The 57270-nt window shown below is 70.6% G+C and carries 50 protein-coding genes (1 of these 50 running past the window's edge); 25 read left to right on the forward strand and 25 right to left on the reverse strand.

Going from position 1 to position 57270, the window contains the following annotated elements; genetic code table 11:
• Window positions 1-3 precede the first annotated feature (3 nt).
• The gene (locus tag IE274_RS27350; RefSeq protein WP_190118555.1) at window positions 4-1125 is read right to left on the reverse strand and encodes a lipid II:glycine glycyltransferase FemX; all 1122 of its coding nucleotides are present in this window, start codon (window positions 1123-1125) and stop codon (window positions 4-6) included.
• Window positions 1126-1312: 187 nt separating this feature from the next.
• Window positions 1313-1624, reverse strand: a complete 312-nt coding sequence (locus IE274_RS27355) for a hypothetical protein (protein ID WP_190118556.1) — start codon at window positions 1622-1624, stop codon at window positions 1313-1315.
• Between the two features lie 265 nt (window positions 1625-1889).
• Here IE274_RS27355 and rpsF point away from each other — a divergent pair, with 265 nt between their 5' ends.
• From rpsF to rplI, 4 genes are all read left to right on the forward strand, one after another.
• Complete coding sequence (gene rpsF, locus IE274_RS27360; RefSeq protein ID WP_016644628.1) at window positions 1890-2180, forward strand: 30S ribosomal protein S6; 291 nt, start codon at window positions 1890-1892, stop codon at window positions 2178-2180.
• A 103-nt stretch (window positions 2181-2283) separates the two neighbouring features.
• A complete protein-coding gene (locus IE274_RS27365) occupies window positions 2284-2907 on the forward strand; it encodes a single-stranded DNA-binding protein (RefSeq protein WP_190118557.1) in 624 nt (207 codons plus the stop codon).
• A gap of 72 nt (window positions 2908-2979) precedes the next feature.
• On the forward strand, window positions 2980-3216 hold the full coding sequence (gene rpsR / locus IE274_RS27370) for a 30S ribosomal protein S18 (protein WP_006381652.1): 237 nt from the start codon (window positions 2980-2982) through the stop codon (window positions 3214-3216).
• Window positions 3217-3234: 18 nt separating this feature from the next.
• Window positions 3235-3681, forward strand: a complete 447-nt coding sequence (gene rplI / locus IE274_RS27375) for a 50S ribosomal protein L9 (protein ID WP_190118558.1) — start codon at window positions 3235-3237, stop codon at window positions 3679-3681.
• A 138-nt stretch (window positions 3682-3819) separates the two neighbouring features.
• On the opposite strand, the gene IE274_RS27380 is transcribed toward rplI, so the two are convergent.
• Window positions 3820-5157, reverse strand: coding sequence for an MATE family efflux transporter (locus tag IE274_RS27380; RefSeq protein WP_190118559.1), 1338 nt, complete (start codon window positions 5155-5157; stop codon window positions 3820-3822).
• Between the two features lie 460 nt (window positions 5158-5617).
• Here IE274_RS27380 and dnaB point away from each other — a divergent pair, with 460 nt between their 5' ends.
• Window positions 5618-7090, forward strand: coding sequence for a replicative DNA helicase (gene dnaB / locus IE274_RS27385; RefSeq protein ID WP_190118560.1), 1473 nt, complete (start codon window positions 5618-5620; stop codon window positions 7088-7090).
• A 125-nt stretch (window positions 7091-7215) separates the two neighbouring features.
• Here dnaB and IE274_RS27390 read toward each other — a convergent pair whose 3' ends face one another.
• Window positions 7216-8616: a phosphatase PAP2 family protein gene (locus IE274_RS27390; protein WP_233102535.1), complete on the reverse strand. Its 1401-nt coding sequence runs from the start codon at window positions 8614-8616 to the stop codon at window positions 7216-7218.
• A 581-nt stretch (window positions 8617-9197) separates the two neighbouring features.
• Window positions 9198-10328, reverse strand: a complete 1131-nt coding sequence (locus IE274_RS27395) for an NAD(P)/FAD-dependent oxidoreductase (protein ID WP_190118562.1) — start codon at window positions 10326-10328, stop codon at window positions 9198-9200.
• Between the two features lie 305 nt (window positions 10329-10633).
• Here IE274_RS27395 and IE274_RS27400 point away from each other — a divergent pair, with 305 nt between their 5' ends.
• Window positions 10634-12007, forward strand: a complete 1374-nt coding sequence (locus IE274_RS27400; RefSeq protein ID WP_190118563.1) for a serine hydrolase domain-containing protein — start codon at window positions 10634-10636, stop codon at window positions 12005-12007.
• Window positions 12008-12214: 207 nt separating this feature from the next.
• On the opposite strand, the gene IE274_RS27405 is transcribed toward IE274_RS27400, so the two are convergent.
• Window positions 12215-12667 carry a GNAT family N-acetyltransferase gene (locus tag IE274_RS27405; RefSeq protein WP_190118564.1) on the reverse strand — a complete coding sequence of 151 codons (453 nt, stop codon included), beginning with the start codon at window positions 12665-12667 and terminating at the stop codon, window positions 12215-12217.
• Between the two features lie 83 nt (window positions 12668-12750).
• A complete protein-coding gene (locus IE274_RS27410) occupies window positions 12751-13209 on the reverse strand; it encodes a MarR family winged helix-turn-helix transcriptional regulator (protein WP_190118565.1) in 459 nt (152 codons plus the stop codon).
• A gap of 269 nt (window positions 13210-13478) precedes the next feature.
• On the opposite strand from IE274_RS27410, the gene IE274_RS27415 reads away from it, so the two are divergent.
• Window positions 13479-14690, forward strand: a complete 1212-nt coding sequence (locus tag IE274_RS27415) for an MFS transporter (protein ID WP_190118566.1) — start codon at window positions 13479-13481, stop codon at window positions 14688-14690.
• Between the two features lie 105 nt (window positions 14691-14795).
• Window positions 14796-15224 (forward strand): GlcG/HbpS family heme-binding protein, encoded by a 429-nt coding sequence (locus IE274_RS27420; protein ID WP_190118567.1) that lies wholly within the window; start codon window positions 14796-14798, stop codon window positions 15222-15224.
• Window positions 15225-15451: 227 nt separating this feature from the next.
• Here IE274_RS27420 and IE274_RS27425 read toward each other — a convergent pair whose 3' ends face one another.
• Together IE274_RS27425 and IE274_RS27430 are read right to left on the reverse strand one after the other, a co-directional pair.
• A complete protein-coding gene (locus tag IE274_RS27425; protein ID WP_190118568.1) occupies window positions 15452-16330 on the reverse strand; it encodes a GNAT family N-acetyltransferase in 879 nt (292 codons plus the stop codon).
• A gap of 5 nt (window positions 16331-16335) precedes the next feature.
• Window positions 16336-16917: a DUF2269 domain-containing protein gene (locus tag IE274_RS27430; protein ID WP_190118569.1), complete on the reverse strand. Its 582-nt coding sequence runs from the start codon at window positions 16915-16917 to the stop codon at window positions 16336-16338.
• Window positions 16918-16993: 76 nt separating this feature from the next.
• Here IE274_RS27430 and IE274_RS27435 point away from each other — a divergent pair, with 76 nt between their 5' ends.
• Both IE274_RS27435 and IE274_RS27440 read left to right on the forward strand, forming a co-directional pair.
• Window positions 16994-17665, forward strand: coding sequence for an HAD family hydrolase (locus IE274_RS27435; RefSeq protein WP_190118570.1), 672 nt, complete (start codon window positions 16994-16996; stop codon window positions 17663-17665).
• 375 nt (window positions 17666-18040) lie between these two features.
• Window positions 18041-19714, forward strand: coding sequence for a globin domain-containing protein (locus tag IE274_RS27440; RefSeq protein WP_190118571.1), 1674 nt, complete (start codon window positions 18041-18043; stop codon window positions 19712-19714).
• A gap of 64 nt (window positions 19715-19778) precedes the next feature.
• Here IE274_RS27440 and IE274_RS27445 read toward each other — a convergent pair whose 3' ends face one another.
• The 5 genes from IE274_RS27445 to IE274_RS27465 all read right to left on the reverse strand — a co-directional run bounded on the left by IE274_RS27445 (window position 19779) and on the right by IE274_RS27465 (window position 23726).
• Complete coding sequence (locus IE274_RS27445; protein WP_190118572.1) at window positions 19779-20261, reverse strand: NUDIX domain-containing protein; 483 nt, start codon at window positions 20259-20261, stop codon at window positions 19779-19781.
• Between the two features lie 58 nt (window positions 20262-20319).
• Entirely contained in the window at window positions 20320-21225 is a 906-nt protein-coding gene (locus tag IE274_RS27450) for a LysR family transcriptional regulator (RefSeq protein ID WP_190118573.1), read from the reverse strand.
• 331 nt (window positions 21226-21556) lie between these two features.
• Window positions 21557-22804 (reverse strand): cystathionine gamma-lyase, encoded by a 1248-nt coding sequence (locus IE274_RS27455; RefSeq protein WP_233102537.1) that lies wholly within the window; start codon window positions 22802-22804, stop codon window positions 21557-21559.
• On the reverse strand, window positions 22801-23337 hold the full coding sequence (locus tag IE274_RS27460; protein ID WP_190118574.1) for a low molecular weight protein-tyrosine-phosphatase: 537 nt from the start codon (window positions 23335-23337) through the stop codon (window positions 22801-22803). Before IE274_RS27460 ends, IE274_RS27455 begins: the two co-directional genes overlap by 4 nt.
• A gap of 8 nt (window positions 23338-23345) precedes the next feature.
• Entirely contained in the window at window positions 23346-23726 is a 381-nt protein-coding gene (locus IE274_RS27465) for a phage holin family protein (protein WP_190118575.1), read from the reverse strand.
• 71 nt (window positions 23727-23797) lie between these two features.
• Here IE274_RS27465 and IE274_RS27470 point away from each other — a divergent pair, with 71 nt between their 5' ends.
• The 4 genes from IE274_RS27470 to IE274_RS27485 all read left to right on the forward strand — a co-directional run bounded on the left by IE274_RS27470 (window position 23798) and on the right by IE274_RS27485 (window position 26294).
• Entirely contained in the window at window positions 23798-24115 is a 318-nt protein-coding gene (locus tag IE274_RS27470; RefSeq protein ID WP_190118576.1) for a cupin domain-containing protein, read from the forward strand.
• 327 nt (window positions 24116-24442) lie between these two features.
• Window positions 24443-24658, forward strand: coding sequence for a DUF5326 family protein (locus IE274_RS27475; protein ID WP_030357806.1), 216 nt, complete (start codon window positions 24443-24445; stop codon window positions 24656-24658).
• A gap of 383 nt (window positions 24659-25041) precedes the next feature.
• On the forward strand, window positions 25042-25755 hold the full coding sequence (locus IE274_RS27480) for an IclR family transcriptional regulator (protein WP_190118671.1): 714 nt from the start codon (window positions 25042-25044) through the stop codon (window positions 25753-25755).
• Window positions 25756-25856: 101 nt separating this feature from the next.
• The gene (locus tag IE274_RS27485; protein WP_190118577.1) at window positions 25857-26294 is read left to right on the forward strand and encodes an SsgA family sporulation/cell division regulator; all 438 of its coding nucleotides are present in this window, start codon (window positions 25857-25859) and stop codon (window positions 26292-26294) included.
• A 162-nt stretch (window positions 26295-26456) separates the two neighbouring features.
• Here the strand turns inward: IE274_RS27485 and IE274_RS27490 are convergent, their stop codons facing one another.
• On the reverse strand, window positions 26457-27818 hold the full coding sequence (locus IE274_RS27490) for a YibE/F family protein (RefSeq protein ID WP_190118578.1): 1362 nt from the start codon (window positions 27816-27818) through the stop codon (window positions 26457-26459).
• Window positions 27819-28036: 218 nt separating this feature from the next.
• On the opposite strand from IE274_RS27490, the gene thiC reads away from it, so the two are divergent.
• Together thiC and IE274_RS27500 are read left to right on the forward strand one after the other, a co-directional pair.
• Window positions 28037-29881, forward strand: a complete 1845-nt coding sequence (thiC, locus tag IE274_RS27495) for a phosphomethylpyrimidine synthase ThiC (protein WP_190118579.1) — start codon at window positions 28037-28039, stop codon at window positions 29879-29881.
• A 185-nt stretch (window positions 29882-30066) separates the two neighbouring features.
• Window positions 30067-31539, forward strand: coding sequence for a VWA domain-containing protein (locus tag IE274_RS27500; RefSeq protein WP_190118580.1), 1473 nt, complete (start codon window positions 30067-30069; stop codon window positions 31537-31539).
• Window positions 31540-31879: 340 nt separating this feature from the next.
• Here the strand turns inward: IE274_RS27500 and IE274_RS27505 are convergent, their stop codons facing one another.
• From IE274_RS27505 to IE274_RS27515, 3 genes are all read right to left on the reverse strand, one after another.
• Window positions 31880-32767 carry a hypothetical protein gene (locus tag IE274_RS27505; RefSeq protein ID WP_190118581.1) on the reverse strand — a complete coding sequence of 296 codons (888 nt, stop codon included), beginning with the start codon at window positions 32765-32767 and terminating at the stop codon, window positions 31880-31882.
• A gap of 251 nt (window positions 32768-33018) precedes the next feature.
• Window positions 33019-34053, reverse strand: a complete 1035-nt coding sequence (locus IE274_RS27510) for a metallophosphoesterase (RefSeq protein ID WP_229909852.1) — start codon at window positions 34051-34053, stop codon at window positions 33019-33021.
• 697 nt (window positions 34054-34750) lie between these two features.
• Window positions 34751-35872 (reverse strand): LacI family DNA-binding transcriptional regulator, encoded by a 1122-nt coding sequence (locus IE274_RS27515; protein WP_030357814.1) that lies wholly within the window; start codon window positions 35870-35872, stop codon window positions 34751-34753.
• A gap of 484 nt (window positions 35873-36356) precedes the next feature.
• Here IE274_RS27515 and hisC point away from each other — a divergent pair, with 484 nt between their 5' ends.
• The 6 genes from hisC to IE274_RS27545 all read left to right on the forward strand — a co-directional run bounded on the left by hisC (window position 36357) and on the right by IE274_RS27545 (window position 47116).
• Window positions 36357-37445, forward strand: a complete 1089-nt coding sequence (gene hisC, locus IE274_RS27520; protein ID WP_190118583.1) for a histidinol-phosphate transaminase — start codon at window positions 36357-36359, stop codon at window positions 37443-37445.
• Between the two features lie 305 nt (window positions 37446-37750).
• Window positions 37751-39295 (forward strand): cytochrome ubiquinol oxidase subunit I, encoded by a 1545-nt coding sequence (locus tag IE274_RS27525; RefSeq protein WP_190118584.1) that lies wholly within the window; start codon window positions 37751-37753, stop codon window positions 39293-39295.
• A gap of 14 nt (window positions 39296-39309) precedes the next feature.
• A complete protein-coding gene (cydB, locus tag IE274_RS27530; RefSeq protein ID WP_190118585.1) occupies window positions 39310-40329 on the forward strand; it encodes a cytochrome d ubiquinol oxidase subunit II in 1020 nt (339 codons plus the stop codon).
• 96 nt (window positions 40330-40425) lie between these two features.
• Window positions 40426-44010: a thiol reductant ABC exporter subunit CydD gene (gene cydD / locus IE274_RS27535; protein WP_190118586.1), complete on the forward strand. Its 3585-nt coding sequence runs from the start codon at window positions 40426-40428 to the stop codon at window positions 44008-44010.
• 83 nt (window positions 44011-44093) lie between these two features.
• Window positions 44094-45830, forward strand: a complete 1737-nt coding sequence (locus IE274_RS27540; protein ID WP_190118587.1) for a GAF domain-containing sensor histidine kinase — start codon at window positions 44094-44096, stop codon at window positions 45828-45830.
• 215 nt (window positions 45831-46045) lie between these two features.
• Window positions 46046-47116, forward strand: coding sequence for a M23 family metallopeptidase (locus IE274_RS27545; RefSeq protein WP_190118588.1), 1071 nt, complete (start codon window positions 46046-46048; stop codon window positions 47114-47116).
• Here IE274_RS27545 and IE274_RS27550 read toward each other — a convergent pair.
• The 7 genes from IE274_RS27550 to IE274_RS27580 all read right to left on the reverse strand — a co-directional run bounded on the left by IE274_RS27550 (window position 47113) and on the right by IE274_RS27580 (window position 54732).
• A complete protein-coding gene (locus IE274_RS27550) occupies window positions 47113-47997 on the reverse strand; it encodes an HAD hydrolase family protein (RefSeq protein ID WP_190118589.1) in 885 nt (294 codons plus the stop codon). The two genes, IE274_RS27545 and IE274_RS27550, sit on opposite strands and share 4 nt — an antisense overlap.
• Window positions 47998-48189: 192 nt before the next feature.
• Window positions 48190-49092 carry an LLM class flavin-dependent oxidoreductase gene (locus tag IE274_RS27555; protein ID WP_190118590.1) on the reverse strand — a complete coding sequence of 301 codons (903 nt, stop codon included), beginning with the start codon at window positions 49090-49092 and terminating at the stop codon, window positions 48190-48192.
• Window positions 49093-49218: 126 nt separating this feature from the next.
• Window positions 49219-49665 (reverse strand): hypothetical protein, encoded by a 447-nt coding sequence (locus IE274_RS27560; protein ID WP_190118591.1) that lies wholly within the window; start codon window positions 49663-49665, stop codon window positions 49219-49221.
• Between the two features lie 309 nt (window positions 49666-49974).
• Window positions 49975-50901 (reverse strand): MerR family transcriptional regulator, encoded by a 927-nt coding sequence (locus tag IE274_RS27565; RefSeq protein ID WP_190118672.1) that lies wholly within the window; start codon window positions 50899-50901, stop codon window positions 49975-49977.
• A gap of 200 nt (window positions 50902-51101) precedes the next feature.
• Window positions 51102-52082: a metal-dependent hydrolase gene (locus tag IE274_RS27570; protein ID WP_190118673.1), complete on the reverse strand. Its 981-nt coding sequence runs from the start codon at window positions 52080-52082 to the stop codon at window positions 51102-51104.
• Between the two features lie 20 nt (window positions 52083-52102).
• On the reverse strand, window positions 52103-53884 hold the full coding sequence (locus IE274_RS27575; RefSeq protein WP_190118592.1) for an SDR family oxidoreductase: 1782 nt from the start codon (window positions 53882-53884) through the stop codon (window positions 52103-52105).
• Entirely contained in the window at window positions 53881-54732 is an 852-nt protein-coding gene (locus tag IE274_RS27580) for a M24 family metallopeptidase (protein WP_190118674.1), read from the reverse strand. Before IE274_RS27580 ends, IE274_RS27575 begins: the two co-directional genes overlap by 4 nt.
• Before the next feature lie 361 nt (window positions 54733-55093).
• On the opposite strand from IE274_RS27580, the gene IE274_RS27585 reads away from it, so the two are divergent.
• The 3 genes in view from IE274_RS27585 to IE274_RS27595 are tightly spaced (at most 2 nt apart) and all read left to right on the forward strand, a layout consistent with a single transcriptional unit that may run on beyond the window.
• Complete coding sequence (locus IE274_RS27585; RefSeq protein ID WP_190118675.1) at window positions 55094-56155, forward strand: ABC transporter ATP-binding protein; 1062 nt, start codon at window positions 55094-55096, stop codon at window positions 56153-56155.
• Entirely contained in the window at window positions 56145-57026 is an 882-nt protein-coding gene (locus IE274_RS27590) for an ABC transporter permease (RefSeq protein ID WP_190118593.1), read from the forward strand. Before IE274_RS27585 ends, IE274_RS27590 begins: the two co-directional genes overlap by 11 nt.
• 2 nt (window positions 57027-57028) lie before the next feature.
• On the forward strand, window positions 57029-57270 hold the start of the coding sequence (locus tag IE274_RS27595) for an ABC transporter ATP-binding protein (protein ID WP_190118594.1). 670 nt of this gene lie beyond the right edge of the window; only the first 242 of its 912 coding nucleotides appear in the window; the start codon lies at window positions 57029-57031; the stop codon falls past the right edge of the window.

Here is a 57270-nt window from a genome sequence, read left to right on the forward strand (position 1 = left end):
GGATCAGCGGCGCGACATGTAGATGTCGAGAGCCTTGTGCAGCAGCTTGTTCAGCGGGAAGTCCCACTCACCGACGTACTCCACGGCCTCGCCGCCGGTGCCGACCTTGAACTGGATCAGACCGAAGAGGTGGTCCGTCTCGTCGAGCGAGTCGGAGATGCCCCGCAGGTCGTAGACGGAGGCGCCGAGCGCGTAGGCGTCGCGCAGCATCCGCCACTGCATCGCGTTCGAGGGCCTGACCTCACGCCCGATGTTGTCGGACGCGCCGTAGGAGTACCAGACGTGGCCGCCCACGACGAGCATCGTCGCCGCCGACAGGTTCACGCCGTTGTGCCGCGCGAAGTACAGCCGCATGCGGTTGGGATCCTCGGTGTTGAGGGTCTGCCACATCTGCTGGAAGTAACCCAGCGGCCGCGGGCGGAACTTGTCGCGGATCGCGGTGATCTCGTAGAGGCGCTGCCATTCGGCGAGGTCCTGATAGCCGCCCTGGACGACCTCGACGCCGGCCTTCTCGGCCTTCTTGATGTTGCGGCGCCAGAGCTGGTTGAAGTTCTTGAGGACGTCCTCAAGGGCACGGTTGGCCAGCGGCACCTGGAACACATAGCGGGGCTGTACGTCACCGAAGCCGGCGCCGCCGTCCTCGCCCTGCTGCCAGCCCATGCGGCGGAGCTTGTCCGAGACCTCGAAAGCGCGCGGCTCGATGGTCGTCGCCTCGACGTCGCGCAGCCGCTTCACGTCCGGGTTCTGGATGCCGGACTTGATCGCGGGGGCGTCCCAGCGGCGGATGACGACCGGCGGGCCCATCTTCACGGAGAAGGCGCCCTGCTTCTTCAGGTGCGCCAGCATCGGCTGGAGCCACTCGTCCAGGTTCGGGGCGTACCAGTTGATGACCGGACCCTCGGGCAGATACGCGAGATAGCGCTTGACCTTGGGCAACTGGCGGTAGAGGACGAGGCCCACGCCGACCAGCTGGCCGGTCCTGTCGTCGAACCAGCCGAGGTTCTCCGAGCGCCATTCACTCTTCACGTCTGCCCATGCGGGGACCTGGCAATGACTCGCCGACGGCAGGCTCTGGATGTACGCCAGATGCTGCTCTCGGCTGATGGTCCTCAGGGTCAGGCTCATTCGCGGCGCTCCTCGGGCTGGTGTGTCCCCATGGGTACAGGGGCTCCGGCTCTCGCGCCGAAGCCTACTGCGCCCTGCGAGCGCCCCGTCTGGGCGTATGGAACCTTTGTCCCCGGCCGTGCTCCGACCAGGGACGGTGCGGGTCCGTCAGCGGCAGGCCCGCTGTCTGTTTACCGGAGTTCGCCGGTCACCAAAGGCCGCCGAAGAGTCCGCCGTGTGCCATGCCCAGGAAGAAGCCGACCGCCGAGGCGCCGAGCCCGACGATCAGGAAGAAGCGCTCGCGGGTCGTCACCGAGATGAACTGCCCGTAGGCCCCCGTGAAGATCCCGACCAGGCCGGTCCAGGAACTCAGCAGGTGCAGGTTGTGGAACATCGCGGTCACGAAGGCGATGGCCCCGAGCGCCAGGGTCACGCCGAGCAGCGTGTCCTGGAGCGGATGGGGCTTGCCGTCGGTGGCGAAGAGGGAGCCGGCGGTGTTGGGTCGCATTGCTTGTGCCATGGAGGCACCTCCTGCGGAAGGCGGCGCATCGTAGCGCCATACACACCCGATGTGTACAGATTCTGCCCGCCCACCGTCGGATTTCAACCGGAAGGCAAGGTGCAGGTAGTCTGTACCGTCTGCACCGGTGTCTGCCCAGGCCACAGCATGAGCCCCCGTCCGCGGGGGCCGATTGTCAGTGGCGGCCGATACCGTTGCGTACGCATCACGACCCTCCTGCCACGGAACGACCGTGGCCGCTGAGTCCAAAGGAGGTGGGTTCCACATGCGTCACTACGAGGTGATGGTCATCCTCGACCCCGATCTCGAGGAGCGCGCTGTCTCCCCGCTGATCGAGAACTTCCTTTCCGTCGTCCGTGAGGGCAACGGAAAGGTTGAGAAGGTCGACACCTGGGGCCGTCGTCGTCTCTCGTACGAGATCAAGAAGAAGCCCGAGGGCATCTACTCGGTCATCGACCTGCAGGCCGAGCCTGCGGTCGTCAAGGAGCTCGACCGCCAGATGAACCTGAACGAGTCGGTCCTCCGGACCAAGGTCCTCCGCCCCGAGATGCACTGAGCCTCTGGCTCAGACCCGTTGAGCCCCTGGGCTCGACGGAACTCGGGATCCGAGTAGCAGCAGTAAAAGCAGCCAGCAGCAAACCCGCCGAGAGGTTCCCCCAATGGCAGGCGAGACCGTCATCACGGTCGTCGGCAATCTTGTCGACGACCCCGAGCTGCGCTTCACCCCGTCCGGTGCGGCGGTCGCGAAGTTCCGTGTCGCGTCCACCCCCCGCACCTTCGACCGGCAGACCAATGAGTGGAAGGACGGCGAGAGCCTGTTCCTGACCTGCTCGGTCTGGCGTCAGGCGGCGGAGAACGTCGCCGAGTCGCTCCAGCGAGGCATGCGCGTCATCGTGCAGGGCCGGCTGAAGCAGCGGTCCTACGAGGACCGTGAGGGCATCAAGCGCACGGTCTACGAGCTGGACGTCGAGGAAGTCGGCGCCAGCCTCAAGAACGCCACGGCCAAGGTCACCAAGACCACCGGTCGCGGCGGCCAGGGCGGATACGGCGGCGGCGGTGGCGGCGGCCAGCAGGGCGGCGGCGGTGGCGGCTGGGGCGGAAGCTCCGGCGGCGGTCAGCAGCAGGGTGGCGGCGGTGCTCCCGCCGACGACCCCTGGGCGACCGGTGCGCCTGCCGGCGGCGGCCAGCAGGGCGGCGGCGGTGGCGGCTGGGGCGGAAGCTCCGGCGGCTCCGGCGGCTCCGGCGGCTCCGGCGGCGGCTACTCGGACGAGCCCCCCTTCTAAGCCTTAGGCCGTAGGCCTCAGGGCGAGAAGGCGGGTCGTACCCACACTTCTTGATCACACAGGAGAAACACCATGGCGAAGCCGCCTGTGCGCAAGCCTAAGAAGAAGGTCTGCGCTTTCTGCAAGGACAAGGTCCAGTACGTGGACTACAAGGACACGAACATGCTGCGGAAGTTCATTTCCGACCGCGGCAAGATCCGTGCCCGCCGCGTGACCGGCAACTGCACGCAGCACCAGCGTGACGTCGCCACGGCCGTGAAGAACAGCCGTGAGATGGCGCTGCTGCCCTACACGTCCACCGCGCGATAAGGGAAGGGTGACCGAAACATGAAGATCATCCTCACCCACGAGGTCTCCGGCCTCGGTGCCGCCGGCGAGGTCGTAGACGTCAAGGACGGCTACGCCCGCAACTACCTGATCCCGCGGAAGTTCGCTATCCGCTGGACCAAGGGTGGCGAGAAGGACGTCGAGCAGATCCGTCGCGCTCGCAAGATCCACGAGATCGCGACCATCGAGCAGGCCAACGAGATCAAGGCCAAGCTCGAGGCCGTCAAGGTCCGCCTGGCCGTTCGCTCCGGCGACGCCGGTCGTCTCTTCGGCTCCGTCACCCCGGCTGACGTCGCTTCGGCGATCGAGGCTGCTGGTGGCCCGAAGATCGACAAGCGGCGTGTCGAGCTGGGCGCGCCGATCAAGACCCTGGGCGCCCACGCGACGTCCGTGCGTCTGCACCCCGAGGTGGCCGCGAAGGTCAGCGTCGAGGTCGTCTCTGCCTGAGCTTCGTGCTCGCAGGACTGAGTGAAGGGGCCGCACCTCCGGGTGCGGCCCCTTTGCCGTGCCGGTTCGTATGTGGTGCCTCCGGCTGGGGGCGTGCGGTGTTTCACGTGAAACACCGTCGTGGAGGCCGGGAGAGGTTCAGCGCGTGGCGCCCGTGACGACCCACCTGCCCGAGCGGGAGCGCAGCCACAGGGTCAGCGCACGCACGGTCATCATGAGCGTCATCGCGACCCACAGGGTGGTCAGCCCGCCGCCGAGGCTGGGGACGAGGAGTGCCACCGGGGCGAAGACCGCGAGCGTGACCAGCATGGCCCAGGCGAGGTACGGCCCGTCCCCCGCGCCCATCAGGACCCCGTCGAGGACGTAGACGATGCCGCAGATGGGCTGGGCGAGCGCTATCACGATGAGGGCGGGCAGGGCCGCGTCCTGGACGGCGGCGTCGCCGGAGAACAGCGGAACGAACACAGGTCGGGCCGCGACGACCAGCAGGCCGAGGGCGGCGCCCGAGACGAGGCCCCACTGGACCATGCGGCGGCAGACGTCGCGAGCGCCTTGTGGATCGTCGGCGCCCAGGTGCCGGGCGATGATGGCTTGCCCGGCTATCGCGATGGCGTCTAGGGCGAAGGAGAGCAGGCTCCACAGCGACAGGACGATCTGGTGGGCCGCCACATCGGCGTCGCCGAGACGGGCGGCCACGGCTGTCGCGATCAGCGCGATGGCGCGCAGTGCGAGCGTGCGGGCCAGGAGTGGGACTCCGGCCTGGGCGCAGGCTCTTATGCCGGCCGCGTCGGGGCGGAGGGAGGCACCGTGCTGCTTGGCGCCGCGCACGACCACGTACAGGTAGATGGCCGCCATGCCGCACTGGGCCAGCACGGTGCCCCAGGCGGAACCAGCGATGCCGAAGCCGAAGCCGTAGACGAGGAGCACGTTCAAGGCACCGTTGGCGATGAAGCCGCCGCCGGCGACGTACAGCGGTGTCTTGGTGTCCTGCAGGCCGCGCAGCACGCCGGTGGCGGCGAGCACGACGAGCATCGCGGGTATGCCGAGGATGGATATGCGCAGGTAGGTGACCGCGTACGGGGCGGCCGAGTCGGAGGCGCCGAAGAGATCGACCAGCGCGGGGGCGGTCGGCAGGGCGACGGCGATGACGGCGGCGCCGAGGAGCAGGGCGAGCCAGATGCCGTCCATGCCCTGGCGGATCGCGGCCTGCAGGTCCCCGGCGCCGACGCGGCGGGCGACAGCGGCCGTGGTGGCGTACGCGAGGAAGACGAAGATGCTCACGGCTGTTGTCAGGAGCGCGGAGGCGATGCCGAGACCGGCGAGTTGCGCGGTGCCGAGATGGCCGACGATGGCGCTGTCGGCCATCAGGAAGAGGGGCTCGGCCACGAGTGCGCCGAAGGCGGGGACGGCGAGGGCGACGATCTCTCGATCGTGCTGTCGCCGGGCGGCCTTGGGTGCCGCGGGAGCCTGTGTCATGAGCACCAATCTAATCTTCCACAGGTAAGAGATGCAATCACCTTAAGACCCTTACTTAGGTCGGGTGTGCGCATCGGGCGGGGTGCTGTTCGTCAAGATCTTGGGCCGACTGGGGAAGTTTTTCTTCTGCACAGCCGGTGGACGATAAAGATGCAGGTCAGGGTGGGTGTGGAAAAGGTCCTGAGGGCTTGTTCACAGGGCTGTCCACCGGACCGTGCACAGGTTTTGTGGGGTTCTCCACAGCATCGCGCCCGTCATCCACACCACCTGTGGATAACCAGATTGGCTGACGGTGCCCGCGGGCCTACCGTGGACCGGCGCCCGCCTCGTCCTGCCATCGCGGAAACCCCGCAAATCCGACGCGTCAGAACCGGAGTTGGGCCCCCTTATTTGTCAGTGTCGTGCCGTAGGAAAGAGAGGCACGGCGAGGTCCGCGTGGCGGACGGGAGGAGGTGGCCCGGTGAGTATTTCCGAGCCCTTGGACGACCCGTGGGCCGACAGCGGTCCGGGGGACCGTCTGCCCGTCTCCCGCCCGCGCCGCGACGGCGGACGCGGCCAGGAGCAGCACGAGCGGGGCAGGGAGGGCGGCTGGGACAGCGGCGGCACGTCCTTCGAGCGCGTTCCCCCGCAGGACCTCGACGCGGAGCAGTCCGTGCTCGGCGGCATGCTGCTGTCGAAGGACGCCATCGCGGACGTCGTCGAGGTGATCAAGGGCCACGACTTCTACCGCCCGGCGCACGAGACGATCTTCATCGCGATCCTCGACCTCTACGCCAAGGGCGAGCCCGCCGACCCCATCACGGTCGCCGCCGAGCTCACCAAGCGCGGTGAGATCACCAAGGTCGGCGGCGCCTCGTATCTCCACTCGCTCGTCCAGACGGTCCCGACGGCGGCGAACGCCGAGTACTACGCGGAGATCGTCCACGAGCGCGCGGTCCTGCGCCGCCTGGTCGAGGCCGGCACGCGCATCACGCAGATGGGATACGCGGCCGACGGCGACGTCGACGAGATCGTCAACAGCGCCCAGGCCGAGATCTACGCCGTCACCGAGCAGCGCACCAGCGAGGACTATCTGCCGCTCGGCGACATCATGGAGGGCGCGCTCGACGAGATCGAGGCGATCGGGTCCCGCAGCGGCGAGATGACCGGTGTGCCGACGGGCTTCACCGACTTCGACTCGCTCACCAACGGCCTGCACCCCGGCCAGATGGTCGTCATCGCGGCCCGTCCCGCCATGGGTAAGTCCACGCTGGCCCTGGACTTCGCGCGGGCCGCGTCCATCAAGCACAACCTGCCGAGCGTCATCTTCTCCCTGGAAATGGGACGCAACGAGATCGCGATGCGCTTGCTGTCCGCGGAGGCGCGGGTGGCGCTGCACCACATGCGTTCCGGCACGATGACGGACGAGGACTGGACCCGGCTCGCCCGCCGGATGCCCGAGGTGTCAGCGGCTCCGCTCTACATCGACGACTCCCCGAACCTGTCGATGATGGAGATCCGAGCCAAGTGCCGCCGCCTCAAGCAGCGCGCCGACATCAAGCTCGTGATCATCGACTATCTGCAGCTCATGCAGTCCGGCGGCTCGAAGCGCGCCGAGAGCCGACAGCAGGAAGTCTCGGACATGTCGCGAAACCTGAAGCTCCTCGCCAAGGAGCTGGAGGTTCCGGTCATCGCCCTCTCGCAGCTGAACCGTGGCCCCGAGCAGCGCACCGACAAGAAGCCCCAGGTCTCCGACCTGCGTGAATCCGGCTCCATCGAGCAGGACGCGGACATGGTGATCCTGCTGCACCGCGAGGACGCGTACGAGAAGGAGTCGCCTCGCGCGGGCGAGGCCGACATCATCGTGGGCAAGCACCGTAACGGCCCGACGGCGACCATCACGGTGGCGTTCCAGGGGCACTACTCGCGCTTTGTGGACATGGCGCAGACGTAGGACCGGTTCCGCAGCCGTAGGAACGGGGCCTGCGGAGGCAGGGGCGGGTCTCGCAGTGGCTCGTCCCGTGGCACCTTCCGCCCCCTGCGGCCTTCAGGGGGCGGAAGGTGCCAGCCGGAGGTGGCTCAAACGAGTTCGGGTTGGGATTCTGGTTCGCGCTGCCGTACCAGTGCGGCTTTCGGTTCCCACATTCTCGTGGTGCGTACGTAGCCGTAGATCACTGAGCTCATTGCCAGAATGAGCAGTGGTCCGAACAGCCACGGGTGCCTGGCCATTTCCATCGGCAGAAAGCGGTACGACAGCAAGAGCGCGGCGAATACCGTTGCGCCGTAAGCGGTGAACCGGATTCCTGACCGGTCCCAGCCACGGTCGAGCGTGCGCAGACCCGCTTCGACAGTGAGGGTGAACACCACACCGGCGACGATATCCACGCCGTAGTGGTAGCCGAATCCCAGCGTGGCGCCGAGCGTGGCGATCAGCCAGAACGCGCCTGCGAATCGCAGAATTCGAGGCCCCTTGCGGGAGTGAATGAAGATCGCCGTGGCCCACGCCGTGTGCAGGCTCGGCATGCAGTTGCGCGGGGTGACCTCGTCGAATGGGATCGCCTGCGGGGTATTGATCGACGGCGGGGTGTCCGGCCACAGGTTGGCCACCGCCCAGTGCGCGGTGGGCGGCGTGCTGGGCCACAGGTCGGGCTCGGTCCAGTGCTCGCTTCCGGTGCCGTAGGCAAAGATCGGCCCGACCACCGGGAAGATCATGTAGATGGCCGGCCCGAGCAGGCCGATGACCAGAAACGTGCGCACCAGGTGATGACGCGGGAAGCGGCGTTCCACGGACACGCGTCGCAGCTGGTACAGAGCGACGACGACCGCGGCCACCGCAAGCTGAACGTAGACGAAGTCGAGAAGACGGATGCCGTTCGGACCGGTGGTCGCGACCAGTCTTCCGACCACCCACGACGGGTTGCCCAGCGCGTGATCGGCGGTTGCCACGTACTGGTCGAGCACCGTCGGGCGGGTCTTCGCCGTGATCAGCAGCCAGGCATCGCCGGTCTTGCGGCCGGCCACGAGCAGCAGGCCGAGGCCGACGCCCTTCAGCAGCAGGGCACGTTCCCGGCCGGTGCGGCGCACGACAGCGATGACCGCGCAGCCCAGCATCACCCACAACGCGCCGTTGCCGAACGTCATCTTGGAGTCGACTGCCCAGCGCCCCAAGAAGAAGGGGATGTCGATGCAGACCGCGGCGCCAAGAGCGATGAACCGTTGCCGCCAGGTGAGCACCACCATCATCAACGCCATACCGGCGTACAACAGCGGTCCCGACGCGGGAGCGAAAATCACCTCTTGTGCCTGATTGGTGATCGGTCCAGGCAGGCCGTAGTGACGCGCGGCGATCTCCAGTGCGATGAGGAACCCTAGGGTCACCACACCCGCCACGGTCCAGAGAACCGCCCGCGGTTGACGCCACGCGGTGAAATTAATTCTGCTGCTTATTCGCGAAAACACCCGCGTTGAGAGAGATATCAATTGTTTGGCCGATTTGTTAGGTGCTAGTTAAACAAGTGACTCTTCGTGCTGGCTGGAGTGGCTTTCCGTGATGGGTGGCGATGAGGGCAGTCATCGTGAGTCGGATCATGCTATCGGAGCGGGGAGGGTAGGTTTCGCTGGTCACGGATGGTGCCAAGGCCAGTCGATCCTGTGCTCGATGATCCGCGTTCCAGGAGAGATCACGAAACTCTCGACGCCCCGCGGGCGCCGAGAGCAACGCAGGTTACTCAGTGGCTCGAAAGTGTGTGCTCAGCCGTTGGGGGGACAGGCTCTCGGGGCCGGACGCGTGGTCTCGCTGAGCTGGGCGACTCGGCCTGCTATCCCGCAGATGCCCTGCGGGAGCACCCGGACGGCCGGGGGCCAGCCTTCGAGCCGGGGGACATGGTCGCGCGCCGCCCCCGTACGCGGCGTTTCGAGCTGGTGACCGGCCGCACCGTGCACGAGAGCGACCCGACCGGCTTCGCCGCCGCGGTGCGGAGCCTTCTCGACGGGCTGGGAGCGGTCTGGACGTGCGGGGGCGTGCGACGGGGTGTGTTGTGGAGCCTTCCTAGGGCAGCGGGTTACGCGGACTCGCTGCCGCGTGGTGTCAGCTTCACCAAGGCCGGGTGCCGCTGGGCCGCCAGGGCGCCACGGACGATGAACTCCTTGTACAGGGCGGCGAAGCGGCCCGTGAGGACCAGTTCGCGCGGGCTGTCGTCGGCGCGTACGTACTGCACGAGGGCGTCCCGTCGGCCCAGGCTGATGCACTGGTTGACGTAGCGGAAGCGCAGGGTGCGCGGGGTGCGTCCGGCGAGACGGTCGGTCACCGTGCGGGCCACGTGGGCGGCCGCCGGGAGACCCGTCGCGCAGGCCATCCGCAGCTCCTGGCCGTCCTGGCGTTGCGCCGCGGCCGCGTCGCCGATCGCGTACACGTCCGGGTGCGAGACGGAGCGCAAGGTCCGGTCGACCACCATCCGACCGTGCTCGTCCACCGCGAACCCCGCGGTGCGTGCCACGTCCGGGACCCGGAAACCCGTCGTCCACACCACCGTGTCCGCGGGCAGGTGCCGACCATCGCTGAGCTGGACCCCGTCCGCGCGCACCTCGGCGACGCGTGCCTGCTCCTGGACCTCCACGCCGAGCCGGGCGAACACCCGGCGCAGATGCTGCCGTCCGCGTTCCGACAGGGCCGCGCCCAGCGCCCCGCCGGTCACCAGGCGCACCTTCAACTCCGGCCGCGACTCGGCCAGTTCCGACGCCGCCTCGATACCGGTCAGGCCGCCGCCGACGACGGTGACGCAGCCCCCCTCGTCCAGCTTCGCCCGCAGCCGCGTGGCGTCGTCCCGGCCCGCGAGCGGGTACGCGTGCTGCGCGGCACCCGGCACGGCGTCCTCGTCCGCGCTGCTGCCCAGGGCGTAGACCAAGGTGTCGTAGGGGATGGGTGCGCCGTCGGTGAGCCCGACCTCGTGGCGGTCGGGGTCGATCGACACGACCCGGTCGACGACGAACTCCACGGGTGCTCCCGCGAGCAGCTCGGCGATGGACCGCTCCCGCACCCGCTGGCCGACGGCGACCTGGTGCATCCGTACCCGCTCGGCGAACCGGTCGGCGGCGTTCACCAGGGTCACCCGCGTCGACGGGTCCTTGGCGATCATCTTGGCCGCGACCACTCCCGCATAGCCAGCACCCAGCACGACGATGTGCGCTGCCATCACGTTCTCCTTCCAACGGTGGGTGGCGTCAAAGGGGTGACCAGATGGAGGGGGCGGTTCGTGACAGTGCAGGCCGGGACGGTGATCACGTGAGGGTGAGGGCGATGGGCACAGGACGGTGAGGTCGGCGGTCAGATGAGGGTGAGGGGGGCGGTCACGCGAGGGCGAAGGCGGCAGTCGCGGGGCGGATCAGGACGGCGGCCACGCGCGGCGAGAGGTGTTTCACGTGAAACATGTCCCGCCAGGTCAGGAGCCGACACCGGAATTGACTCGACGCGCGCCACCCACCCGTATGGACTGGCCCCATGACTCATGAAGAGCTGCTTCCCAGCACCCGCCGATCCCTGACCCACCGCATCGCCACGGCCCAGGCAGAAGGGCGAGCCCCTTCGCTGGTCGCCGCGGTCGTCCGCGACGGCGAGCTGGCGTGGACCGGGGCCCGCTCCTGCGTGGCGGGGCACGCGCCGGACGAGAACGTGCAGTACCGCATTGGATCGATCACCAAGACGTTCACCGCGGTCCTCGTGATGCGCCTGCGTGATGAGGGTGTGCTCGACCTCTCGGACCCCTTGGAGAAGCATCTGCCGGGCACCGGCGCGGGCGAGGTGACGATCGGGGAACTCCTCGCGCACACGGGAGGGTTGGGGGCGGAGACGCCGGGTGTCTGGTGGGAACGCAGCTCGGCCTCGCTGCGCCCCGAGCTGAGCGACGTACTCGGCGGGCGGCCCTTCAAGCACCCCGTGGGGCGGCGGCACCACTACTCCAACCCCGGTTACACGCTGCTCGGTTCGCTGATCGAGGCGCTGCGTGGCGAGCCGTGGGAGGACGTGCTGCGGCGTGAGGTCCTGGAGCCGCTCGGCCTGAGCCGCACCAGCGGCCACCCGCAGGCCCCGCACGCCGGTGGCTGGGCGGTGCACCCTTGGGCGGACGTCATGCTGCCCGAGCCCACCGAGGACCTGGGGTTGATGGCACCGGCCGGACAGCTGTGGTCCACCACGGCCGACCTGGCGCGGTTCGCCGTCTTCCTGATGGAGGGCGACGACCGGGTGCTCGGCGTGGATTCGGTCCGCGAGATGAAGACTCCGTCGGCGCCCGCGGAGGCTGGGGAGTGGGAGCGGACGTACGGGCTGGGAGTGGATCTGGTCGGCGGGAAGGGATACACGCTGGCCGGTCACACGGGCTCGCTTCCCGGGTTCGTCGCGTCGCTGTGGACGAGCGAGAAGGACGGGGTGGGGGCGGTGGTCCTTGCCAACTGCACGTCCGGGCTGCCGGTGGCCGTCGTGGCCGCGGAACTCGTACAGATCGTGGCGGAGGCCGAGCCGCGCATTCCCGAGCCGTGGCGGCCGCTGCCGGAGGTCGATCCAGCCGTGCTGGAGCTGGCGGGGCCCTGGTACTGGGGGACCGGCGTGTACGTGCTGCGCCTTGCGGCCGAGGGCGCGGTCGAGGTGGGGCCGCTGGCGGGCGCGGGGCGCGGTTCGCGGTTTCGGCCCAACGGGGACGGGACGTGGACGGGGCTCGACGGCTACTTCGCGGGTGAGCGCCTTGAGGCCGTCCGGGGGGCGGACGGCTCGGTGAGCCACCTCGACCTCGCGTCGTTCGTCTTCACGCGTGAGCCGTACGAGGCGGGGGCGCCGGTGCCGGGCGGGGTGGACCCGGAGGGCTGGCGCGGGCTCGCGTAAGCCGTCGCACAGGGCGTCACGCAAGTCGTTGCGCCGAGCTGTTGGGCGAGCCGTCGGACGACTGTGGCGGCCTTGGAGCGGCCACGAGGTGCTGAGGTGTCCTGCTTCGCCATGTTTCACGTGAAACAGGCCACCCCGGCACTCGGCACTCGGCACTCGGTACCCGGCACTCGGTATCCGGCGTCAGGGCCCGTGCCGCCCACGCGGTCAGAGCTGGAGCTTGAAGCCCACATGCGAGGCCGTGAAGCCCAGGCGCTCGTAGAAGCGGTGCGCGTCGGTGCGCTTGACGTCCGAGGTCAGCTGCACCAGCTGGCAGCCCTGTCGCCGGGACTCGTCGACGGCCCACTCGATGAAGCGGGTGCCGAGCCCGCTGCCCCGTTCGTCGGCGTGCACGCGGACGGCTTCGATGATCGAACGGACCGCGCCCTTGCGGGAGAGGCCCGGCACGATGGTCAGCTGCAGCGTGCCCACCACGCGGCCTTCGCGCACGGCGACGACCAGGTTCTGGTTCGGGTCCTCGGCGAGCCGCTCGAACGCCGGCAGGTACGGCGTCATGTCGTCCGGGGACTCGCGCTCGGCGCCCAAGGGGTCGTCGGCGAGCATCGCGACGATCGCGGGGATGTCGTCGGGCACGGCGGGTCGTATCTCAAGATCTCCCATGGCCGCAGCCTATGCGGCAGACCGCAGACCGCAGACCGCAGACCGCAGACCGGGAGGACGGGCGGACCTAGACGGGTGCGGACTTAGGCAGGCGTGCGGACCGCCTCGACCGCCTGGACCAGCGGTGCCAGCTCGGGGTTCTTGGCGGCCTCGTCCAGGGCCTCACGCAGTGCCGCGTCATTGGTGGGCCGGGCCTCGCCGAGGAGCGCGGCGCCGCTCTCGCTGACGTCCGTGTAGATGCCGCGCCGGTCGGTGGGGCACAGGTAACGCGACAGCAGTCCGCGCTCCTCGAGGCGGGTGACCAGCCGGGTGGTGGCGCTCTGGCTGAGGACGACGGCGTCGGCGACCTGCTTCATCTGTAGATGGCCGCCCTCGCCTTCGTGCTGGCGGTTCAGGACGTCGAGCAGGCTGTACTCCCGCACGCTCAGGCCGTGCTTGGCCTGCAGGGCCCGCTCGACATGGGTCTCGATCTTCCCGTGGAGCAGGGAGAGAGCGCACCAGCCCTGGGCGAGGGCGGTGAGTGCGGGGTCTGTCGCTGTCATGACTGTTCCTCCGTCTTCCTGCGTCCCGGACGCCTTCGTGCGGCTCGGACGGTTCCCGTGGCGGGTGACTTCTCGTGTCCTCAAGCCGTCGCTGCTCGCGCCCCTGAGCGGTCGGTGCTCGCGTCCCCGAGCGGTCGCTGTCCGCGTCCTTGAGCGGTTGCGTCCAGGATAGTCCACCGACGCAATATCCCGCGCTTGCAATTAACCCGCGCATGCAACTATTGTGGACGCACGTTAAGCGCCCTTGCAACCGTCTGGAAGGTAGTTCCATGCCTCTCGCGCTCCTGGCCCTCGCGATCGGGGCCTTCGGAATCGGCACCACGGAATTCGTGATCATGGGATTGCTTCCCGAGGTCGCGGGTGACTTCGACGTCTCCATCCCCACCGCCGGTCTGCTCGTCACCGGCTACGCCCTCGGCGTTGTCGCCGGAGCACCCCTGATGACCGTCCTCGGTCAGCGGATCACCCGCAAGCGGATGCTGATGCTCCTGATGGGGCTCTTCATCGCGGGCAATCTGCTCTCCGCCGTCGCCCCCAGCTTCGGCGTGATGCTCGCCGGACGCGTCGTCGCCTCCCTCGCCCATGGCGCCTTCTTCGGGATCGGTTCGGTCGTCGCGGCCGAACTCGTCGCCCCCGAGAAGAAGGCAGGCGCCATCGCCATGATGTTCACGGGTCTGACCGTGGCCAACGTGGTCGGTGTGCCGCTCGGTACGTTCGTCGGCCAGGTCGTCGGCTGGCGCGTCACCTTCGTCATCGTCGCCGGGCTGGGCGTGCTCGGCCTCGCCGGTATCGCCAAGCTCGTTCCGGACCTCCCCAAGCCCGAAGGCGTACGGCTCCGTGACGAGGTGGGCGCCTTCCGCAACGTACAGGTGCTCCTTGCCATGGCGATGACCGTCCTCGGCTTCGGCGGTGTCTTCGCGGCCATCACCTACATCACGCCGATGATGACGAACGTCGCGGGCTACTCGGACTCCTCCGTGACCTGGCTCCTGGTCCTCTTCGGCCTCGGCATGGTCGGCGGCAACCTGATCGGCGGCCGGTTCGCGGACCGCGCCCTGATGCCGATGCTGTACGTCTCGCTCGGCGCCCTCTCCGTCGTGCTCGCCCTGTTCACGCTCACCGCGCACAACAAGGTCGCCGCAGCCGTCTCCGTCGCGCTGATCGGTGCCTTCGGCTTCGCCACCGTGCCGCCGCTGCAGAAGCGGGTCCTCGACCAGGCCGCCGCCGCGCCGACGCTCGCCTCGGCCGCCAACATCGGCGCCTTCAACCTGGGCAACGCCCTCGCGGCCTGGCTCGGCGGCCTCGTGATCTCCGCCGGCTTCGGCTACACGGCGCCGAACTGGGTGGGCGCCGCGCTGGCCGCCTCCGCCCTCGGCCTGGCCATCCTCTCGGCCGCCCTGGAGCGCCGGTCCACCTCCCCCGGCAAGGTCGTCACCGGAGCCGTGACCGTGGCCGAGGCCCCGGTGCCCGTCCACCACTGACCACATCCCGCACGATCCCCCGATCCGGTCCCCCGGGATCCCGCACCCCGCGCCAGATCCCGCACCCCGCACACCCCCCGGCAGAACCACCAAGGAGAACTCCTCATGACCACCACCCCCACCACCGCGGTCGCCCCCCTGACCACCAGCGACGCGGAGGTCCTCGTGGCCGCCGCCCGCCGCGCCGCCGAGGCCGCAGACGTCACGGTGAGCATCACCGTCCTCGACGCCGGTGGCCACCTCCTGGCCTTCCGGCGCGACGACCGGGCCGTCCTGATCTCCGGCGAGACCAGCACCCGCAAGGCGTTCACCGCCCTCCAGCTCAACGCTCCGACCGCCGACCTCGTCGACGCGGTGCAGCCCGGCGCGCCGTTCCACACCCTGCCGACCGCCCTCGACCGGCCGTTGCTGTTCATCGCGGGCGGCGTGCCCGTCCACCGTGACGGCCGCCTCATCGGCGCGATCGGTGTCGGTGGCGGCGCCCCCGAGCAGGACCACGAGTTCGCGACGGCGGCCGTGAAGACCCTCGCGTAGCGCGGCTGCGGCGGCGGTTTCCCGGGCGTCCGGCCACTCCCGGCGTCCCCCGCCGTACTCCTGCGGTAGTACGGCCTCGTAGCGGGCTCGTCAGCGGACCGCGGGCCCGGGCAGGCCGCACAGAAGGCGACCATGAAGCCCGCGACAAAGCCCGCCCTCAAGTGCCGGAAACACCAAGGCACTTGAGGGCGAGCTTCGACGTGCTCGCTCGCGGCGACCCGGGGCTGTCAGCCCGCGGCGACCGTCAGCGGGGCGAACCGGCGCGTCCAGTCACCGGGCAGCTCCGGGACGCCGTGCGTCATCACGGCGTTGAAGGCGACGGACTCGAGGCCGCGGACCTTGACCCAGGTGAGCAGTTCCTCGTGGCGTACGTCGATGTCGGTGCGTAGCGGCCGGTCGGTGTGGGCTCCGAGGGACGCGATGAGGGCCTTCGCCGTCTCCGTGTCCCGGGCGATCAGCGGGCCGACGACGTGGGTTTCCATGTTCGGCCATGCGCCTGCGTAGCCGATGATCTCGCCGTCGGCCTCCGCGACCCTCAGCTGGTCGGTGAACGCCGGGAGACGGGTCAGTACGTGGGTGCGGTCGAGGCCGAAGACCTCTGTGTCGAGCCTGACGAGGGTGGGCAGGTCCTCCGCGGTCGCCGCCCGGGTGGTGACGCCCGGAGCCTGCGCGTCCGAGGTGGCGGGTGTGAAGCGGCCGACGACCATCTCGGCGCGGCCGGTCGTCTTGAAGCCGAGCTGTTCGTAGAGGAGACGGCCGTTCGGCGTTGCGTGCAGGGTGAGTGGTGTGGTGCCGGCGGACTCGATGACGCTGCGCATCAGATGGCGGCCGATGCCCTTGCGGGCATGGCGCTCGGCGACCAGCACCATGCCGATCGCCGAGAGGGAGGGGTTCTCCAGGGGTCCGTACTGGGTGACGACGCAGGCGGCGAGCAGGCCGGGGCGGTCGGGGTCGTCGATGCCGTAGCCCGTTCCGGCCGAGAGCAGCAGGCCCCATTTGTGTTCCTCGCGGGGCCAGCCACGGTCCTCGGACAGATCGGCGCAGGCCGTGAGGTCACGGGGAGTCAGCCTGCGGATGGGCAGTGCGGAGAGGGTAGGTGTCGACACGCGGGTCAGGCTGTCTGACGCATGACCTCGGCGTCCACCTTTTTGTGGGTAGAAGCACGCTGCTTTTGGCCAAGTTGTTTCTGGTCAGTCCGGTGTGTGGCGCGCAGGCGCCGACCGCGCCGGGTCAGGCCCCAGGGCTTGAGGACCGAGATGACCGTCATGAACAGATATGCGCTCATCGAGACGATGGGTCCGGCGATGAGGTCGGTCGAGCTGGCCAACTGCTCTCCGGCGGTCACGGTCGCGACCGCGTCGTTGACGCCCGGCCGCAGTGCGAAGGTCGACGCGGTGACGGTGGCCAGGGTCAGCCAGAACTTCGTATAGACCCAGCGGTGCTGAGCGAGCCCCCAGGGCGTGCCCAGGGAGAGCAGCACACCGCTCAGCAGCGTGAGGAAGGCCAGTGGGAGCACCAGCCAGTCGGTGAAGACCTTCATCGCGCGGACGGAGGCCTCGATGGTCGGGGCGGAATCGGTGGTGATCGCGGCCGCGGCGAGCGCGACGAGGCCGAGCGTGAGCCCGAGCCAGCCGGCGGAGGCGGCGACGTGGACGACGAGGGTGGCCCGGCGTGCGGGGCGGCGTAGTTTCACGTGAAACACGGTGCCGGGAGAAGCGAGCCGAGGCGTCTGACAGCGGGAGTAACCGCGGGTACTAGCCTCGGCGTACATGGCACGCCTACACCTCTTCGATTTGGACGGCACGCTGCTGTACGGCACCGCCGCACCCGTGGAGATCTCCCGTCAGCTCGGCCTGGAGCGGGAGATCGCGGAGCTGGAGCGGGACTTCGTCGCGGGGCACATCGACTCCCCGCAGTACGCGGTGCGGGTGCACGCGCTGTGGGCGGACCTCACCGACGCCGATGTGACGGCGGCCTTCGAGGGGGCGCCGTGGCTGGGCAGCATCCAGGACACCTGGGCCGAGATCCGTGCGAACGGCGACTATTGCGCCGTTGTCTCGCTGTCTCCGTCGTTCTTCGTGGAGCGGCTGCTGGGGTGGGGCGCCCATGCCGCGTTCGGCTCGCGATTCCCGGCCGTGCCGTTCACCGAGCCCGTGAATCCCGAAGGCATCCTCGACCCGGCGGCCAAGGTGAAGATCGCGAACCGGCTCTGTGAAGAGTTCGGGGTGAGCCCGGCCGATTGCGTTGCCTACGGAGACTCACTGTCCGACCTGGACCTGTTCACCGCGATGCCCGTTTCGGTCGCGGTCAACGCGGATCCGCGGCTGATCGACCTGGCCACACACACGTATGTCGGACGCGATTTGTGGAAGGCGTACGAATTGGTGCGCAGGCCGGTAATCGAGGCAATTGATGGGGGTGGACCCTTGAATTCCGAGTGAAGGAAGGGTACTTGTGCGCTGAGCGGCGGCCGGTATGGTCGACTCCGGTTCAGGCCAGGGGCGGAGAACGGTTCGAGCCAGGGGCGTGGGAGGCGCAACCGAGGGGGCGCGGACGCAGATCAACAAAGCTTAACGGGGCAAAGAGATCGAGAACCCGTACTTCCGGCTTTGTGCTCCGCAGAATGGATGCGGCTGCGATGCTGCGGATGAGCTGACTGCGGCCAATGTCACATTCTCTCCCTACTTGTCCGTAACTCTTGGGGCGCCAGGGTTCAATGTGATCGACATGGGCTGGCGAGGCAGAGCGAGGGAAGCACGCACGTTCCGCTGAGGAAGTGCACGACCGACCGAGAGATGTTCGAGGCGAGGCACAGCATGGACGCTCCGACCACCACGTCGGCGGGCAACGGCACTTCCGGGGACAACGGCGGTTCTGGCGGCTGGTTCACGCCCCGCAGATCGCCAAGGCCTCAGGAGGGCGCGGAGGCGCCTCCGGCGGCGGAGCAGGACGGGGCAGCGCCCGAACCCGAGGACGGGCCCAGGGAGGCGCCGTCCGGGCGGCGGGTGTCGGCGATACGGCCCCTCGGCAGACCGGCTGTCTCCGGCGGCACGGAGGCCGGTGCGGGGCGAATATCCGCCACGATGCCCCAGTCGCAGGTGAGTTACGCGGACGAGGACGTCGCGCACGCGGTGGCCGAGGAGGACGTGGACGTCACGCACACGGTCGCAGCGGCCGACGCGGACGCCGAGGCCGACCTGATGCCGGATGCCGAGACCCCGCCGACGCCGGAGGCTCCAGCCGCCAGCACCCACGCCGAAGAGGCCGTCGACGCCCACGGACATGTCACCGCCGCCGTCGAGACACACGCCCACGCGCCCGCCGCCGTCGCCCACGCAGGCACCCCCGCCCCCGCCGAACCCACCCCCCACCAGCCCGACGCCTCCCCCGACGCCGTCCTCGTGCAGCGCACAATGGCCGAGATCGCACCCGTCTCCGACAAGGTCACCTCGTACTTCTACGCGCTCCTGTTCACCCGCCACCCGGACCTGCGCGTCCTGTTCCCGGCCGCGATGGACACCCAGCGCGACCGGCTGCTCAAGGCGCTGCTGACCGCCGCGGAGAACATCGACCACACCGACGTACTCGTCACGTATCTGCGCAATCTCGGCCGCGGACACCGCAAGTACGGCACGCAGCCCGAGCACTACCCAGCCGTCGGGGAGTGTCTGATCGGCGCGCTGAGCCGGTACGCGAGCGCCAGCTGGGACGAGGAGACCGAGGCCGCCTGGGTCCGGGCGTACACGACGATCTCCCAGGTCATGATCGACGCGGCGGCCGAGGACGAACTGCGGGCGCCCGCCTGGTGGTACGCGGAGGTCGTCTCGCACGACCTCAGGACGCCTGACATCGCTGTCATCACCGCCCGCCCCGACCAGCCGTACCCCTTCCTCGCGGGCCAGTACACGAGCCTGGAAACCCCCTGGTGGCCGCGCATATGGCGGCACTACTCCTTCGCGTCGGCGCCCCGTTCCGACGGACTGCTCTCGTTCCATGTGAAGGCGGTCCCGGCGGGCTGGGTCTCCAACGCCCTGGTACACCGCGCCCGCCCCGGCGACGTGGTCCGGCTCGGCCCGCCCGCCGGTTCGATGACCGTGGACCACTCGACCGACAGCGGGCTGCTGTGTCTGGGCGGAGGGACCGGCATAGCGCCCATCAAGGCGCTCGTGGAGGACGTCGCCGAGCACGGCAGGCGGCGGCCGGTCGAGGTCTTCTACGGCGCGCGCACCGACCACGACCTGTACGACATCGACACGATGCTGCGCCTCCAGCAGACCCACCCGTGGCTGGCCGTCCGCCCGATCGTCGACAACCGGGCCCAACTGCCCGACGCGGTGCGTGAGTACGGCCCCTGGAACGAGTACGACGCCTATCTCTCGGGTCCGCCCGGGATGATCCGCAGCGGCGTGGACGCGCTGCGGGACGTGGGCATACCGGCGGGCCGCATCCGGCACGACTCGGTGGAGGAACTGGTCGCGGCCGCCGACTGACCCGCGCGGATCAGTCGGCCGTCAGCCCAGGCCGGGTGCGAGCCCAGCCCGGCCGGACGTGCGCTCAGCCCAGGTCGGGCGCGTGCATCGCCCGTACGCCCTCGATGTTCCCGTCCAGATAGTGCCGCAGCGACAGCGGCACCAGATGGACCGAGGCGATCCCGACGCGGGTGAACGGCACCCGCACGATCTCGTACTCACCGGCGGGCTCGTCGATCTCGGGGCCGTGCCGCTGGGTCAGGTCCATGGACTCCAGGCGGCAGACGAAGAAGTGCTGCACCTTCACGCCGGTCGCGCCGCCGTCCTCGCCGATGTGCTCGACGGTGTCCACGAAGCAGGGCACCACATCGAGGATCTTGGCGCCCAGTTCCTCGTGCACTTCCCGGTGGAGCGCGTCGATGACGGTCGCGTCCTCCTCCTCGACACCGCCGCCCGGGGTGAGCCAGTACGGATCCACGCCGGGCTTGGTCCGCTTGATGAGGATCAGGTCGTCCCCGTCGAGGAGGACGGCACGTGCGGTGCGCTTGACCACGGGTCGGACGGTCATGGGAGAAATGTGGCCCGGACTGTTCCACGTGAAACATCGCGACCCGGCCGGACCGTCCTCACATCCACTTGGCGGCAGCACGCAGCAGCCATTCGTGCGCCCGCGCGATGTGCGGCATGGCGAGTGTGCCGGTGCGTACGACGAGGAAGTACGTCCGCAGGGGCGGCACCGCCGGCTCCAGCAGCGCCACCACCTCTCCTGACTTCAGGGCGGCGGTGCACAGGTAGCGCGGCAGGACGGCGAGCCCGGCGCCCGTGGTCACACAGGCGAGCACCGCCCGCAGATCCGGCACGATGACGGTGCCCGAAGCGGCGGGGCGGGAGTCGAAGACGGCGGCCCAGTAGCGCGAGACGAGCGGCAGCGACTCGTGCACCTCGACCACCGGCAGGTTCTCCACCATGCTCGCGCCCTTGCGGCGCAGCTTGCCGGGGCCGATCCGGGCGGCCCAGCGCGGCGCGGCGACCAGGACGTGCTCCTCGTCGCACAGGGGCGTCGCGGTGAGCAGCGCGCCGCGCGGGCGGGCCGTGGTGATCGCGAGGTCGTGATGCCCGGCGGCGAGCCCTTCCAGGACCTCCTCCGCGTTGCCGAACGAGGCGCGCAGCGCCAGGCCGTGGCCGTCGTCGCCGGTCAGCGCGGTGAGAGCGGGCAGGGCGCGTTCGGCGGTGAACTCCGGTGGCCCGGCGAGGTGGAGCGTGCGGACCGACGAGTCCTTGTCGAGCCCGGCCTCGGCGATCTCCACGAGCGCGTCGAGGTGCGGGGCGGCCTTGTGAGCGAGTTCTTCGCCCGTGGTCGTGGGGGTCACGCCGCGGGCCTGGCGCAGGAAGAGCGGTCGGCCCACCTGCCGCTCCAGCGTGCGGATCTGTGAGGTCACGGCGGGCTGGGAGAGACCGAGGAGAGCCGCCGCCCGCGTGAAGGACCCCGCCCGGTGCACGGTCACGAAAGTCCGCAGCAGGGCCAGATCCATGTCGCCACCTACTCCTTCAGCTCCCCCTGTCGGCCCCCGGCGCCCGCCAACTATAAATTTGTCGATAGGTTGCTGTCGCTACTGTGATTGGACACTGACACAGAGTCAACTAGCCTTGTTCGCGCGGTTCTTCGCGCGCAGAACCGGGACAGTCCGAGCCACGAGGGGGGAGGCTCGGACTGTCCGTTGTACGTAGCCGGGACGGTCCGCAGGTACGCGGCGGGGAGGTCCGGGCCGGGCTGCGGCGGAGGGCCCTCGCCAGGCTGCAGGGGATGTCTCCCGCCAGGTCGCAGGGGGTATTCCCCGCACCAGGTCGCGAGGGAGCTCCGGGTCAGGCCCTCGTCTCGTCCAGCGCCCGCAGTACGTCCGCCACCAGGTCGTCGGCGTCCTCCGCGCCCGCGGAGAAGCGGATGAAGCCCTCCGGAACGGCGTCACCGCCCCAGCGGCCGCGCCGCTCGGCGGTGGACCGTACGCCGCCGAAGCTCGTCGCGTCGTCCACGAGCCGCAGCGCGTCGAGAAAACGCTCGGCACGCGCGCGTGAGGGCAGCTCGAACGACACCACGCACCCGAAGCGCCGCATCTGCCGCGCCGCGAGCTTGTACGAGGGGTCGTCGGGCAGGCCGGGATAGCGCAGGCCGGTCACGTCGGCGCGGTCGCGCAGAGCCTCGGCCAGGGCCAGGGCGGTCGCGTTCTGCCGGTCGACCCGCAACTGGAGCGTCGCGAGCGAGCGGTGCGCCAGCCAGGCCTCCATGGGCCCCGGGATGGCCCCGACGATCTTGCGCCAGCGTCGGACGGCGGCCGTCAACTCGGCGTCGCGGCAGGCCACGTACCCGAGCAGGAGGTCGCCGTGCCCGGTGAGCTGCTTGGTACCGCTGGCCACGGAGAAGTCGGCGCCGAGGTCGAGGGGGCGCTGGCCGAGCGGGGTGGCGAGGGTGTTGTCGACGGCGACGAGGGCGCCGCGCGCGTGGGCGGCGTCGGCGAGGCGGCGCACGTCGCACACGTCGAGGCCGGGATTGGAGGGCGTCTCGATCCACAGGAGCCGGGCGCCGTCGAGCACGTCGAGCTGCGCGTCGCCGCCGGTGGGCGCGGTGCGGACCTCGATGCCGTACGCCGTGAGCTGCTCGCGCACCAGGGGCAGCGCCTGATAGCCGTCGTCCGGCAGGACCACGGCGTCGCCCGCGCGGAGCTGCGAGAAGAGCACCGCGGAGATCGCGGCCATGCCGGACGCGAAGACGAGGGTCTCCACGGAGTCGTCCGCGGGGGATTCGAGTTCCCCGATGGCGCGCTCCAGGTGGGTCCAGGTCGGGTTCTCGTCGCGGCCGTAGGTGTAGGGGCCGGTCGGCTCGCCGGGGAGGTGGAAGTGCGCGGCGAACACGGGGCCCGGGAGGGTCGGCTCGTACTTCGCCGGTTCGGGGAGACCGGCCCGCACCGCGCGGGTGCCGTCGCCGGTCGGGGGCGCGCCGGTGTGTTCGCCAGTCGGGGATGCGCCGGTGCTTTCGTCCGTCACGGGCGTACCGGTGCCTTGGTCGGCGTGCGCGGGGGCGGGCGTGTGCCCCGGTATCCGCTCCGCGTCCGTCATGCCGCTCGTCCTTCCACCGTGTCCCGTACCGCGTCGAGCAGGCCGTCGCTCGCCGCCTCCACCATTGTCAGGCACTCCGCGAAGCCGTCGGCGTCGCCGTAGTACGGGTCGGGGACGTCCAGGTCGCCGTCGGCCTCGGGGTCGTAGGAGCGCAGCAGGCGCACCTTGTCCGCGTCCTCCGGCGTGGGCGCCAGGCGGCGCAGGGTGCGCTGGTGGCCGCGGTCCAGGGCGATCACCAGGTCGCGCCGGGCGAACCAGTCCGCCCGGAACTGGCGGGCCACGTGGTCGGTCCCGTAGCCCGCGGCCTTCAGTACGGCGTCGGTGCGGGGGTCGGCGGGGTCGCCCTCGTGCCAGCCGTCGGTGCCCGCGCTGTCCACCACGACGAGTCCGTCCAAGCCCGCGTCATGGACGAGCGCGCGGAAGACCGACGCGGCCATGGGCGAGCGGCAGATGTTGCCGGTGCATACGAAGCACACGGCGTACGGCGCGTGGACGGAGCCGGAGGACGGCGCGGGCGCGGAGGCGTGGGGCATGGGTGGGGTCAGTCCTTGTGGTCGGGGAGGGCGACGTTCATCGCCCAGGACACGATCGAAATGATCAGGCCACCCAGTACGGCGGTCCAGAAGCCCTCGACGTGGAAGCTGACGTCGAGTTTGTCGGCCAGCCACGACGTGAGCAGCAGCATCAGGGCGTTGACCACCAGGGTGATCAGGCCGAGGGTCAGGATGAACAGGGGGAAGGTCAGGACCTGCACCACGGGCTTGACCACGAAGTTCACCAGGCCGAACAGCAGGGCGACGACGAGCAGCGTGAGGGCCTTCTTGCCGGTGTTGTCGCCGGTGAGCGTGATCTTGTCGAGCAGCCACACGGCCACGGCCAGGGCCGCCGCGTTGGCGATCGTCTTGACTACGAAATTCTTCATGTGTCTGATCGTGGCAGACGTGAGGAAGCAGCGGTCGGTTCACGACCTGGGGCAAGGGGCGCAGAAGAGCGATGAAGGCATTCCGACTGGACGAGCTGGAAGCGGAGCGGGCCGCGAACGACGGCGCGTATCTGCAGTTTCTGCGGGAGCGGAACATGTCGGTCGGGCTCTACGCGCTGGACGCGGGCGACAACGACCCGCAGCAGCCGCACCGGCAGGATGAGGTGTACATGGTCGTCAGCGGCCGTGCCTCGATCACGGTCGGGATGGAGACGACGGAGGTCGCGCGCGGCAGTGTGGTGTACGTGCCGGCCGGGGTGCCGCACAAGTTCCACCACATCAGCGAGGACCTGCGGGTTCTTGTGGTGTTCTCGCCGCCGGAGCGGTGAGGCGCGGGGCTGGTGCGCGCCGACCGGTTGTTTCCGGCGGTACGAGGGGCCCGGGGCTCCCCGGCCTCGGCGCCCCGGACCTCAGAGCGTCGACCTCAGGGCTCGGACCTCAGGGTTCCCTAGGGGGTGAGTCAGGGGAGGACAAGGGATCGCGCGGCCCCGAACTGGCTTTTTCCGACCTAGCATCGAATGCGTGAAGTGGGAAATCTGCTCAGGAGCGGAGTTTCCCGGCGGTCGCGGAGATCCCGTGCCACCGCGACTGCTGTCGCAGCGCGGACGAAGCGCGGGCGGTAACGGAATCTGCGGAGAAAGGTAAGGACGAGGGCAATGCGAGAGATCTTCGCGGGTATGCCGTGGTGGGTGAAGTGGATCGCGGTGCCGGTCATCGCTCTGGTGGTCTTCGGCGGACTGATAGCGAGCGTCGTCGGCTTCGTCTTCACGCTGCTCTTCAAGCTGCTGCTGTTCGTGGCACTGGTCGGTGGGCTCGTCTACGTCGTACGGAAGTTCATATCCAGCTCGTCCTCATCCCGAAGCGACTGGTGAAGTCCCGTAGCGCCTGGTGAAAGGGAAAGCAAGGGTTCCCTCCCCAGGGGGAAGTTTCCCGTCACGGCGCCCGTCACCGGTGGCCAAGGGTTAGAGTCCGAAAACCGACACGGGGGCGATCCCCGTAGGCGGGCCCACTGCCCCCACTCGTCTGCCTCCGGGCACGGGTGGTCCCCCCTGTGCTTCGGGAGTGACCCATGGCCTCGGTTGACGACGCACCCCCGGACGTTCGGCCCACCCACCCCGAAGGCGAAGCCATTTCGGGCGCCGGACCATCAACTCCCGCGAGCAGAGGGCTCCTTACGGGCAGCATCCCCGGGGCAGCCTCCGACACCGCCCCGGCGGGCGTCGGCCCCACGCTCATCGGCTCCGTGCAGCGGGCCATGCGCCTCCTGGAGGCGGCCGCCTCGCACCCCGGCGGAGCTCCCGCGAAGCAGCTGGCCCGTGAGGCGGGCCTGGCCCTGCCGACGGCCTACCACCTGTTGCGGACCCTGAACCACGAGGGCTATCTGCGCCGGGAGAAGGGTGTGTTCGTCCTCGGCGACGCGGCGGAGCGGCTGAGCGCGGGAGCGGTGGAGCAGAACCGCCGAGCCATGATCGGCGAAACCCTGGAGCACTGGCGTGACGCCATCGGCGTGCCCGTGTACTTCGCCATCTACCGCGACGGCGAGATCGAGGTCGTGTCCGTCGCCGACACCTCGGGCAATCCGGCCGTCGAGGAGTGGGCCGACTTCCGCGAGACCGGTCACGCCCACGCGATCGGACAGTGTCTGCTCGCCCAACTCGACGACGCGGCACGGCGGGACCACCTGGACCGGCACCCGGTGCGCTCCCTCACGCCGAACACGGTGCGTGACGACCGGACGTTCCTGAGACGGCTGGAAGCGGTGGGGCGGATGACCCCGGTGATGGAGTATCAGGAGTACGCGCTCGGGACGGTCTGCGCCGCGATCCCGGTCACGGTGGGCACCACCGCGGCCACGATGGCGATCTCCGTTCCGTCGTCGCAGGCGAGCCGTTTGTTGCCGGCGACGCGGCTGTTGCAGGCGGAGCTCGGAAAGCTACTAAGGACACTCGCCTTCTCTATCAGCATCTGAAAACTCACTCCTTGTGATCTGATGTGCACGTTAAGCAAGATGCCATGAGTGTCAGGGAGTTGGTTCCTGCCACAAAGGGCTTAGTGACGGGGTAGGCGGCGATGCGCGAGTCGGTCCAGGCAGAGGTCATGATGAGCTTCCTCGTGTCGGAGGAGCTGTCGTTCCGCATCCCGGTGGAGCTGCGGTACGAGACGCGAGATCCCTATGCCGTGCGGCTGACCTTCCACCTCCCCGGCGATGTCCCGGTGACCTGGGCCTTCGGGCGGGAGCTCCTGGCCGAAGGCGTGGGCAGGGCGTGCGGGGACGGCGATGTGCGGATCGCGCCGATCGACCCCGAGCAGTCGGACGAGGTGCTGATCCGGCTTCAAGTGGGCCACGATCAGGCTCTGTTCAGGGTGGGCATCCCGCCGCTGCTCGCCTTCCTCGACCGGACGGACAAGCTGGTGCCGCTGGGGCAGGAGCGGACGCTCATCGACTTCGAGACGCACCTCGACGAGGCCCTGGACCGGATCCTCGCGGAGGAGCAGAGCGCGGGCTGAGGAGCCGGTCGGTTTCCCAAGGGGCCCTGGGTGGCGGCGGATCAGGGCATTTCATGGCATCGCTGCGGCGTGGCCTGGGAGGTTGCTCGGCGATGAGCGTCAGGGCCTCGCGGGCACGGCGGTGCTCCGGGGCAGGTCTTGCGGCTCGGTGCCGCCCCGGCGTCAGGTCTTGCGGCGGCGGCCCTTTCCGGCGAGGGAGGGGCGTCGGGGCGTGGCGCCGGAGGGCGGGGGCGAGGGGGCCTCGATCGGGGCGGGGCCGGAGCGGTCGGCGGAGACGACCAGGGCCGCGAGCGCGGTGGTGACGGGGACGGAGGCGACAAGGCCGATGGAACCGATGAGCGTGCGGACGATCTCCTCGGCGACGAGCTCGCTGTTGGCGACGGTGCCGACGCTGCTCTGGGCGATGGAGAAGAGCAGCAGGAGGGGGAGGGCGGCGCCCGCGTAGGCGAGGACGAGGGTGTTGACGACCGAGGCGATGTGGTCGCGGCCGATGCGGATGCCCGCGCGGTACAGACCGCGCCAGCCCATCGACGGGTTGGCCTGGTGCAGTTCCCAGACGGCGGAGGTCTGGGTGACGGTGACGTCGTCGAGGACACCGAGCGAGCCGATGATGACGCCCGCGAGCAGCAGACCGCTCATGTCGATGTCGGGATAGAGGCCGTGGATCAGGCCGGTGTTGTCGTCCGTGTTGCCGGTCAGGGAGGCCCAGCCGATGAACAGGGAGCCGAGCAGCCCGATGAGGAGGAGGGAGATGAGGGTGCCGAGGACCGCGACCGAGGTGCGCGCCGTCAGGCCGTGGCACATGTAGAGCGCGCACAGCATGATCGCGCTCGCGCCGATCACGGCGACGACCAGGGGGTTCGAGCCCTGCAGGATCGCGGGGAGGATGAAGAAGGTCAGGACCAGGAAGCTCACCGCGAGGGCGACCAGGGCCATGACGCCGCGCAGCCGTCCCACCACCACGACGACCAGGGCGAAGATGCCGGCGAGCAGGGCCATGGGGAGCTTGCGGTTCACGTCGGTGACCGAGTACTGCAGGTCCTTGGGGGCCTTGGGCTCGTAGGCGACCACCACGTCCTGGCCCGCGCGCAGTTGCCGGGGCGAGTCCGGCTGGACGACCTCGGTGAAGGTGCGGCCCTTGTCGGGGCCGCTGGTGACCTTGATCGTGGCCCGGCCGCAGGTGCCGTCCGCGCGGGACTGCGCGGACTGGCCCTCGGCGGTGGAGGTGTCGCCGTTGGGCGGGGTCTGCGAGGCGTTGAGGTCCTTGCAGGGGAGCTTCTCCAGCTTCGTCACGGTGGCCGACTGGGTCTGCCGGTCGAAGCCGACGCCGGTGCGCTCGTGGGCCGGGGCGCCGCCCGGCCACAGGACCACGAGGCCGACGAGGACCGCGGTGGCGAAGGGGATCAGGACGGCGGCGATGACCTTGCGCAGATGCTGGGACACGGGGGCGGCGGGGCCATGGCTGTGGGAATGGCCGTGCGGCTCCGGGGCGGGGGGTCCGGCGGGCGGCTGTGTGGTGGTCACGGCCCGATCATCGCAAGAACGGCGGGGGCCCTCTGTTCACCGCGCCCGACAGGACGCTAGCGTGGAGGCACCTTTGCAATCGCGGGAGCTCGGAGCACCGGGCTGAGAGGGCGCTGACCTCCGTACGAACGGCCACGAACCGGTTCGTACCGTACGGAAGCCGCTGCGTCGACCGCCGAACCTGTTACCGGGTAATGCCGGCGTAGGGAGTAGGTCTCATGACCATCAAGGACGCACGCACGCCTGCCTCCAGCAGCGACGCAAGCGCCAACGGACGTGCCGACGGGAGCGCCGACGGCGCGAGCGCGGGTGCCGGCGGCGCGGCGGCCGGGAAGTCCATCGGCTGGCACAAGGGGTATGTGACGGGCCCGGAGGGCTCGCGCTCCGACCTGCGGGTGCCGGTCCGCCAGGTGCACCTCACCAACGGCAAGGCGGTGACGCTGTACGACACGTCGGGTCCGTACACCGACCCGAACATCGACACCGACGTCCGCAGGGGCCTGGCGCCGCTCCGGGAGAACTGGATCATTGCCCGCGGCGACACCGAGGAGTACGCGGGCCGCCCGGTCCGCCCCGAGGACGACGGCATCAAGCACACCTCGCCGCGCGGCGGCCTGCGCAACCTCGACGCGGTCTTCCCGGGCCGCCCGCGCCAGCCGCGCCGGGGCCGGGCGGGGCAGGCGGTGACGCAGCTCGCGTACGCGCGGCGCGGGGAGATCACGCCGGAGATGGAGTACGTGGCCATCCGGGAGAACATGGCGCCGGAGGTCGTACGGGACGAGATCGCGGCGGGCCGGGCGGTGCTGCCCGCGAACGTGAACCACCCGGAGATCGAGCCGATGATCATCGGCAAGAAGTTCCTGGTGAAGGTCAACGCCAACATCGGCAACTCCGCGGTCACCTCGTCCATCGAGGAGGAGGTGGACAAGATGACGTGGGCGACCCAGTGGGGCGCCGACACGGTCATGGACCTGTCCACCGGCCGCAACATCCACACGACCCGCGAGTGGGTGCTGCGCAACTCCCCCGTGCCGATCGGCACCGTGCCGCTCTACCAGGCCCTGGAGAAGGTCGACGGCCGGGCCGAGGAGCTGAGCTGGGAGATCTACAAGGACACGGTCATCGAGCAGGCCGAGCAGGGCGTGGACTACATGACGGTGCACGCGGGTGTGCGCCTTCCGTTCGTCCCGCTCACCGCCAACCGCAAGACGGGCATCGTCTCGCGCGGCGGCTCGATCATGGCGGCGTGGTGCCTCGCGCACCACAAGGAGAGCTTCCTGTACGAGCACTTCGAGGAGCTGTGCGAGATCCTCGCGGCGTACGACGTGACGTACTCGCTCGGCGACGGCCTCAGGCCCGGGTCGATCGCGGACGCCAACGACGAGGCGCAGTTCGCGGAGCTGCGGACGCTCGGGGAACTCAACACGATCGCCAAGCGTCACAACGTACAGACGATGATCGAGGGCCCCGGTCACGTCCCGATGCACAAGATCAAGGAGAACATCGACCTCCAGCAGGAGATCTGCGAGGAGGCGCCGTTCTACACGCTCGGCCCGCTGACCACGGACATCGCCCCCGCCTACGACCACATCACCTCCGGCATCGGCGCCGCGATGATCGGCTGGTGGGGCACGGCGATGCTCTGCTACGTCACGCCCAAGGAGCACCTGGGTCTGCCCAACCGCGACGACGTGAAGACCGGCGTCATCACGTACAAGATCGCGGCGCATGCGGCGGACCTCGCCAAGGGGCACCCCGGCGCGCAGGACTGGGACGACGCCCTCTCGGACGCCCGCTTCGAGTTCCGCTGGGAGGACCAGTTCAACCTGGCCCTCGACCCGGTCACGGCCCGGGAGTTCCACGACGAGACGCTGCCCGCCGAGCCCGCCAAGACGGCCCACTTCTGCTCGATGTGCGGGCCGAAGTTCTGCAGCATGAAGATCTCGCAGGACATCCGGCGCGAGCACGGCACCACGAAGACGGAGATCGAGGAGGGCATGGAGCAGAAGTCGAAGGAGTTCGCGGCGGCCGGTAACCGGGTGTATCTGCCGCTGGCCGACTGACGCGCCGAGAGCGCCGTCCTTCGAGGCCTCGCTCTCTGAGGACGGCGCTTGGTGCCGATGCCGGTCCGACGTGCGCCTTCGTGCACGTAGCGGTCCACTTGCTGCACTGCTTGCAGTTGTTCCGTGTGCTCGCGGATGTGCTCGGACGCACTGCTGAGCGGCGCCGCCCACCCGATACTGGTCGTATGACTGCCAGTTCGTTGAGCAAGGGTGCCAATCTTCCCGTCGGGGCTCCGGCGGTGCGCGCGGAGCTTGCGTGGGGGGAGGGGGTGGGCGGGCCTACCGCCGATGCCTCAGCGTTGCTGTTGAATGCGGCCGGGCGGGTGCGGGACGACGGGGACTTCGTGTTCTACAACCAGCCGCGGCATGCGTCCGGCGCTGTGCGGCATGGGGGGAAGCAGAGTGTCGCCGGGGTCACCACGGACACGGTCGAGGTGGATCTGCGGTCCCTGGAGAGCGGCGTCGAGCGGGTGCTGCTGTGTGCCTCTGCCGACGGGGGGACGTTCGGGCAGCTCACCGGGCTTACCTTGCGGCTGCTCGACTCGGCCGCGGGGAGCGAGTTGGCGCGCTTTGAGATGACGGCTACGTCGGAGACGGCGTTCATAGGTGGGGAGTTGTATCTGCGGAACGGGCAGTGGAAGTTCCGGGCGGTGGGGCAGGGGTACGACTCCGGGCTTGCCGGGCTGGCCACCGATTTCGGCATCACGGTGGATGATGAGGAGCCGGTCGCGCCCGTTGCTCCGGCGGCACCTGCCGTGCCCGTCGCTCCCGTGGCCTCCGTCACGCCAGTCGCTCCCGTGGCGCCCGCCGCTCCTGCGGCCCCCGTCGCCCCCGCCGCGCCCATCCCGCCGAGCGCGCCCCCGGCGCAATCCCCCACCGCGGCCCCGACCCCCCGCCTCAGCAAGGGCGAGGAGCACCTCCCCGTCGACATGCGCAAGCGCCTCTCGCTGCGCAAGGAGCAGGTCGCCGTCAGCCTGCGCAAGCACGGTGCCGAAGGGGTCACGGCGCGCGTCATCCTGGTACTCGACGCATCCGGATCCATGTCGCTCCTGTACTCCAAGGGCATCGTCACCGATGTGGTGGAGCGGATGGCCGCCGTGGCCGCGCAGTTGGACGACGACGGGGAGATGCAGGCCTGGACGTTCGCCTCGCATCCGGCGCGGCTGCCCGATCTGCGGCTCGGGGAGCTGCCGGACTGGCTGAAGTTCCATGTCCGCGTGGGGGAGGTCGGCATCTTCCGCCGGGGCAAGCGGAAGAAGGGCCTGCGGGACGATCAGGTCGACATGCGGGACGTGGGCATCCAGAACGAGGAGCAGCGGGTGATCGCCCAAGTCCGGGCGTACGTACGGGAGAGCCCGGCCGCCGCGCCCACGCTGGTGCTGTTCTTCTCCGACGGTGGCGTCTACCGCAACAACGAGATCGAGCGGGAACTCCGCGACGCCGTCGAGGAGCCGATCTTCTGGCAGTTCGTGGGGCTCGGCCGGTCCAACTACGGGGTGCTCGAGCGCTTCGACACGCTGCCGGGCCGCCGCGTGGACAACGTCGGATTCTTCGCGGTGGACGACATCAGCACGGTGCCGGATCCGGAGCTGTACGACCGGTTGCTGTCCGAGTTCCCGGACTGGATGAAGGCGGCGAAGCAGGCGGGGATCCTCTGAGGGGCCGCAACTCTTGAGGGCACAGGTCCCACGAGAACCCTTGAGGGCACTGGCCCCGCGACGGGGACCGGCACAGGTCCCACGAGAGGGACACCGGCACAGGTCGCCCCGGTGCGGGCCGCGTGCGCGGCGAGGGCGGGCCTTCGCGCCGCCGTCCGCCGACAGCGGCGCACCGAAACCCCACGCCGGGGGCTTCCGGCCCGTGTTCGACCGGCCGGCCGCCGTTGCCGGCCGTCCTCTCCGGCGCCGGTCCCTGACTGACCGGCGTCCGGTTCATGTCGCCCGGCGGCCGGCCTGATCCAGTCGCCGAGCGGCCTCGCGGAGGGTCCGCGGGGCCGGGCTACTCCGGTGGGTGCTCAGGCCCGCCATAGTCCGGACTGGAGTAGTCCGGGCTGCTGTAGCTCGGGCGGGTCCCGGTGGTCGAGCCGCCGTCCGGGCTGCTGAATCCCGGCCTGTGATAGCCGAGTTGGGGCATGCGCCCGGCCGGTCCGGCCGAGGACGCGCGGGCCGCGGACGCCGTCTTGGTGTCCGGGGCGGCGAGCGCCTCGCGCAGGAAGGGCAGGATGCCACGCTCCAGGAGCGCCTGGCACCAGGCTTCCCTGGCCCGGTCCACCTCTTCGTTCCGCTCATGGTGCGAGCCTGCCTGGAGGGAGGTGGAGCCGTTGCGCAGGGCGGTCAGCAGGAGGCCGACCGCGGCGACCAGGATGGCGCCGGCCGTGAGCGCGCCGAACAGCCACCCCGCGGTGAGCAGGGTGCCCGCGAAGGCGGGCTCCGGGTCGAGCATCTTCAGGATGTAGCCGACGAGCAGGAAGATCGCGGCGGCCGTCCCGGCGAGGACGGGCGCGAGTACCGCGATCACGGCGACCAGTCCGGCACCCGCGGTTTCGGTGACCTCGCCCATGGTGGTGGCGAGGCTGATACCGCCGGAGCTGGACTCGGTCGTGCTGGAACCGGATCCGTTCCCTTCACGAATCGAGGTGGAGGATGAGGGTCCGGGGTCGCGCAGTTCCTCACGGACCTTCACGTAGTGGTGATACTCGGCCGCGGCGGCGGCCGTGATCAGTGCGGTGGCGTTGAGAGCCATCGTGCGCAATTGCTCGGGGTTGAGTCGCTGGCCCACCGCGGCCAGCTCCGGGCGGTTCGGTGCGGTGCGCAGCGCCTCATCGAGGACCCGCTCGTACTGGGGGCGGTCCTCATTGAGCAGGTGTGGAGCGCTGTTCATGTGCATCCCCCGATGCTCCGTAGGGCTTAGGGCTCGCATGGCTACGAGCCGTCGGGCAGAAACGGAGGGGAGCCTGCTACGGATAAGGCGATGGTAGAGCGGTGACGGCACGCGGTGACAGGGGTTAACCAGAATTGGCCCTCTGGCCAGCGAGATCCTGTTAACGGGGCACGTGCCGGGTGAACGTTCAGGCGCCCGGGTTCGGACGTGGACGTTCAGGTGTGCCGCGGGAACGTGCAGCCGTGCCGCGTGAACGCTCAGTTCCGCAGCGGAAGTTGGCAGACCAGCAGCTTTCCGGCCATGGTCACGCCGCCGTCCATGGCGATGGCCAGCCCGTCGGCGTAGACGTGCGGGCCCTCGATGACCGGGCGGCCGTCGTCGTCGCCGTCGTACTCGGAGCCGACCTCGCCGAGGAGGTACGGGATGGGGCTGTGGCCGTGGACGATGCGGGTGCCGCCGTACATGTCGAGGAGTTCGCGTACGGCCGCGGGGCCGGAGTCGTCGCGGAAGGCGAAGCGCTTGGTGAACTTGCGGAACAGGTCCCAGCACTCGTCCGCGTCGTTGCGCGTGAGCGCCTCGCGGATGGAGTCGTTGACCGCCTCGATGGAGTCGCCGTAGTCGAGGTAGGCGGTGGTGTCGGAGTGCACGAGCAGGTGCCCGTCCTCCTCCTCGATGGCGTCGAGGCGGGCCATCCACTGCAGGTGGTGGTCCTCCAGGCGCTCCATGTCGGTCTTCTGGCCGCCGTTGAGGAGCCAGGCGGCCTGGAACGTGGCGGTGCCCGCACCGGAGTTGACCGGGGTGTCGCCGAACCTCTTGGCGCCGATGAGCAGCAGCTCGTGGTTGCCCATGAGCGCCTTGCAGTAGCCGCCCGCGGCGGCGGCCTCGGCGGACAGGCGCATCACCAGGTCGATGACGCCGATGCCGTCGGGCCCGCGGTCGGTGAAGTCGCCGAGGAACCAGAGCCGGGTGTTGCCCGCGGACCAGTTGCCGTCCTCGTCGATGATGCCTTCGGCGGCGAGGGCGGCGACGAGCTCGTCCAGGTAGCCGTGCACGTCGCCGACGACGTACAGCGGGCCCATGCCGTCGGCGTCGGGCGCGGGCGGCGGCTCGGGCATCTCGCGCACCTCGACCTGCACGGTGTCGCCGCGGTTGATGATGGGCAGGGAGCGCTCGGTGGGCGTGTAGCCCTCCGGGGTCTCACCGGCGGAGCCGGGGTGCGCGGGCGCGTTCTGCGCCGTGGGGCGCGCGGGGGCGGCGTGCGCCACAGGGTGCGCCGGGCCCGGCTGTTCCATGGGCCGCGGGGCCGACGGCTGCTGCGGCTGTACGGGGGCGGGGGTGGCGGCGCCGGGGCGTTCCACCGGACCGGCCTGGGCGGGGACGTGGGCGGCGAGGCGCGTGGGCGCCTGGGGCGCGTGGTGTACGGGGGCGGGGGCGTGCCCGGTGTGGGGCGCCTGCCCGCCGACGGGGGCTTGTCCGCCAACGGGAGCCCGCCCGGCGGCAGGAGACACCTGCCCGGCGGCCGAAGCCGAAGCCTGCCCCTGAGCGGCGACGTGCCCCTGCCCGGCGACCTGCCCAAGCCCGGCCTCCTGCGCAGCCCCCCGCTGCCCAACGACCTGCTCGGCCGAGGCCTCCGCGGTGTCAGAGGCCTCCGCATCACCCCGGCCGGTCTCACGGACGCCTTCATAGACGTACGCGGGTACGCGGAAGTCGCGCAGCGTCGCCGTCCGCACCTCGGGTCCCTGACCGGCCCCCTGAGTCATCGACCCCTCCACCACCATCGCGCCGCATCTGCACCGGGATCGGACTGCCTGGTCGCAGTGGCCCGCGGTGTCGTCCGCCCATCATAGGAATGCGGCTGTCCCTGTGTGGTGCACCAGGGGTGGTGAATCGGTGCCGAGCCCCAGTTCACCGAGGTTTTCTCCCGAATTGGCCCGAGGTTTCCCCCTCTTTTCCCGCAGGTCGTGGGCCTCGGGCCGATCGTCGGGGCGGTCAGCCCTGGCCGGGTGACCGCGGTGGGCTGACCGTCGTACGCGGCGGACGTCGCTCGGACGAGGTGCGCACGATGAGTTCGGTCGGTATCACCTGCTCGATGGGCCGGCCCGCGTCGAGGCCCTCGATGGCGTCGATGAGGAGCTGGACCACGGCGGTGCCGATCCGCCGGGGCTTCAGGGAGAGTGTGGTGATGGGCGGCTCGGTGGTGGCGTAGACCGTGGACTCGCTGCAGCACACGAGCAACAGGTCGTCCGGTACGCGCAGGCCGTAGCGGCGGGCCGCGGCGAGCAGGTCGGTGCCGTTCGGGTCGAACAGGCCGTACACGGCGTCGGGCCGGTCGGGCCGGGCCAGTAGCCGGTCGGCGGCCACGGCGCCCGCACACGGGTCGTGCGCGGGGTAGGACTCGTACACCGGATCCTGACCCACACGCTCGCACCAGCGCAGATAGGCGGTGGTGGAGAGGTGGGTGTAGGTGTCCGTGGTGGTGCCGGTGAGCAGGCCGATGCGGCGCGCCCCGGCGGCGGCGAGGTGTTCGAGGATCTCCAGAACGGCGGCCTCGTGGTCGTTGTCGACCCAGGCCGTGACCGGCAGCGACCCGGCGGGCCGCCCGTCGGAGACCACCGGAAGCCCCTGTCTCACCAGCTCGCTGACCACTGGATCGTGGTCGGAGGGGTCGACTACGACGGTGCCGTCCAGGGCGACGTTGGACCACACGTCGACCGGGCTGCGGCGCGAGGTCGCGGGGAGGATGACCAGGGCGTAGCCCCGGGCGAGGGCCGCGGAGGTCGCGGCTCTCGCCATCTCCGCGAAGTACGCGAATTCCGTGAAGGTGAAAGGTTCATCCCCGTACGTCGTCACGGTGAGGCCGATGAGGCCCGACTTTCCGGTACGGAGGGTTCGGGCCGCCGCCGATGGGCGATAACCCAGGCGGTCGGCGACTTCGCGGACATGGCGTCGCGTGGCATCGGGCAGCCGCCCCTTGCCGTTGAGCGCGTCGGAGACAGTCGTGATCGAGACACCGGCTGCGGCGGCGACGTCTCTGATGCCTGCTCGGCTCTGCCGGTTGCCCCGGCGGGCGGTCTCCGCTCGGCTCACCTGGTGCTTCCCTGCTGCTGTCATGGCGAGCCGATAGTAGGGCTCATGGGGGTGGGTAGTGCGGACGCATATGCACCCGTTGACAGGCACGTTTCTGCATGGCGGAAAATGCCCAATGACCTTCGAAACAAAGGGAGTTGGGCGTTCAGGGAGGTATCGCTCCCTTGTCCTCGCGTGGAGGCCTGCCAAATGGCCGAGGTCTCGAAGAGGTCTCAACTCACCTTCACGGGTGATGCGCGCCACGGAGTGAGCCACCGGCGCGTGCCTGCGCGGGGAGCGCTCCCCCTGTTCCATGCGCTGCCGCCCCCCGGCGTCGGCTTCCGGTGTACGTCCCCGGCGGGTGGTGCGTACGGTGGCAGTGGGCCGAGTGTGGCCGCGGCTCGAAGCTGCCGCTGGCCGGTTCCGGAGGCATCCTGCCCGGCCGGGAGCCGTCACCCCATTCGCAGGGGCGCCGAATCCTCATAGGGTATGAATCATTGAAGGCTGGATGATCACGAGGAGGACAGCGGTGAGCGAGACGAGCCCCAGGCTGCGAGCCGAGCTGGAGGGTGTCCCCGCCTACAAGCCGGGCAGGAACGCCGAGAGCGGCGACGGCGGCGGCCCCGTCGTGTACAAGCTGTCCTCCAACGAGAACCCCTACCCGCCGCTCCCCGGTGTCATGGAGCGTGCGGTCGCGGCGGCCGGTTCCTTCAACCGGTACCCGGACTACGGCTGCGACCGCCTCCTGAATGAGATCGCGGACCGCTTCGGGGTGCCCGTCTCGCACGTCGCCACCGGCGTCGGCTCGGTCGGCCTCTCGCAGCAGCTGGTCATGGCGACGGTGACGCCCGGCGACGAAGTGCTGTACGCCTGGCGGTCGTTCGAGGGGTACCCGGTCGTCACCACGGTCGGCGGCGGCAAGTCGGTGATGGTGCCGCTGGCGCCGGGGGAGGTGCACGACCTCGACGCGATGGCCGACGCGATCACCGACCGCACCCGCCTGATCTTCGTCTGCAACCCGAACAACCCGACCGGCACCGTGGTCAAGAAGGCCGACCTGGTGCGGTTCCTGGACCGGGTGCCGAAGGACATCCTGGTCGTGATCGACGAGGCGTACGTGGAGTTCGTCCGCGACCCCGAGACGCCCAACGGCCTCGAGCTGTACCGGGACCGGCCGAACGTCTGCGTCCTGCGCACCTTCTCCAAGGCGTACGGCCTCGCCGGTCTTCGGGTCGGCTTCGCGATCGCCCACGAGCCGGTGGCCGCGGCGCTGCGCAAGACCGCGGTGCCCTTCGGCGTGAACCAGCTCGCGCAGGACGCCGCCGTGGAGTCGCTGCGGTCGGAGGACGAGCTGCTCGGCCGGGTCGGCGCCCTGCTGGGTGAGCGGACGCGGGTGCAGGACGCGCTGCGCGGGCAGGGCTGGACGGTGCCGGAGACCCAGGCGAACTTCGTGTGGCTGCGGCTCGGCGACCGGACCGCGGACTTCGCGGCCGCCTGTGAGACGGCCGGTGTGATCGTGCGGCCGTACCCGGGCGAGGGTGTCCGCGTCACGATCGGTGAGACCGAGGGCAACGACATCTTCCTGAAGACGGCGGAGGCGTTCCGCAAGGAGCTCTAGTCCTCTCCCGGCCCGCCGGCGCCCCTGGCGGTGCGGCCGGCCGGGTCGGGGAGAAGAGCGCAAGGACTCGCGAGGCGGCACCTGCTGCCTCGCGAGTCCTTTTGTGTGGACATCGCGCCACCGGCCCGTTCCCGTGGCCCGTTCCCGCCGGTAAGGGGGACCCCCCTGACGAACGTCGACCGTACGTGCGACATAATGCTTGTGAATGTGAACGCGTTCACAAGCGTGTCCCAGTTGCTCCAGGGATGTCTATGACATAAGGGGCAAACTGCCGCTTAGACCACGGCACGTAAGGAGAAGTCGACGTGGACATGGCTCTGGCGCCGGAAACACTGGCGCGATGGCAGTTCGGCATCACCACCGTCTACCACTTCCTCTTCGTCCCCCTGACGATCTCCCTGGCCGCCCTCACGGCGATCCTTGAGACGGCCTGGGTGCGAACGGGCAAGGAGCACTACCTCAGAGCGACCAAGTTCTGGGGCAAGCTGTTCCTGATCAACATCGCGATGGGTGTCGTCACCGGCATCGTGCAGGAGTTCCAGTTCGGCATGAACTGGTCCGACTACTCGCGCTTCGTCGGCGATGTCTTCGGCGCCCCGCTGGCCTTCGAAGCCCTGATCGCCTTCTTCTTCGAGTCGACCTTCATCGGCCTGTGGATCTTCGGCTGGGACAAGCTCCCGAAGAAGCTGCACTGCGCGACGATCTGGATGGTGTCGATCGGCACCATCCTGTCGGCGTACTTCATCATCGCCGCGAACGCCTTTATGCAGCACCCGGTCGGCTACAAGATCACTGAGCGGGACGGCACCAAGCGCGCCGAGCTCACCGACTTCGCGAAGGTGCTGTTCCAGGAGACGACGCTGGTCAACTTCTTCCACGTCATCGCGGCGTCGATCCTCGTCGGCGGCGCCTTCATGACCGGCATCGCCATCTTCCACCTGCGCAAGAAGCAGCACATCCGCACCATGCGGATGTCGCTGCGGCTCGGCCTGGTCACCGCGTTCGCCGGCACCCTGCTCACCGTGATCAGCGCGGACACGCTCGGCAAGGTCATGTACGAGCAGCAGCCGATGAAGATGTCGGCCGCCGAGGCCCTGTGGGAGTCCGAGAAGCCGGCACCGTTCTCGCTCTTCGCGTACGGCGATGTCGCCAAGGGCCACAACGAGGTCGCCATAGAGATCCCCGGGGTGCTGTCCTTCCTCGCGAAGAACAACTTCAGCGCGGAGATCCCCGGCATCAACGACCTCAACAAGGAAGCCAAGGAGAAGTTCGGCCCCGGCGACTACCGGCCCAACATCCCCACCGCTTACTGGTCCTACCGCTGGATGATCGGCTTCGGCGGCGTCTCGATGGCGCTGTGCACCGCCGGACTCTGGCTCACCCGGCGGAAGTTCTGGCTCGCCCCCGAGCACCACACCGGCGCGGACGACGTACCGAAGCTGATGCTCACCAAGAACAAGGAGCTGGCGCCGAAGCTCGGCATCTGGTGGTGGCGGCTCTCGCAGTGGACGCTGATCTTCCCGCTCATCGGCACCGCCTGGGGCTGGATCTTCACCGAGACGGGCCGCCAGCCCTGGGTCGTCTACGGCGTCCTGAAGACCGAGGACGCGGTCTCCCCCGGTGTCTCACAGGGTGAGGTGCTCACCTCGCTGATCGTCTTCACGCTGATCTACGCGATCCTCGCCGTCATCGAGGTCAGGCTGCTGCTCAAGTACGTCAGGAAGGGCCCGCCCGAGCTCACCGAGGCCGACCTGAACCCGCCCACCAAGATCGGCGGCCCGCCCGGCGGGGCGAGCGCGGACACCGACGCCGACGCCGATGCCGACCGGCCCATGGCCTTCTCGTACTAAGGAGCTGGGCGCACATGGAACTGCACGACGTCTGGTTCGTCCTGATCGCCGTCCTGTGGATCGGCTACTTCTTCCTGGAGGGCTTCGACTTCGGGGTCGGTGTCCTCACCAAGCTGCTCGCCCGGGACCGGACCGAGAAGCGGGTCCTGATCAACACCATCGGTCCCGTCTGGGACGGCAACGAGGTGTGGCTGCTCTCGGCGGGCGGCGCGACCTTCGCCGCCTTCCCCGAGTGGTACGCGACGCTGTTCTCCGGCTTCTATCTGCCGCTGCTGCTCATCCTGATCTGCCTGATCGTGCGCGGAGTCGCCTTCGAGTACCGGGCGAAGCGGCCCGAGGAGCGCTGGCAGACCAACTGGGAGCACGCGATCTTCTGGACCTCGCTGCTCCCGGCACTGCTGTGGGGCGTGGCCTTCGGCAACATCGTGCGCGGCGTGAAGATCGACGCGCAGAAGGAGTACGTGGGCAACTTCTGGGACCTGCTCAACCCGTACTCGATCCTGGGCGGCCTGGTCACCCTCACGCTGTTCACCTTCCACGGCACGGTGTTCACGGCCCTGAAGACCGTGGGCGACATCCGGATGCGGGCGCGGAAGCTGGCGCTCACCCTGGGGCTGCTCACGGCGGTGCTCGCGCTCGGGTTCCTCGGCTGGACCCAGGCCGACAACGGTGACGGCAAGAGCCTGGCCGCGATGATCGTGGCGGTGGTGGCGCTGGTCGCGGCCATTGTGGCGATCAAACTCGGGCGCGAGGGATGGTCATTCGCCCTCTCGGGCCTGACGATCGTCGCCGCCGTCGCGATGCTCTTCCTGACGCTCTTCCCGAACGTCATGCCGTCGTCGCTGAACGACGACTGGAGCCTCACGGTCACCAACGCCTCGTCGACGCCCTACACCCTGAAGATCATGACGTGGTGCGCGGGCATCGCGACCCCGGTCGTGCTGCTCTACCAGTCGTGGACCTACTGGGTGTTCCGCAAGCGGATCGGTACGCAACACATCGCGCCGGACCTTCCGGCCGACGCCGCGCACTGAGCCTGTCCGTGCACGGGGCCTGTCCGTGCACGGGGCCTCTCCGGGTACGGAGCCAACTCTCCGTACACCCACGCTCCTTGGGAGGGTGTGTTTCACGTGAAACCGATCGACCCGCGTCTGCTCCGGTACGCCCGCTCCACCCGTGTCTTCCTGGCCGCGGTGGTGGTCCTCGGCCTGGCCGGGGCAGGGCTGGTCGTCGCCCAGGCCATGCTGATCGCCGAGATCGTGGTGGGTGGCTTCCAGCACGGGTACGGCGTCGGCGACTTGGGGACACCACTGGCCCTGCTCGCGGCGGTGGCCGTGGGCCGGGCGGTGGTGGCGTGGCTGACCGAACTCGCCGCGCACCGGGCGAGCGCGGCGGTCAAGTCCGAGCTGCGGGGGCGGCTGTTGGAGCGGGCGGGGGAGCTGGGGCCGGGGTGGCTGAGCGGGCAGCGGACGGGGTCCCTCATCACTCTGGCCACGCGGGGCGTGGACGCGCTCGACGACTACTTCTCGCGCTATCTGCCGCAGTTGGGGCTCGCCGTGGTGGTGCCGGCGGCCGTGCTGCTGCGGGTGGTCACCGAGGACTGGGTGTCGGCGGCGATCATCGTGGGCACGTTGCCGCTCATCCCGGTCTTCATGATGCTGATCGGCTGGGCCACGCAGGCCCGGATGGACCGGCAGTGGCAGCTTCTCTCCCGGCTGTCCGGGCACTTCCTCGACGTGGTCGCGGGGCTGCCGACGCTGAAGGTGTTCGGTCGGGCCAAGGCGCAGGCCGAGTCGATCCGGAAGATCACCGGGGAGTACCGGCGGGCGACGATGCGGACGCTGCGCATCGCGTTCCTGTCGTCGTTCGCGCTGGAGCTGCTCGCCACGATCTCGGTGGCACTGGTCGCCGTCACCATCGGCATGCGGCTCGTCCACGGGGACATGGCGCTGTACGACGGCCTGGTGATCCTCATCCTCGCGCCCGAGGCGTATCTGCCGTTGCGGCAGGTGGGGGCGCGGTATCACGCGGCGGTGGAAGGGGTGGCCGCGGCGGAGGAGATCTTCGCGGTCCTTGAGACGCCGGTTCCGGCCGGGGGCACGGGAGCGGTGCCCGGAGGCGGCGGCGCGGTGGGCGTGGCGGTGGACGGGGTGAGCGTCCGGTACCCCGGGCGGGCTGTCGACGCTGTCCGCGAGGTGTCGTTCGCGGTCGCGCCCGGGGAGACGGTGGCCCTGGTGGGGCCCAGTGGGTCGGGCAAGTCGACGCTTCTGAACGTGCTGTTGGGCTTTGTGCGGCCTGCGGCGGGGCGGGTCCTTGTCGGGGGTGCCGATCTGGCCGATGTCTCGCTTGCGGGGTGGCGGGAGCGGGTGGCTTGGGTGCCGCAGCGGCCGCACCTGTTCGCCGGGTCGATTGCGGACAATGTGCGGTTGGCTCGCCCCGGGGCGGATGACGGGGACGTGGTGGCCGCCCTGCGCGCCGCTGGGGCCTGGGAGTTCGTGGCCGGGCTGCCCCTCGGGGTCGAGACCGTCCTGGGCGAGGACGGGGGTGGGCTCTCCGCCGGGCAGCGGCAGCGGGTCGCTCTGGCGCGGGCGTTTCTGGCGGATCGGCCTGTGGTGCTGCTGGACGAGCCGACGGCTGCGCTGGACGGGGAGACCGAGGCGGGGATCGTCGAGGCGGTGGGGAGGCTGGCCGTTGGGCGGACTGTGGTGATGGTGGTCCATCGGCCCGCGTTGCTGGAGGTTGCTGACCGGGTTGTCCGGGTGGACGTCGCACCGGAGGTCGCCGTCGGCCGTGGGCCCGGCGGGACCGGCACCGGCGGCAGCGAGAACAGCCGTACCGGCAGCGGCGGGCGGACGGGTTCGGCTGTCGTGAACGATGACCTGCTCGGCCGGGCTGGGGCTCTTGGTGAACGGGTGGGCGGGCCGGAGGGTTCCCGGCCGGAGGGCGGGGACCTGGCTCGGATCAGGGGGGCGGCGCGGCAATGCAAGGGCAGGCTGGCGCTTGCTCTGCTGCTGGGCAGCCTCGCGCTGGGTAGTGCTGTGGGGCTCATGGCCACCTCGGGGTGGCTGATCTCGCGGGCTTCCGAGGAGCCCCCGGTGATGTACCTGATGATCGCCGTCACGGCGACCCGGGCCTTCGGGATCGGACGGGCCTGCTTCCGGTACGCCGAGCGTCTCGTGTCGCATGACGCGGTGCTGCGGATGCTGGCCGACACCCGGGTCGCGGTGTTCCGGCGCCTGGAACGGCTCGCCCCCGCGGGCCTGCGCACGACGCGGCGCGGCGACCTGCTGTCCCGCCTCGTCGCCGACGTGGACGCCCTCCAGGACTACTGGCTGCGCTGGCTGCTGCCCGCGGGCGCCGCGGCCGTCGTGAGCCTCGGAGCCGTCGGCTTCACCGCGTGGCTGCTCCCGGAGGCCGGTGCCGTCCTCGCTGTGGGCCTGCTCGCCGCCGGGGTCGGCGTGCCCCTGGTGACCGGCGCCGTCGCCCGCCGCGCGGAGCGCAAGCTGGCCCCCGCGCGCGGGGTGCTCGCCACGAGGGTCGCCGACCTGCTCACGGGGACGGCGGAGCTGACGGTCGCGGGCGCCCTGCGACGACGTACCGATCGGGCGAAGGAAGCCGACGCCGAGCTGACCCGGATCGCGTCGCGGACGGCGACCGCCACCGCGCTCGGCGACGGACTCACCGCCCTGGCCACCGGCCTCACCGCCGCGGCCACCGCACTCGTCGGCGTCCAGGGCCTGCACGACGGGCGGCTCAGCGGCGTCGCGCTCGCTGTGGTCGTCCTCACCCCGCTCGCCGCGTTCGAGGCGGTGCTGGGGCTGCCGCTCGCCGTGCAGTACCGCCAGCGCGTCCGCAAGAGCGCCGAGCGGGTCCACGAGGTCCTGGACGCCCCGGAACCCGTACAGGACCCCGCCGTGCCCGCAGAGCCCCCGCGGACGCCCTTCCCGCTGCGGCTCGACGCGCTGCGGGCCCGCCACGACGGCCAGGAGCGCGACGCCCTCGCGGACGTGTCCCTCACCCTGGAGCGCGGCCGCCGCGTCGCCGTCGTCGGCCCGTCCGGGTCCGGCAAGACCACGCTCGCCCAGGTGCTGCTGCGCTTCCTGGGCACGTCCGAGGGGACGTACACGCTCGGCGGCACGGACGCGACGGCACTCGACGGCGACACCGTGCGCCGCTTCGTGGGCCTGTGCGCGCAGGACGCCCACGTCTTCGACAGCTCCGTGCGCGAGAACCTGCTGCTCGCCCGCAAGGACGCGAGCGACGACGAGCTGTACGCGGCGCTCGGGCGGGCCCGGCTCGACGGCTGGGTGGCCGCCCTGCCCGACGGGCTCGACACGCTCGTCGGGGAACACGGAGCACGCCTCTCCGGAGGCCAGCGGCAGCGCCTCGCGCTCGCCCGCGCCCTGCTCGCCGACTTCCCCGTCCTCGTCCTCGACGAGCCCGCCGAACACCTCGACCTGCCGACCGCCGACGCCCTCACCGCCGACCTGCTCGCGGCCACCGAAGGCCGTACGACGCTGCTCATCACGCACCGGCTCGCCGGTCTTGACGCGGTGGACGAGGTGCTGGTCCTGGACGAGGGCCGGGTGGCGCAGCGCGGGGCGTACGCGGAGCTGGTGGCCGTGGACGGGCCGCTGCGGCGGATGCGGGAGCGGGAGTCGGCGGGGGACGCGCTGGCCGGGGGCGGGGTCGTCGGAGCTGGGGTCGGGGGCTGAGAGTGGTGGCCGCCGTCCGGCGGGGCCAGGGGCCGGTGCAGGCTCGACTTTCCCCGCCAAATCGGACTAACTACCCTCAAGGCATGTCCGTCCCCCCGGCCCCCGCCCCCACCCCGCCTCCCGAAGGCAGCCCGGACCCGGCGGAGGTCGCGGCGCAGGCGACCCGCAGCCTCCAAGGGCTGTCGACCGAGCTGACCGCGCGCGTACCGCAGCTCCTGGAGGCGATGCGTTCCGTCGGCACCGGGCTGGAGCTGCACACCACCCTGGACCGCATCTGCGAGACCGCGGCCGAGCTGACGGACGCCCGTTACGCGGCGATCGGCGTCGTCTCCGAAGACGGCGACGGTCTCGCCGACTTCGTCTACCACGGCATCGACGAGGCCACCGCCGCCCGCATCGGCCGCCTCCCCGACGGCCACCGCGGGCTGCTCGGCGCGCTCATCCACCAGCCGGAGACGCTCCGCCTCGCCGACCTCGCCGCCGACCCGCGCTCCTGCGGCTTCCCCGCCCACCACCCGCCGATGCGCGGCTTCCTGGGGGTGCCGATCCGCGTCCAGGGCGAGATCTTCGGCAACCTCTACCTCACGGAGAAGCGCGACGGCGGCGAGTTCAACGACTACGACGTGCACATGGTCCGCGTCCTGGCCACGGAGGCGGGCATCGCGATCGGCAACGCGCGCCTGTACGAGGCCGCCAAGCAGCGCGAGCGGTGGATCGACGGCTCCGTGGCGGTCACCACGGCGCTGCTCTCGGGCTCCGACGCGGAGGACGCGCTCGCGGTCGTCGCGGAGCAGGCGCGCCATCTGGCCGACTCGGCCGCGGGCATCGTGCTGCTGCCCGACGAGGAAGGCGGCATGGAGATCGTCGCCGTGTCCTCGGACCGGCCCACCGGGGCGCTCGGTGTGGCGGTGCCTCCGGAGAGCCGCATCATCGCCGACCTGCTCGACGGCCAGGCCGTGTTCATCGACGACGCGGCCACCGACCCGCGCATCATGACCGACCTCGCGCGCGAGTACGGGCCCGCCATGATGCTGCCCCTGCAGAGCGACGGCCGGGTCCTGGGGACGCTCGTCACGCCCCGCGCGCGTGGGGCACGCCCCTTCACCGAGGCCGAGCGGACCCTCGCCACCCAGTTCGCCTCGCAGGCCGCGCTCGCGCTCATGATGGCCGAGGCGCAGCGCGACCGGGAGCGCCTCGCCGTCTACGAAGACCGCGACCGGATCGCCCGCGATCTGCACGACCTCGTCATCCAGCGGCTCTTCGCCACCGGGATGATGCTGGAGAGCGCCCAGCGGCGGTCCGTCGTGCCGGAGGTGCAGCAGGGCGTCGGCAAGGCCGTCGACGAGCTGGACGTGACGATCCAGGAGATCCGTACGGCCATCTTCGCGCTCCAGCAAGGGCCGGCCGAGGCGCCCGCCGGGCTGCGCACCCGCGTCCTGCGCGAGATCAACATGGCGGCCGTGCCGCTCGGCTTCAAGCCCTCGCACCACTTCGTGGGCCCCGTCGACACGGTCGTCGGCGAGCTCACCGGCAAGAACCTCATCGCGGCCCTGCGCGAGGCCCTGTCCAACGCGTTCCGGCACGCGCAGGCCGCCCGGATCGACGTCGTCGTCGACTCCACGCTGATCCTGCCGGACGGGCAGCAGGGCGTACGCCTGACCGTGGCGGACGACGGCGTCGGCATCGCGGAGGGCGGCCGCCGCAGCGGCCTGAAGAACCTCAAGCGGCGCGCGGAATCGCTGGGCGGCGCGAGTTGGTACGGGCCCGGGATCGGGGATGACGGGGGCGGGACGACGGTGGTGTGGCAGGCGCCGTACTGAGGTGCCGGGGGCTTGCGGGGGTGTCCTCCGGGGCCGGGCGGGGTCTTCGGAGGCGCCCCCGCCGACCCGCCTGGTGCCCGCCGTGAGGGCCTGCGGGGGCGTGCGGGGCGCGGCCCCTGTTCGGCGGTACCCACGTGCGCCGTACGGGTCACCGGGTCCCCCACGCGCAGGAGTTCCCCAGGCGCCGCGCGCCCGTGCGGGCAACGATCCGGGACATGCGTCCCCTGCCCTGCCGCCCGCTCGTCGTACCGGTCCTGCCGGTCCTGTTGTGCGCGCTCGTCGCCCTCGGCGTCCCCGGGACCGCGGCCGCCGACGAGCGGGACGGGAGCGACGGCCATGGCGGGGGCAGCACCAGCGCGAAGGTGGCACGCCTCTACGGAGAGGCCCAGTCGGCCACCTTCCGCTACGAAGTGGGGCGGCGCGCGGCCGGGGTGCAGCGCGCCCGCGTCAAGCACCTGGACCGGCTGCTCGCCGAGGAGCGGTACGCGGTCGCCGTGCTGCGCGAGGACCTGGGCCGGATGGCCGCCGCCCAATACCGCTCCGGCGGCGGCCTGCCGCTCACCGCGCGGCTGCTGCTCGCGGACAACCCCGACGAGCTGCTGCGCGGCAGGCGCGTCGTGGGGCAGGCGGACCTCGCCGTCACCAACACCGTCGCCCGGACGCAGCGGGCCGCGGCCAGGCTCGCCACGGCCCAGCGGTCCGCCACCCGGGCCCGGGGCGTGCTCGACCGGCGTGAGGCGCGCCTGGCACGCCTGAAGCGGGACATCGAGGCGAAGCTGGAGTCGGCGCGGTGGACGCTGCAGCAGGAGGCCGACGCGTCGGCCGCCGCGGGCCGGTGCCGGGGCGCCGTCCGGCTCGCGCAGCCGGAATCGTCGGCTACGCGCGCGTGGGTGCCGCCCGTGGAGACGTACGAGCTGTCGGCGGGCTTCGACAGCGCGGGCGCGCGCTGGGCGGCCCGGCACACCGGGCAGGACTTCGCCGTCGGCATCGGCGCTCCGGTGCGGTCGGTGGGCGCCGGGCGGGTGGTGCGGGTGGGCTGCGGCGGCGGCTTCGGCATGGAGGTCGTGGTGCGACACGAGGACGGCTATTACACGCAGTACGCGCACCTGGCGTCCGTCGCCGTCGACCAGGGCGAGCGGGTACGCACCGGGCAGTGGGTCGGCCAGGCGGGCACCACCGGCAACTCGACCGGCCCGCACCTGCACTTCGAGACCCGGCTCACGCCGGACCTGGGCTCGGGGGTGGATCCGGTGGCGTGGCTGGCGGAGCGGGGCGTGGGGCTCTAGCGGGCGCTCTCGCCGGAGCGGGCGGCCAGTATTCGTTCGATGACCACGGCCACGCCGTCCTCGTTGTTGGCGACGGTGCGGCCGGAGGCGGCGGCGATCACGTCCGCGTGGGCGTTGCCCATGGCGTACGAGACGCCTGCCCAGGTGAGCATCTCGACGTCGTTCGGCATGTCTCCGAAGGCGACGACTTCCTCGTGGCTGATGCCGCGCTCGGCGCAGCACAGGGCGAGGGTGCTGGCCTTGGAGACGCCGGGGCCGCTGATCTCCAGGAGCGCGGTCGGGCTGGACCGGGTGATCTCCACGCGGTCGCCCACGGCCACGCGGGCCAGGGTCAGGAACGCGTCCGGCGACAGCTCGGGGTGGTGGGCGAGGACCTTGAGGACGGGCTGGTCGGCGCTGTCGGACTCGGCCGTGAGGAGCTTCTCGGCGGGCGCCACGCTGACGGCGGGGTCCAGGTGCAGCGGCGGGTAGGCCGGTTCGTGGTGCACCCCGCCGGTCCGCTCGATCGCGAACGACGTACCGGGCGCCGCCGCGCGCAGGATGCCGATCACGTCCAGGGCGATCGCGGGCTCCAGCTCGCGCACCATCACGAAGCGGTGGCTGCCGGGGCCGCCGTGCAGGTCGACCACCGCGGCGCCGTTCCCGCAGATGGCCAGGCCGTGGCCGTGTACGTGGTCGCTGACGACGTCCATCCAGCGGGCCGGGCGCCCGGTCACGAAGAAGACCTCGATACCGGCCGCCTCGGCGGCGGCGAGCGCGGCGACGGTGCGCTCCGAAACGGACTTGTCGTCGCGCAGCAGCGTGCCGTCCAGGTCCGTGGCGATCAGCCGGGGCGGAACGGAGGGAGCCGGGATGCGGGGCCGCGGGGTGGTTGAGGTCACGTACGCGATTGTCCCGCATGTGCGCGCACGGGTGTGTGGCGGGGCGCACATCTGAGTACGTCTCACACCCGTGCGCCCCTGCCCCACCTCTGGTCGACCGGGGCGAGTGGAGGCGGTGATGGGTTGTGACGGAAGCGACCCGTGCCCGAGCGACCCGTGCCGCGGAGTGCCCCGCGCCGCCGCAGCCGTGCGTCAGAGCTGGGCGAGCGCCTCCGTGGCGATGCGCTCGAAGACCTTCTCGTCCGCGCCGAAGTCCGTGCCGGGCAGCGGCCAGTGCAGGACGATCTCGTCGATGCCGAGCGCGGCGTGCTTCCCCGCGAAGTCGACGAAGGCGTCGAAGGAGTCCAGCGGGCGGTCCGGGGTGAAGCCGGTGAGCAGCACCTTGTCCAGCTCGTCGACGTCCCGGCCGACGTCCGCGCAGGCCTTGCCGAGCTTGTCGAGCTGGCCGCGGATGGCCTCCAGGGACTGCTCGGGGGTGCCCGTCGCGGAGATCTTCGGGTCGCCCGTCGTCACCCAGGCCTGCCCGTGCCGCGCGGCGAGCCGCAGGCCTCGGGGCCCGGTGGCGGCCACGGCGAACGGCAGCCGGGGGCGCTGCACACAGCCGGGGATGTTCCGCGCCTCGTACGCCGCGTACCGCTCGCCCTCGTACGTCACCGAGTCCTCGGTGAGCAGCCGGTCGAGGAGCGGCAGGAACTCCCCGAAGTGGTCCGCGCGCTCCCGGGGCGTCCAGGGCTCCTCGTCGGCGCGGCGGAGCGTGGTGGCGTCGAAGCCGTTGCCGCCCGCGCCGATGCCGAGCGTGACGCGGCCGTTCGACACGTCGTCGAGGGTGATCAGCTCCTTGGCGAGCGTCACCGGGTGCCGGAAGTTCGGCGAGGTGACGAGCGTGCCCAGGCGGATCCGCTCGGTCGCGGCCGCGGCGGCCGTCAGCGTCGGCAGCGCGCCGAACCAGGGCCCGTCGCGGAAGGTCCGCCAGGAGAGGTGGTCATAGGTGTACGCGGTGTGGAAACCGAGGTCCTCCGCGCGCTGCCAGCGCTCCTTGCCCCCCTCGTGCCAGCGGCGGACGGGCAGGATGACGGTGCTCAGACGCAGACTCATACCTTCGAGCGTACGACTGTCCGGAAGCCCGGATTCCCGTCGGGATCGGGTGCCCGGACGGTCTCGGCGGGCCGCTGAGCGGCACGTCACCGCTCCGGCCGGGCCTTTCGTCCGCCGCTGCCCGGCTCAGCGGACCCGGGCGTTCAGCCACGGCGTGAGCGAGATCATGGGGATCAGCTCCTTGTACGTCTCGTCGCCGGGCAGCGGTACGACCAGCCAGTAGCCGGGCGGGAAGCGGCGCCCCTTGACGTACGCGAGGCCGCCGAGGACCGACCGCACGAAGCCGGGCACCGCGTCGCGCGGGACGTCGTGGCACTCGACGCCGTCGACGTCGATCAGCGCGTCGTCGTCGGGGTAGAGGCGCACGGAGAGCCGCGGGGAGCCGCCGAACTCCACGTACGCCTCGTGCGGCAGCGAGCCGTCCGGGTCCGTCGTCACGTCGAAGCCCGCGGCGCTGCGGCGGGAGGTCTGGTCGGCGCCTATGTCGTGCGTGACCTCGATCTCCCGCTCGTGCTCACGCGCTATCGCGCGCAGCGCGCCGACGGCGGCCTCGGTGCTGTGCAGATGCTCCATGTCTCCCGATCATGCCTGGTCGGCGGCGCGGACGCGGCTGTTCCGGGCAGCGCTCGGCAGCGCGGTCGCGGCTGCTTCGCGCGGCGGTCGGCGGCGGCTCGGTCGTCGGTTGTGCACGCGGCGGTCGGCGGCGCGGTCGCCGGTCGTCGCGCGTTCGCTCGTTCTCCGCGCACTCGATTTCCCGCCATCCACTTTTCATCGAGGAAATTCGACCCACAGGTTTGATCCACAACCAAGTCCGGTTATCCACAGGCTCGTTGGCGATTCTGTGGACAACTCTCAGGCGAGAGGCGGCTTTTGGGGAACTAGTTACTTTTTGCTGTGGTTTGAGGCAAGAGTATCCAATGTCCTGCTCTGTACTTCCCGTTCAGTCGCCGCCGCGATGAACGCCGCCGCGTTCTCCCGGCCAACGAGCTCCTGAACAGCGCGCATTGTGTCGGCGGGCAGGCCCACGTACTCGGGCTCGTCGCCCGGTCGGAGCGGCTCCTCGGCGACGAGGTGGCGGCGCAGGTTCCGGGTGGCCAACATCCTCATCGCACGCGCGAGTTCCGCGTCGACCGACTTCTGCGCCAGCGGGCGCAGGCGACGGATGAGAGAGGCCGCCTCGGCCGCGTCGGCCTCGGTCGGCGGATGATCCCCCAGGTAGCGCGCGAAGACGTACTCGTTGGTGAACTCCAGGAAACGGGCCGCGATGTGCTCGACCTGCCCCCTCAACTCCCGCAGATGGCCGGAGATCGCCGACAGCGGCACCCCCGCCGCGTGCAACTCGGCGGCCACCGCCAGCTCTTGCGGGCTCGGCACCAGGAACTCGTCGTCGTTCCCCGGCAGCGGCTCAAGGACGCCGAGCGCGACCGCGTCCGCCACCGCCGCGAGGTCCGGGACGCCGCCGAACGCCTCGATCAGCTCCGCCCGCGTGATCCGGTCGGCCTTCTCGTCCGTCCAGGGCCCGTCGACCTCCGCGACCAGGCCGAGCACCCCGCCCAGGCCGCGGCCCGCGTCCCAGGCCTCCAGGAGCTCCTTGATGGAGGCCAGGGTGTACCCCCGGTCCAGCAGGTCGGCGATCTGGCGCAGCCGGGCCAGATGCGCGTCCCCGTACACATTGGACCGGCCGCGCCGCTCGGGCCGGGGCAGCAGGCCGCGGTCCTGGTAGGCCCGGATGGTGCGCACCGTGGCACCGCTGTGGTGGGCGAGGTCCTCTATGCGGTACTCGACGCGCGGCTCACCAGGGGCGGGCACCGACACCTGGGGCACAGCCGCCTCGGCCGCCGAGCCCTCGGACGTCCCTGCCTCGGCCGTCGGACCCCCGGCCGCCTCCGCCGCCCGCACCTCCGCCCCGCCCGCGGCCGCGGCCTCAGCTTCTTCGTGCCACCGCTCCGTACGCGACCCCGTGGCCGACCCGTCCTCCACCACGCTTCCGCCCTTCCCGACGCTCCGTGCTAGGCGATCGCCGCGCGCGCCGCCACCGCCGCCGCGGTCCGTGCCGCGGGCGACTGCGCCAGATAGTCGACGGCCTTGCGCAGCGAGCCCTCCTGCGACGGATGGTACGACCGCCGCAGGTAGCGGGGTACGGCCGCGCCGAGCTTCCGCATGGAGGGCAACAGGCCCTTGTCGACCGCTCTGTTGTACGTCCAAGGGGTCAGTCGCGGCCTCCCCGCCGCCCCCGCCGCTCCTGCCCCTCCTGCCGTCCTGGCCATCGCCGCGAGGCGCGGGTCGTGGCGGATGAGATAGGCGCTGCCCCAGATCCACAGGTAGAGCATCACCGGTGCCGTGACCGCCATGGCCGCGACCCGGCGTGCGTACCGGGGCGCGCCCGTGCCGCCGCAGTGCTGGTACATGTCGAAGGCGACCGCGCGGTGCTCGACCTCCTCCGCGCCGTGCCAGCGCAGCAGGTCGAGCATGACCTCGTCGGCCCCGGCCCGGTCGAGCCCGTCGGCGGCGAGCACCCAGTCGCCGAGCACCGCCGTGAACTGCTCGATGGCCGCCACCACCGCGAGCCGGAACCGCAGCCACTCCTGGGTCGACACCAGCGGCCCCAACGGCGTCCGCTCGCCCAGGAGCCGCTCGAAGAGGAAGTCGACGTACTTCGTGAAGTCGGCCGTGTCCAGGCGCTGTGCCGCCAGGTGGTCGAGCACGTGCGCGTGCTGGACGCTGTGCGTGGCCTCCTGCCCCATGAAGCCCTTGACGTCCTTCAGGAGCACCGGGTCGGTGACCAGCGGCAGGCCCTCCTTGAAGACCTTCACGAACCACCGCTCCCCCGCCGGGAGCAGCAGGTGCAGCACGTTGATGACGTGCGTGGCGACGGGCTCGTCCGGGATCCAGTCCAGCGGCGTCCCGTCCCAGTCGAAGGCGACCCGGCGCGGAACGATCGCGTAGTGCTCGTCGGTGTCAGCGGCGGGGCCGCCCGCCGTGTGCTCCAGGGGCTCCGGTTTCTCCGTGCTCACAGCGGTGGCTCCAATCGGGCTATCGCGCGCAGGGCCTTGGGCGTGAAGCGGGACATGAGGTGGGCACCGCGCGCCTCCGGGGTGACGGGGACGACGGCCTGATTGCGCACGACGGCGCGCAGGACGGCGTCGGCGACCTTCTCCGGGGGGTAGTTCCGCAGGCCGTAGAGGCGGGCGGACTTCTTCTGGCGGCGCTTCTCCTCGTCGGCGGTGACCCCGGCGAAGCGGGCGGTCGCCGTGATGTTCGTGTTCACGAAGCCCGGGCATATCGCCGAGACCCCGATGCCCTGCCCGGCCAGCTCCGCGCGCAGGCACTCGCTGAGCATGAGGACGGCGGCCTTCGACGTGCTGTACGCCGGGAGGGCCTTGGAGGGCTGATAGGCCGCCGCCGACGCGGTGTTGACGATGTGCCCGCCCTGGCCGCGCTCGGCCATCTGCTTGCCGAACAGACGGCACCCGTGGATCACGCCCCACAGGTTGACGTCGAGGACCTTCTTCCAGTCCTCGGAGCTGGTGTCGAGGAAAGAGCCGGACAGGCCGATGCCCGCGTTGTTCACCAGGACGTCCACCACGCCGTACTCCGTGGCGACCTTCTCGGCCAGCTTCTCCATGGCCTGCTCGTCGCTGACGTCGACCGCCTCCGCCCAGGCCGCCGGGGCGCCGACGAGCCGGGACAGCTCCGCCGTGCGCGCCGCGCCCTCCGCGTCCCGGTCGACGGCGACGACCCGCGCGCCCGCCTCCGCGAACGCGAACGCCGTGGCCCGCCCGATCCCGCTGCCCGCGCCCGTGACCAGGACCAGCTGGCCCGCGAACCGCTCGGCGTGCTTGCCGGGCGCCGGGGCCGCCGCGCTCGCCAGGGCCGTCGGACCGCCGTCCTCATGGGCCGTGACGAACTCCGTGATCCACGCGGTGAGCTGGTCCGGGCGGGTGCGCGGCACCCAGTGCTTGGCCGGGAGCGTGCGGCGGGTCAACTGCGGGGCCCACACGTCCAGGTCGTCGTACAGCTTCTCCGAGAGGAAGATGTCGCCGGAGGGGACGATGAGCTGCACCGGGGCGTGCGCGTACGCGTCCGCGCGGGGCCTGCGCAGCCGGGCGCGGACGTTGTCGCGGTAGAGCCAGGCGCCGTGCGCGGCGTCCGACGGCAGCGACAGCGTGGGATAGCCGTCGGCGGGGACCTTCTCCAGGCGCTGGAGGATCTTCGGCCAGCGCTTGCCGAGCGGGCCGCGCCAGGCCAGCTCGGGCAGGACGGGGGTGTGCAGCATGTACACGTACCAGGACTTGGCGCCCTGGCCGACGAGTTGGGCCGCGCGGCGCGGGGTCGGCCGGGTCATGCGCTTCTTGATCCAGTGCCCGAAGTGGTCCAGGGACGGGCCTGACATGGACGTGAAGGACGCGATGCGGCCCTGCGTGCGCTCGACCGTCACGAACTCCCAGGACTGCACCGAGCCCCAGTCGTGGCCCACCAGGTGCACCGGCTTGTCCGGGCTGACGGCGTCCGCGACGGCGAGGAAGTCGTCGGTGAGCTTCTCCAGCGTGAAACCGCCGCGCAGCGGCTTCGGCGCCGTCGACCTGCCGTGCCCGCGCACGTCGTACAGCACCACGTGGAAGCGGTCCGCCAGGCGCGTGGCCACCTCGGACCACACCTCCTTGGAGTCCGGATAGCCGTGCACGAGCAGCACGGTGGGCCGCGCCGCGTCGCCCAGCTCGGCGACGCACAGCTCCACGCCGCCCGTGCGCACCCAGCGCTCACGCGCACCCAAGAGATCCACGGTGGTCATGCGGCAGCCCTTTCCTCGGCCCAGCGCCGCACGTGCGGCAGATCGTCGTCCAGCCAGAAGGCGCTCTGCTCGGGGTCCTTGGAGTCGGTGACGACCAGGATCTCCTCGAACTTCGCGCCCGTGCCGCGGAAGCCCAGATGCGGCTCGACCGCCCACAGGCCCGGCTGCGGCGGGTGATCGGAGAACTTGTACGGCGACCACAGGGGCGACCAGCCGTCCCGGTGGCCGTGCAGCGCGTCGCTCGCGAGGCCCTTCAGGGCCTGCGTGCCGAACCCGAAGACGTGCGGGGAGAGGCGGCGCTCCTTGACCCGGTCGACCTTGTGCGCGATGACGCCGAAGGGATACGCGCGATGGCGGTTGGCGTACCCCTGGCGGACCATGAGCCGGTCCACGTTCTCGTAGATCTCGCGCAGCGGGCGGCGCTCGCGCACCTCGCGCAGGATCAGCTCGCGGTGCGCCTCCAGGTCCGCGAGCAGCTTGTCGTGCACGGGGTTGAGGCCCAGGCAGCCCGAGTAGCCGATGTCGGCCGTGCAACCCTGGAACACCGGGGCCATGTCGAGGATGAAGGGCATCCCCGGCTCCAGCCTGCGGTTGGTCGGGAAGAACTGCAGGGGTATGCGGAAGTTCGTGAACGCCGTGCGGTCGCCGAACCAGGCGAACGGCAGGTGGAACCAGTCCCGCACGCCCCGCTCGCGCAGCCAGTCCCGCTGCATCCGCGCCGCCTCGCGCTCCGTCACCCCCGGCTTGAGCTGGGCGGCGACGGCTTCCGCGCATGCGTACGCGAGGGCCTGCACCTGCCGGAACCCCCGCAGCTCCGCGGCGAGTTCACCCTGCACTGCCGAGGTCATGGCTGAGGTCATGCCACCGTCCGTCCGTCGTCTCCGCACGGGTGCGCCGTCCGTTCACGCGCTCGCGAGCACGCACCCGCCCTGTCGTCTCCGTACGCGTTCGTAACTTGACACTGATGAATGTGACAATGGCTGACGGCTACGTCAATAGGTCTGCATGAGCCTGCGGGACAGGTCCGGAAGTTCCCCGAGGGGACGAAGCGGTACGACTCCCGTTCTTCTCGGGGTCGACTTACGGACGACCCCTACGGGCCCGTAATACTCGAGAGTGACGGGGGATCGAGCCCCAGGGCTGACGACCCGGTGTGGTCCGCGCCACTACGTTCGAACCGTGACTGTGATCGCGACCGAAAGCCTGAGCATGCGGTTCCCCCGGGTGACCGCACTTGACCGGCTCTCCATGGACATCGGACCCGGTGTGACCGGACTCGTCGGAGCCAATGGAGCCGGCAAGTCCACCTTGATCAAGATCCTGCTGGGTCTGTCCCCCGCCACGGAGGGCCGTGCAGCCGTGCTCGGCCTCGACGTCGCCACCGAAGGCGGCCGGATTCGCGAGCGCGTCGGCTACATGCCCGAGCACGACTGCCTGCCGCCCGACGTCTCGGCCACCGAGTTCGTCGTCCACATGGCACGCATGTCCGGCCTGCCGCCGGCCGCGGCGCGCGAGCGCACCGCGGACACCCTGCGCCACGTCGGGCTCTACGAAGAGCGCTACCGCCCCATCGGCGGCTACTCGACCGGCATGAAGCAGCGCGTGAAGCTCGCCCAGGCGCTGGTGCACGACCCGCAACTGGTCTTCCTCGACGAGCCGACCAACGGCCTCGACCCGGTCGGCCGCGACGAGATGCTCGCCCTGATCCGCCGCGTGCACACCGACTTCGGCATCTCGGTCCTGGTCACCTCGCACCTCCTGGGCGAACTGGAGCGCACCTGCGACCACGTCGTCGTCATCGACGGCGGCAAGCTGCTCCGCTCCAGCTCCACCACGGACTTCACCCAGACCACGGCGACCCTCGCCGTCGAGGTCACCGACAGCGACGAGCACCCGGACGGCACCGCCGCTCTGCGCGCGGCCCTCCAGGGGCGCGGCGTCGCCACGCAGGACGACGGCGGCGGCCTCCCCGGCGCCGGCCACACCGTGCTCCTGGAAGCCGCGGGTGAGGAGACGTACGACCTCGTCCGCGACGTGGTCGCCGACCTCGGCCTCGGCCTGGTCCGGATGGAACAGCGCAGGCACCACATCGCGGAGGTCTTCCGCACCGCCGACAACGCCGCCGCCGACAACGCAGAGACGGGCGGGCCCGGCGAGAACCAGCGTGCCGCGCAGGGCGAGCCGGACGGCCAGGTCTCCGAGCGCGCCGCCGCCTGGGCGGCCACCGCTGCCGCCGCCGAAAAGACGGGAGGCGGTCGCGATGCCCGCTGACTCCACACAGATCCACAACATCGGCTACCGCCACTACGACGGCCAGCGCCTGGGCCGCGCGTACGCGACCCGCTCGCTGTTCTCGCAGAGCCTGCGCGGCGCCTACGGACTCGGCCGCTCCGCCAAGTCCAAGGTCCTGCCGATGATCCTCTTCGGGGTCATGTGCGCGCCCGCGCTGATCATGGTCGCGGTCGCCGTGGCCACCAAGGCCAACGACCTGCCGGTCGACTACACGCGCTACGCCATCATCCTCCAGGCCGTCTTCAGCCTCTACCTGGCGGCCCAGGCCCCGCAGACCGTCTCCAGGGACCTGCGGTTCAAGACCGTGCCGCTCTACTTCTCCCGCCCCATCGAGCGCGTCGACTACGTACGCGCGAAGTACGCGGCGCTCGCCAGCGCGCTGTTCATCCTCACGGCCGTCCCGCTGCTCGTGCTCTACGTAGGAGCACTGCTCGCCAAACTTGACTTCGCCGACCAGACGAAGGGATTCGCCCAGGGGCTGGTCTCCGTGGCTCTGCTCTCCGTGCTCTTCGCCGGCATCGCGCTGCTCATCTCGGCGGTCACCCCGCGCCGCGGCCTCGGCATCGCCGCCGTCATCGCGGTCCTCACCATCCCCTACGGAGCGGTGTCCACCGTCCAGGCGATCGCGCACGAACAGGGCAGCGGCGGCGCCATCGGCTGGCTCGGCCTGTTCTCGCCGATCACCCTCATGGACGGCGTGCAGACGGCCTTCCTGGGCGCCACGTCCGCCTTCCCCGGCAAGGAGGGCCCCTCGACCGGCCTGGGCGTCGTGTACGTCCTCGTCGTCCTCGCCCTCATCGCCGGAAGCTACGCCGGCCTGCTGCGCCGCTACCGAAAGGCCGGGCTGTAACCATGACGTCCCTCAGCATCGACCACGTCTCCCGCTGGTTCGGCAACGTGGTGGCGGTCAACGACATCACCATGACGATCAGCCCCGGAGTCACCGGCCTGCTCGGCCCGAACGGCGCCGGGAAGTCCACCCTCATCAGCATGATGGGTGGTTTCCTCGCCCCCTCCACGGGCAGCGTCACCCTGGACGGCCACCCCACCTGGCGCAACGAGACCATCTACAAGCACCTCGGCATCGTCCCCGA

The organism is Streptomyces flavofungini, from assembly GCF_014650815.1.
In the GTDB taxonomy this organism is placed as follows: domain Bacteria; phylum Actinomycetota; class Actinomycetes; order Streptomycetales; family Streptomycetaceae; genus Streptomyces; species Streptomyces flavofungini.

Bases quoted from the DNA above. Each gene is read 5' to 3' on its own strand.
- IE274_RS27350 (WP_190118555.1), bottom strand. From the start codon at position 1,125: ATGAGCCTGACCCTGAGGACCATCAGCCGAGAGCAGCATCTGGCGTAC.
- IE274_RS27355 (WP_190118556.1), bottom strand. From the start codon at position 1,624: ATGGCACAAGCAATGCGACCCAACACCGCCGGCTCCCTCTTCGCCACC.
- rpsF (WP_016644628.1), top strand. From the start codon at position 1,890: ATGCGTCACTACGAGGTGATGGTCATCCTCGACCCCGATCTCGAGGAG.
- IE274_RS27365 (WP_190118557.1), top strand. From the start codon at position 2,284: ATGGCAGGCGAGACCGTCATCACGGTCGTCGGCAATCTTGTCGACGAC.
- rpsR (WP_006381652.1), top strand. From the start codon at position 2,980: ATGGCGAAGCCGCCTGTGCGCAAGCCTAAGAAGAAGGTCTGCGCTTTC.
- rplI (WP_190118558.1), top strand. From the start codon at position 3,235: ATGAAGATCATCCTCACCCACGAGGTCTCCGGCCTCGGTGCCGCCGGC.
- IE274_RS27380 (WP_190118559.1), bottom strand. From the start codon at position 5,157: ATGACACAGGCTCCCGCGGCACCCAAGGCCGCCCGGCGACAGCACGAT.
- IE274_RS27395 (WP_190118562.1), bottom strand. From the start codon at position 10,328: ATGGCAGCGCACATCGTCGTGCTGGGTGCTGGCTATGCGGGAGTGGTC.
- IE274_RS27400 (WP_190118563.1), top strand. From the start codon at position 10,634: ATGACTCATGAAGAGCTGCTTCCCAGCACCCGCCGATCCCTGACCCAC.
- IE274_RS27405 (WP_190118564.1), bottom strand. From the start codon at position 12,667: ATGGGAGATCTTGAGATACGACCCGCCGTGCCCGACGACATCCCCGCG.
- IE274_RS27410 (WP_190118565.1), bottom strand. From the start codon at position 13,209: ATGACAGCGACAGACCCCGCACTCACCGCCCTCGCCCAGGGCTGGTGC.
- IE274_RS27415 (WP_190118566.1), top strand. From the start codon at position 13,479: ATGCCTCTCGCGCTCCTGGCCCTCGCGATCGGGGCCTTCGGAATCGGC.
- IE274_RS27420 (WP_190118567.1), top strand. From the start codon at position 14,796: ATGACCACCACCCCCACCACCGCGGTCGCCCCCCTGACCACCAGCGAC.
- IE274_RS27435 (WP_190118570.1), top strand. From the start codon at position 16,994: ATGGCACGCCTACACCTCTTCGATTTGGACGGCACGCTGCTGTACGGC.
- IE274_RS27440 (WP_190118571.1), top strand. From the start codon at position 18,041: ATGGACGCTCCGACCACCACGTCGGCGGGCAACGGCACTTCCGGGGAC.
- IE274_RS27445 (WP_190118572.1), bottom strand. From the start codon at position 20,261: ATGACCGTCCGACCCGTGGTCAAGCGCACCGCACGTGCCGTCCTCCTC.
- IE274_RS27450 (WP_190118573.1), bottom strand. From the start codon at position 21,225: ATGGATCTGGCCCTGCTGCGGACTTTCGTGACCGTGCACCGGGCGGGG.
- IE274_RS27455 (WP_233102537.1), bottom strand. From the start codon at position 22,804: ATGACGGACGCGGAGCGGATACCGGGGCACACGCCCGCCCCCGCGCAC.
- IE274_RS27460 (WP_190118574.1), bottom strand. From the start codon at position 23,337: ATGCCCCACGCCTCCGCGCCCGCGCCGTCCTCCGGCTCCGTCCACGCG.
- IE274_RS27465 (WP_190118575.1), bottom strand. From the start codon at position 23,726: ATGAAGAATTTCGTAGTCAAGACGATCGCCAACGCGGCGGCCCTGGCC.
- IE274_RS27470 (WP_190118576.1), top strand. From the start codon at position 23,798: ATGAAGGCATTCCGACTGGACGAGCTGGAAGCGGAGCGGGCCGCGAAC.
- IE274_RS27475 (WP_030357806.1), top strand. From the start codon at position 24,443: ATGCGAGAGATCTTCGCGGGTATGCCGTGGTGGGTGAAGTGGATCGCG.
- IE274_RS27480 (WP_190118671.1), top strand. From the start codon at position 25,042: ATGCGCCTCCTGGAGGCGGCCGCCTCGCACCCCGGCGGAGCTCCCGCG.
- IE274_RS27485 (WP_190118577.1), top strand. From the start codon at position 25,857: ATGCGCGAGTCGGTCCAGGCAGAGGTCATGATGAGCTTCCTCGTGTCG.
- thiC (WP_190118579.1), top strand. From the start codon at position 28,037: ATGACCATCAAGGACGCACGCACGCCTGCCTCCAGCAGCGACGCAAGC.
- IE274_RS27500 (WP_190118580.1), top strand. From the start codon at position 30,067: ATGACTGCCAGTTCGTTGAGCAAGGGTGCCAATCTTCCCGTCGGGGCT.
- IE274_RS27505 (WP_190118581.1), bottom strand. From the start codon at position 32,767: ATGCACATGAACAGCGCTCCACACCTGCTCAATGAGGACCGCCCCCAG.
- IE274_RS27510 (WP_229909852.1), bottom strand. From the start codon at position 34,053: ATGGAACAGCCGGGCCCGGCGCACCCTGTGGCGCACGCCGCCCCCGCG.
- IE274_RS27515 (WP_030357814.1), bottom strand. From the start codon at position 35,872: ATGACAGCAGCAGGGAAGCACCAGGTGAGCCGAGCGGAGACCGCCCGC.
- cydB (WP_190118585.1), top strand. From the start codon at position 39,310: ATGGAACTGCACGACGTCTGGTTCGTCCTGATCGCCGTCCTGTGGATC.
- IE274_RS27540 (WP_190118587.1), top strand. From the start codon at position 44,094: ATGTCCGTCCCCCCGGCCCCCGCCCCCACCCCGCCTCCCGAAGGCAGC.
- IE274_RS27545 (WP_190118588.1), top strand. From the start codon at position 46,046: ATGCGTCCCCTGCCCTGCCGCCCGCTCGTCGTACCGGTCCTGCCGGTC.
- IE274_RS27555 (WP_190118590.1), bottom strand. From the start codon at position 49,092: ATGAGTCTGCGTCTGAGCACCGTCATCCTGCCCGTCCGCCGCTGGCAC.
- IE274_RS27560 (WP_190118591.1), bottom strand. From the start codon at position 49,665: ATGGAGCATCTGCACAGCACCGAGGCCGCCGTCGGCGCGCTGCGCGCG.
- IE274_RS27575 (WP_190118592.1), bottom strand. From the start codon at position 53,884: ATGACCACCGTGGATCTCTTGGGTGCGCGTGAGCGCTGGGTGCGCACG.
- IE274_RS27580 (WP_190118674.1), bottom strand. From the start codon at position 54,732: ATGACCTCGGCAGTGCAGGGTGAACTCGCCGCGGAGCTGCGGGGGTTC.
- IE274_RS27585 (WP_190118675.1), top strand. From the start codon at position 55,094: ATGCGGTTCCCCCGGGTGACCGCACTTGACCGGCTCTCCATGGACATC.
- IE274_RS27590 (WP_190118593.1), top strand. From the start codon at position 56,145: ATGCCCGCTGACTCCACACAGATCCACAACATCGGCTACCGCCACTAC.